The organism is Nocardia panacis, assembly GCF_003598715.1.
Taxonomy (GTDB): domain Bacteria; phylum Actinomycetota; class Actinomycetes; order Mycobacteriales; family Mycobacteriaceae; genus Nocardia; species Nocardia panacis.
Window position 1 is genome coordinate 114,645 of record NZ_QZFU01000012.1, and the last position, 57,671, is coordinate 172,315.

The following is a 57,671-nucleotide window of genomic DNA, read 5'->3' on the forward strand; positions in this document are numbered from 1 at the left end:
CGCCATCGGCGCGATGACCGTGGCCGGGTGCGGTAGCGACAACAACTCCAGCGGCGGCAGCGACAGCTCCGCCGCCAAGGTCGATGTCGGCTGCGGCGGCAAGAAGGCGCTCAAGGCCAGCGGCTCGTCCGCGCAGAAGAACGCGATGGACCGCTTCGTCGCCGCCTACGAGGCCAACTGCGGCGGCAACACCCTGAACTACACCTCCAGCGGCTCCGGTGCGGGTGTCAACGAATTCATCGGCGGCCAAACCGATTTCGGCGGCTCGGACTCCCCGCTCAGCGCCTCGAAGCAGGAGCCGGCCAAGGCGCAGGACCGCTGCGGCGCGCCCGCGTGGAACCTGCCGGTCGTCTTCGGCCCCATCGCCGTCACCTACAACATCGACGGCGTCAGCGATCTGGTCCTCGACGGCCCGACCGCCGCCAAGGTGTTCAACGGCGCCATCGCCACCTGGGACGCCCCCGAGATCAAGGCGCTCAACCCCAGCGCCAAACTCCCCTCGGAGAAGATCGCCGTCATCTTCCGCTCCGACGAGTCCGGCACCACCGACAACTTCCAGCTCTACCTCGACGGCGCGGGCAACGGCGCATGGGGCAAGGGCGCGGGCAAGGTGTTCAACGGCGGCGTCGGCGAGGGCGCGAAGGGCAACGAGGGCACCTCGGCCGCCATCAAGAACACCAAGAACTCCATTACCTACAACGAATGGTCCTTCGCCAAGTCGCAGAACCTGTCGATCGCCTCGATCGTCACCTCCGCGAGCAAGGACCCGGTCAAGCTGACCGTCGCCTCGGCGGGCAAGGCCATCGACGGGGTGAAGATCAAGGGCGAGGGCAACGACCTGGTGCTCGACACCACCTCGTTCTACAAGCCGACCGCCGCGGGCGCGTACCCGATCATGCTTGCCACCTACGAGGTCGTGTGCTCGAAGTACAAGGACGCCGACACCGCCAAGGCGGTCAAGGCCTTCCTGACCTCGGCCACCACCAACGGCCAGAAGGGTCTGGACGAGGCGGGCTACATCCCGATCCCCGACCAGTTCAAGGCCAAGCTGACCGCCGCCGTCAACGCCATCTCCTGATAGTTCTGCCATGACCGCGCACCCTGAGGTGACCCCCGCGGGCTCGTCGGATTCGACGGGCCCGCGGGGCGTTGGAGAATTTGCCCCCATGTCGAGCGAACCGAGTCCCGAACCGGCCCCCAAGGGCCGTCGCCCCGCCCCGAGTTGGCGGGCCGAAATGACCTTCCGGTCGCTCGCGACCGCGGCGGGCGCGACCATCGTCGCCGCCATCGCCCTGATCGCGCTGTTCCTCTTGATCCGCGCGGTGCCCTCGGTCATGGCGAACGAGGCCAACTTCTTCACCAGCGCCGAATTCGTCACCGGCAACGCCGATCACCTGCGATTCGGCATCCGCGACCTACTCATGGTCACCGTGCTGAGCTCGATCTTCGCGCTGCTGATCGCGGTGCCGATCGGCGTCGGCATCGCCCTGTTCCTCACCCACTACGCCCCCAAAACGCTGGCCCGACCCTTCGCCATGCTGGTCGACCTGCTCGCGGCCGTGCCCTCGATCGTGTTCGGCCTGTGGGGTTTCCTGGTGCTCGCGCCCAAACTCGGGCCGGTGCAGCAGTTCCTCAACGACAAGCTGGGCTGGCTGTTCCTGTTCGCCGACGGCAACGTCTCCATCGGCGGCGGCGGCACCATCTTCACGGCGGGCATCATCCTGGCCGTGATGATCCTGCCCATCATCACCTCGGTCTCCCGCGAGGTCTTCAACCTCACTCCGCCTGCGCACATCGAGGCGGCCCACGCCCTCGGCGCCACCAAATGGGAGATGGTGCGGATGACGGTGCTGCCCTACGGCCGCAGCGGTGTCATCGCGGCCTCCATGCTCGGCCTCGGCCGCGCACTCGGCGAGACCATCGCCGTACTGGTCGTGCTGCGCACCGCCACCAAGGCCGGACACTGGTCGCTGTTCGACGGCGGCTACACCTTCGCCTCCAAGATCGCCTCGGCCGCCTCGGAATTCAGCTCGCCACTGCCGACCGGCGCGTACATCGCGGCAGGCTTCGTGCTCTTCGCACTGACCTTCGTGGTCAACGCGCTCGCGCGCCTCGCGGCAGGCGGAAGGGTGAACGGCTGATGACCACCACACTCGACAAACCAATCAAGGCGCCCACCTTCCGGCACGTCAGCGCCGGGCGGCGCCTCAAGAACAACCTCGCCACCGGCGCGGTGTGGCTCTGCTTCGGCATCGCCCTGGTGCCGCTGGCCTGGGTGCTGATCATGGTGGTCAGCAAGGGCTACCACGCGGTGCTGTCCACGGACTGGTGGTTCAAATCGCAGAAGGGCGTTCTGCCCGACCAGTTCCGCGGCGGCGTCTACCACGCCATCTACGGGACCATCGTGCAGTCGGCGCTCGCCGCGGTGATCGCGGTGCCCCTCGGCATCCTGGCCGCTATCTTCCTGGTCGAATACGGTCGCGGCTGGTTGGCCAAGACCACCACCTTCATGGTCGACATCCTCGCGGGCGTGCCATCGATCGTCGCGGCGCTGTTCGTCTTCGCGGCCTGGATCGCCACCCTCGGCTTCCCACAGAGCTCCTTCGCCGTCTCACTGGCGCTGGTGCTGCTCATGCTGCCGGTGGTGGTGCGCAGCTCCGAGGAAATGCTCAAACTGGTGCCCGACGAACTGCGCGAAGCGTCCTACGCCCTGGGCATCCCGAAGTGGAAAACCATCCTGCGCATCGTCGTCCCCACCGCGCTGCCCGGCATGATCAGCGGCATCCTGCTCTCGGTCGCACGCGTCATGGGCGAGACCGCGCCGGTGCTGGTCCTGGTCGGCTACAGCAAATCCATCAACACCAACCTGTTCGATGGCAATATGGCCTCGCTGCCGCTGCTGATCTACCAGGAGCTGGCCAATCCGGAGGCGGCGGGCCGGGAGCGAGTCTGGGGCGCGGCGCTGACACTGATCCTCATCATCGCGGCGTTGTACCTGGCGGCGGCGGTGGTCAACAAGCTGCTCACGCGGAATAGATAGAAGCGGACGGAAACTTCAGATGGCCAAGCGGATCGACGTCAAGAACCTCAACATCTACTACGGCAAATTCCACGCCGTGGCCGATGTCGACCTGACCGTGCTGCCGCGCAGCGTGACCGCCTTCATCGGCCCCTCCGGCTGCGGCAAGTCCACGGTGCTGCGCTCGCTCAACCGCATGCACGAGGTCACCCCCAGCGCCCGCGTGGAGGGTGCGGTGCTGCTCGACGGCGAGGACATCTACGGCTCCCAGGTCGACCCGGTCGGCGTGCGCCGCACCATCGGCATGGTGTTCCAGCGGCCCAACCCGTTCCCCACCATGTCCATTCGCGACAATGTGGTGGCCGGACTCAAACTGCAGGGCGTGCGCGGCAAGAAGGAACTCGACGAGGTGGCCGAGCGCTCACTGCGCGGCGCCAACCTGTGGAACGAGGTCAAAGACCGGCTGGACAAGCCGGGCGGTGGCCTGTCCGGCGGTCAGCAGCAGCGACTGTGCATCGCCCGCGCCATCGCCGTCTCACCCGACGTGCTGCTGATGGACGAGCCCTGTTCGGCGCTGGACCCGATCTCCACCCTGGCGATCGAGGACCTGATCACCGAGTTGAAGAAGGAATTCACCATCGTCATCGTCACGCACAATATGCAGCAGGCCGCGCGCGTGAGCGATCAGACCGGATTCTTCAACCTGGAGGCCCAGGGCAAACCCGGCAAGCTCATCGAGATCGACGATACGGAGAAGATCTTCTCCAATCCGGGACAGAAAGCCACCGAGGATTACATCTCCGGTCGCTTCGGCTGACCCAGACGACGATGGCCCGCACCGGATACGGTGCGGGCCATCGACGTTCTCGCGATCAATCGGCTGCGTGCCTAAACACGGTGTGCGGCAAGATCTCTCACGCCTCGGCATCCGGGTCCGGTGGCAGGACGCCGGTGACCAGGAAGATCACGCGGCGACCGATCTCCACGGCGTGATCGGCGAAACGCTCGTAGTAGCGGCCCAACAGCGTGACATCCACCGCCGCCGCCACACCGTAGCGCCAGTCCCGATCCATCAGCAGGGTGAACAGGTGACGATGCAGGTCATCCATCGCCTCGTCGTCCTCGTTGAGCTGGGCGGCGCGCTCGGGATCACGCGTCTCGAGCACCTCCTTCGCGCCCGCGCCCATATTCACCGCGATCCGACCCATCTCGGCGAAATAGCCGTTGACCGCCTCGGGCAGCGCGTGATTGGGATGACGGCGACGCGTCACCTTCGCCACGTGCAGGGCCAGCGCACCCATCCGATTGACATCGGCGACGATCTGAATCGCGCTCACCACCTGGCGCAGATCACCCGCGACCGGGGCCTGCAACGCCAGCAGAGCGAAGGACTTCTCCTCGGCCTCCTGGATCATCTCGGCGATCCGGTCGAACTCGGTGATCACCTGCTCCGCCAGGGCGAGGTCGGCCTGGAGCAGCGACTGGGTGGCCCGATCCATGGAGGAACCCGCGAGACCGGCCATCTCGCCCAGGAGATGGGCCAGTTCAGCCATTTGCTCGTTGTAGATGACACGCATGAAATCAGACATTAGTTCCCGGCGCTGTCCAAGTCACGAACGCGCGGTGAATGCCGGGTGCCGGCCATCGCCCCAGCTCAGGTGCAGGTCTCGTCGGCGGCGTTGCGGTGTTCCAGATCGGCGGGCAGGGTGGGCGGCGGCGCCGACCTGGTCTGCGGTGCGTCGGGAAGCTGCTCGCCGATCGGGGTAGGGGGCGCGACGGCGCCCGCGAAATCGGTGCCGATCACGGCCTCGACGATACTGCCCAGTTCGTCCGTCTTCTCCAGTGCCGCACCGGGTATCGCGGTGGCCAGGGTCGCCGCCTCGGCCTCGTGACCAGCGCTGTAGCGGACCCGGCTGGTGGTCGTGCCCTCCGAATAATTGCCGGTGCTGTAGATCTGGAAGCCCTGCCCGCCGAGTTTGGTGGCGGCCCGATTCGCCGCGCCCGCCACACCCGAACCATTCGACACCAGCACCGAGACCGTGCCCGGATCGACCGCTCTGAGCTTGGGTGGGGCAGGCGTGGCGGTCGACGATTTCGCGGGGGACTTCTTCTCACCCGGCAGCGGTTTGTCATCGATGATGGCGCGGAAAATGGCCCTGATATCCGCCTGGCGCGGAATCTCGTTGCCGTAGCTGGTGGTTCCCGCGGTCGGCACCGTGAGGAAGGTGACCGCGCCCGCATCCATCTGCTGCAGCGAACGACCCAGCATCAGCAGGTCATCGGTCTTCACCTTGTCGACGAAGGTGTGCGCGGTGAACGCGCCGATGATGCCGCTGAGCTTGCCCGGATCCAACAGCACCTTCCCCGACAGCGTGCTGCGCAACAGCGCCGCCAGGAAGCGCTGCTGGCGGCTGATGCGGTCGTAGTCGCTGCGCTCCTCGCCGTACACATGGCGGGCACGCACATAATTCAAAGCCGTGCCGCCATCCAGACGCTGCTTGCCGGAATGTTCCAGGACGGTGCCCAGAACGCCGTCCACGATCGGTTTCGGTGTGCACACCTCCACACCGCCCACCTGATCCACCATGGTCTCGAAACCCGCGAAATCGATCCCGATGAAATGACCGATATCCAGGCCCGACATCTTCCGGATCACATTCACCAGGCAGGAAGGGCCGCCCAACGCGTAGACCGCGTTCAGCTTGTCACCCATGGCCGAGGGATAGGTCTGCTCGGTGTAGACGCCCTTGTCGTTGTTCCAACCCTTGCACACCGGGCGGGTGACATCCAGGTCGCGCGGGAATGAAACCACGACCACCCGCTCCCGGCTCGCCGGGATATTCACCAGCATGACCGTATCCGAGCGCGCGCCCTCCGCATCGTCGGTGGTCCCCGCGCCGACCTTGCTGTTGGCGCCCGCACGGGAGTCCGTGCCGACCAGCAGGAAATTCTCGTCGCCGAGTTGCCCCTCGACATCGACGACATCGGTCTTGTCGCCATCGAGGGCCGTGACCTGGGTCAAGCGATTATCGGCGCTCCGTATGTACCGCCAGCCGCTACCGGTGACCACCAGCGCCAGCACCGCCGCGAACGCCACCACGATCTGCCCCGCCAGCCGCAGCCTGCGTCCGCGCCGCAGCCGGATCGTCTCCTGCCGCGACAACCCGACACTCTCCGACCGCGCCACCGCATCCCCCGCGACCAACACCTGCATCGGTTCCCCCGGCCGCGCGCTGTCGACGATGTCCTGCACCACCGCCGACCCACCCGTCGCCGGCTCATCCTCTCCCCGCTCCCGCGCCACCAGATCCCGGACACTCAACCCCCCGGACTCCGGCCCCACCTCCGCATGCCGCCCAGCCCCATCGGCCACCTCCCCTTCCGCATGCCGACTATCCCCATCGGCCACCCCCGTCGCCGTATACCGACTATCCCCGTCCGCCCCACCCGATTCCGCATGCCGTCCACCCCGGTCGGCCACCCCCCGCTCCCAGGGCGCGCGCCCGAAAGCCCGCCCCGACTCCCCACCCCGATCCGCACCCGCCACCGAGCCCGCCTCTCCACATGCCGGCCACACCCCGATCACGCCATGCTAACGATCCCGCCACAGCAAACCCCACCCCACACACCCGCCCCAGGCCACACGTATTTCTTGAGCATCGAGCCACCGGTGAGCTTCGGTATCGGTCGCATCAGAATTTCAGACCAGTCGCGATGAAATATTCGTCTGGTCGCCTGTCTGGTGTGGATCTGACCGGCAGGTTTGTGTTCGATCGGTCGCTGTCCAGCCGGTGCCCGGTTCGCCGCCGCGATGCCTCGGTACTCCGGTGACCTGGACGGTGTCGATCTCGAATATTCGAGAAGATGTTTCGCTCCGTCACATTTCAGAACCTGTCTTCGGTAGAGTCGAGTCTGATTGTGTCCAACTCTCCGGAGAACAGAATTGGCAGTAGCGTGTCGCGCAATTCGACGGTTTCCCGGAGGACCTGATCATGTGCGGCGATCATCTCATCGAATTTCGCGAGAGCGCGCCCGATGGCCTTCTGGTCCGACAGTGGAGGAAGCTGAATCGGTAATGTGGTCAGCGTTTTTGCGTTAATGCTCTGAATTGCCGCCCCGCTGGCGTTTCGTGCGAACCAATCCTGAATATGAGGATTGATAAGATATAGGGTCAGGTACAGCGGATCTACGATCGCGGTCGGTCGAATTCGAATCAATCCGGTACCAAAAACCCAGCCGTCCTGATCTGCGGTGACCAGGGCTATTTTTCCGATAGTTCCAGTTCGACTGCAAAGGATGTCGTCACTTCTTATCCGGTAATCTGATCGGCGTTCTGCTTGCTTGTAGTCGACATAGTCTGTCGGACCATGAATTCTCCCCGAGGAAATATTCTTCGGCTTCACCACCGGAGTTCCACCGTTCGGGTGATCCGAGGTGGGTGCACCGGGGGTGATTTCGCTTATATCGCCCAACGCAACATTTGTCCAAGATCCTCGCGCCGAAAGCTTGATTTCGTTCAGCCCGTGCATCAACTCCGCCACGATCAGGTCCTTCCGGGATGCACCTAGAACGGCATTCCGGAGTTGTTCGGCACTCCGCTGCAGTGACAGTTCGAATCGGCTTCCGTCTACTCTGGGCGAAATTGGAGTCAGGTGGACCGCAGGACTCAGATTGTATTCGCTCCGGCGAATCTCCTCCAAGGATACAGATTTGGCGCTCGCATTCTCGTCGATAGACTTTCCTGCGCGCCGATCGGCCACGATTCTCAGGATATCGTCCAGTTCGGAATCCTCGAGCGCACGCTGGGTGCGTTCTACTTTGCGGCCACTGGATGTTGCATCGATCAAAAGGATATCATCGAGCGCTGAACCCGGCGGTTTCAGAAGCCAGATGGAGACGGCAACGCGAGTCTTACGAAAGAGCTTTCCCGGCAGGGCGATAATTGCCTCAATGCAACCATCTTCAATCATGGCTGCTCGAATCTTCTGCTCAAGGCCTCCGCTGTGCAGCGTGTTATTGGGCATGACGACGGCAGCGCGCCCGTCTTTCGTAAGGTTCTCTACGATCCGCTGAAGCCACGCATAGTTACCGTTGTGCCTCGGTGGGTTGCCGTATCGCCAACTCTGTTCAGAGCTCCAATTCGGGTACTTCATATTGAATGGTGGATTGGCAAGGATATACGGGTATTTCGGATGTGCAGCATTGCGGTCGAACGGAGTGGGGGAGACGTCGATCTCTGCTCGAACATTATTGATCTCGAGGTTCATGCGAACAATACTCTTGAGTTCTTCGGTCAATGCGGTCGATCGGAATTTCGGGCTTGCGGCGGTGTCTCGGGTATCCAGCGAGCGCGCTGCAGCCACCAGCAGCTCGCCAGCTCCGCAAACAGGGTCGTATATTGTGGAGTTCGGGTCTGCGCGAATTGAATCCACCATCAAAGACACGATCGATCTGGGAGTGTAGTAGACTCCCTGTCCTCGATCGAACATCTCCAGAGCAAGCTGAAATGCATTACCGGATCCCGATTTCTCCACCAGTTTTTTTATTTCCAGTGCCAGGTCGGATAGTGTGCCTGCGTCGAGGTGATGGAGATTCGGGAGAGGCAATTCGAGACCGTTGGCTGTGTTTTGCAGCTGTTCGATAGTGTAGGCTGGATGATTCCTGTCCGAGGTGATCTCGGTCCAAGATTTTTCCCCGGCATGCATGTAGATCATGCATAGCGTTAAATTCCGCAGAGATCCGAATTCGTTTCCCATCGATACGAGGCCGTCAAGCGCGTGCCGTACAGCGGTTTCTCGACCGGGTGGCCAAACGACATCGGGTACGAGATTGCTCTCGTATTTCGTATGTTTGTAGTCAGTCTTGTCGTCACGCATTTGCATCCGCCTTCGGACGTCGGGCCAGTGTTGCCGACACTTGGTCGATGGCGCCAACCCATGCCGGAAGTTCGGCACAAACATAGCTGAGGAGCTGGTAGACCTTTTGGTGGTCGACGGCGAGATGGCGATGATGTATTGGCTCGTGGTGCATGATGCGGTTACGGAGCAACACCATCGTTTGCAGGTCTTTGCGCAAGATTTCGCGAGAGCCGCGGTAGTGCGGGAATGCTCTATGCAGTATGGGAACCCACAGGTGGCGGTCGTAGCGTCGGCTCAGCAGTGATACCCAGAAGCCGAAGGACAGTTCCGACATTATGTCGTCGGCGGACGGTTCTCCTGCACTCTGGTGGTTGCGCTTCGCATCGGATTGCGCTTTGTCTATCTTCGTTATGTCATGAGGAGCGAGCGGGGCTCCGGACCACCAGTTGTCTGTCCCGAATTTGCATTTAAGTTTGTCGTGCATGGTATTGCGTAGACTGATTTCCAGGCAGTGTAATGGTACGTAAAAGGAAGCCGCGATCTCAAGGTTCCATACATAGAGACTCGCGACAGGCACTCCGTCGCGTTGCGCCGCGATGAGGTATGGCCCGAGGCGCGGCGCAGCAAATTGTTGCACGAACCATCCGGGCAGGTCGCCGGACATGGGATACCTCCGCGAGTGAGTTCTTCTCTGTGGTGGCGCAGTCAGGTAGACTCGTTCGAGTACGCCCCGGGTCCGCCTCTGCTATGCATGCCGCCCGGGGCACCGCTTTGTGCCCCCCCTTGTGGTGAGGGGCCTGAGCTTCAGTGATCGTCAATCCAGGATCTTCGGCCCGTGAGAAGGATAACGCTCCTGTGTGGAGTAAGCAAGTTTGTATCGCGATACAACATCGATCCGTGTGGCCTACAGCCGTGGCGTAGGCACGAATCGTGGCAGTAGTACGGACTCCGATCGGCGCGCATCGCAACCGTTCATCGGTTCGCCGGAGTCGACCGCGCTTCTGGTCGATGGTCGAAGCGGCGTCGACGAATCCATCGGGCCTGCCTTCGATTTCAGCTTCGTGATGAGGGCATTAACCGCCGGAGTGCATGACGTCGGCGGCGGTCGGGACGGTGGGGTCTTCGGGGTTGTCGAGCCAACCTTCGGGGAGGACCACCTTGCCGGGAGAACCCTGGCGGCCGCGCGGACCTTCGGCGTCGAGGGGGAAGGGGGCGGTGGGGTCCAGGAGAGCGATGAGGTCGGCCAGTTCGGGGAGGGAGGAGACGGTGGCGAAGCGGCGGCGCAGGTCGGAACCGACCGGGAAACCCATGAGGTACCAGGCCATATGTTTGCGGATATCGCGCATGGCCTTGTCGGGGCCGTCGTGCTCGACGAGCAGTTCGGTGTGGCGGTAGAGGATCTCGCCGACGCGGCCGAGGGTGGGACCCGCGGGGACCGGGTCGCCGCGCAGGGCGGCTTGCAGTTCGGCGAACAGCCAGGGGCGGCCCAGGCAGCCGCGGCCGACCACAACACCGTCGCAGCCGGTTTCCGCCATCATGCGCACGGCGTTGGCGGCGCTGAAGATATCGCCGTTGCCGAGTACGGGGATGGTGGTGACGGCCTCCTTGAGGCGGGCGATGGCCGACCAGTCGGCTTGGCCGGAGTACCGCTGCGCGGCGGTGCGGGCATGCAGTGCCACCGCCTGCGCGCCCTCCGCGGCGGCGATGCGGCCCGCGTCGAGATAGGTGTGATGGTCCTCGTCGATGCCGATCCGGAATTTCACGGTGACCGGTACCCCCGCCGGTTCGGCCCCGGCGACCATGGCCCGCACGATCTCGCGGAACAGTGTTCGCTTGTACGGCAGCGCCGCCCCGCCGCCGAGCCGCGTGACCTTCGGCACAGGGCAGCCCAGGTTCAGGTCGATGTGGTCGGCCCAGCCCTCGCCGACGATGATCCGCACGGCCTCGCCGAGTGTGGCGGGATCCACGCCGTAGAGCTGCATCGAGCGGGGCTGCTCGTCCGCGCTGAACGACATCATGTGCAGCGTCTTCTCGTTGCGCTCGACCACGGCGCGCGCGGTGATCATCTCGCACACGTAAATGGACGTGGGGCTGCCGAATTCGCGGCAGAGCGTGCGGAAGGCGACATTGGTGATGCCCGCCATCGGCGCGAGCACCACCGCCGGGTCGACCGGGTAGGGGCCGATCCGCAGGGCGGTGCGCGGAGCTTCGAGCGAGGTCGTCACGCTGACCAGTGTCTCATCCGCCAGGAAGTGCCCACCCATATGCTCGCCGGCTGTGGCTCCCCTCACTCCTCCTCGGGAAGCGGCCATGCCCAGGGCCGTGTCGGGTCGGGGCGTTCACGGACCGAGCAGTGCCGCGGGGACGACGGCGATGCCATCGGGTCTGCGGTACGCGTAGCGGCCGGTGGTGATCACGACGGCGTCGGCGAGCAGGTCGCCCACTTTCGATTTCAACCATCGCAGGTGGGTGAGGTCTTGTTCGTCGACTGTCGCGGCGAGTTTGGTTTCGATGGCGACGATGCGCCCACCCGGCCCGGTGATGATGAAATCCAGTTCGTGGTCACCGTTTCGGGTGCGCAGATGTTGCAGGTGGGCCTCGTTGTCCCTGGCGTAGACGTGCAGGCAGAGCGCGACCAACGCTTCGAAGAGTTGGCCGAGCATGCTGGTGCCTGACGAAACCCGCACGCCGGGTGTGGTTCCGGACAGCAGGGTGTCCGAGGTCAGGTCGAGCAGGCGTGCCGACAATGCCGGGTCGGCGAGGAAGTGTTTGGGCGCCAGGGCCAGCCGGGCGAAGGCGTTGTCGACGGGGAGCCAGCCGGGTACCGGATCGAGCAGCCACAGTTGCGACAGCACATCCCGATAGGTGATGGTTGTCGTCTTCGCCGGTTTGTCGGTTTCTCCCGATGTGGCCGCGTCCAGGATCGTGTTGTAGGAGGCGCTGGTCGCGGTGGCCGCGGCATAGGCGGTCAGCCATGCTCGCAAGGTCGCCGGGCGTCGGACGGGGTGACCCTGTTCGGCGAAGTCTCGTTCGACGATTCGAGCCAAGTAGCCGTCGAGTTGGGCGCGACGGGCACGGGCGGGTAGCGGACGGATTCCGGGGAAGCCCGACCCGGTGATCTCTTCGACGTATTCGGGGAGTTCGATCGCGGATTCGCCTTCGAGTGGTTTTCGTCGGCCCGTCAGCAGTTCTCGCAGACTGACGGTCGGCTCGCAGATGCCCCGTTCGACCAGGGCCATGGGGCGCATGCGTACCTGCACGATCCGGCCCGCACCCGAATGCGTCGGAGTCTCGGTGGGAATCGCGCTGCCGGTGAGGAGGAATCGCGCGGCCTGCGGGTCGCGATCCACGCTGCGTCGCACCTGGTCCCACACCGCCGGATAACGCTGCCACTCGTCGATCAGCACGGTGCCCGTGCTGCGGTCGATCCGACCGGGATCCGCCGCGAGCAGTTCTCGCTGCTGCGCATTGTCAAGTGCGTATACGCTGTCGGCTCTGCGCTGGGCGGTAGCGGTTTTTCCGACTCCCTTGGCGCCTTCGATCGCCACTGCGGCCAGGCTGGGTAGCAGTTCGTCGAGCTCCGTGTCGACCACACGTCCCCGGTAGGTCACCATGGTCGTACGCTACCATTAGCAGGTCCTCTAGCCTACCTTTTGCATTATCGCTGGGATACCGTTAGCAGTTGATCTGTACTACTGTTGGCAAGCTGGGCGGACGAATCTGCGACCTGTTGCCGACAGGTCCGGTCTCGTACGAAAGCCGCCGGAGCAGACCGGCGGCTCATGTCCCGGATTACCCGCTGACGCACCTTCGGAAGCACGTGTCCGACCGCCGCGAAGTCATTGTCAATGGGCCAGGCAGCGCGCGGGCTAGCTCGCCGCCGACGTGATGGCCGACGCGACGACTTCCGCGTGCGCGAAGTGAGGGAAGTGGCTGGCGCGGAGTTCGGTCAGGGTGGACTCGGTGCGTTCGGCGAAGTGGCGCTGCAGGGCGGGGTCGAGCATCAGGTCCTCGGTGCACAGCAGGTAGGAGCAGGGCAGGTCATGCCAGGCGGGGCGTCCGGAGGGGGTGGTGAAGCAGTCGGGATGCGTTCGCTTTTGAACGGCGCTCAGGATGTGCTGGGTCGCGGTGGGGGCGTCGGCGGCGAGGCCGGGGCCGAAGCGGTCGGGGTCGACGGTGGCCCAGCCGTCGGCGGCCCGCTGGATCGCGGCCATGCCCGGTGTGGCTGCGCCTCCGTCGGTGAGGGAAGCGACGGATTCGCCGGTGTCGGGTGCGAAGGCGGCGACGAAGACGAGTCGGCTGACGCGCGCGTTGTCGACGGCGGCGCCGGAGATGACCGAGCCGCCGTAGGAGTGACCGACCAGCGTGACCGGTTCGTCGAATTCCTCGATGGCGCGTCGCGTCCAGGCGATATCGGCCGTCAGCGAGGTCAGCGGTAATTGCACGCCGAGCACTCGATGTCCGCGCAGTGCGGTGATCACCGGTCCCCAAGTGGATCCGTCGCTGAATGCCCCGTGTACCAGCACGATATTCGCCACTGTCGTACTCCATGAATCCGTCGCGGGCCGGCTCCCGCGTATTGGATTGATGCAATCATGTCCCGCAACGGATTTGGGGACCGTCGCGGGTATCCGGCCGAATTCCGCCTGCGGGCGAATCGACGGTGTTCGTCCGGTTGCCGATACGGTGTGGTGGCCGGCGTCCTCGTCGGATCGGCGGTGCTCGCCGTCGCCTGCTACGCTGGGGAATCCGATCATTCGGGCACCTTCGACGGCCCGTCCCAGCATCTCGGCAATGGTGAGGTCAGCACCTATGTCACCGTGGACCAATCCGCCGGGAGCTGCGGTGTCGCGCTGACCGGACTCACCCACCGCGACGCGAGTTGACTCTACTGTTCGCGCAGCCTGCGGTGGTAGATCTCGCGCGCGGCCGGATCGGCATCGACGAAAGCCGTTGCCGCGCCGGTGAATTTCGCCACCGCGAGCTGCGCCCGATAGGGCAGTAGCTGCGCCGATCGGAGTACCGCGGCCAACGTTCTCGGCACGGTGACCAACAGCTTGTCCCCGAGCGCGGTGCGCACAACGGCCGCGGCCACCTGATCCGGGGCAACGGTAGTGAGCGGTTCGACCCAGCCGGGCAGCCGCGCGCCCGCCGACAATTCGGTGCGCACGATACCGGGCAGCACCACCGAGATCCGCACGCCGTGCGCGCGCATTTCCTGGTGCAGCGCGGAGGAGAAACCGACCACGGCGTGTTTGGTGGCGCAATAGGTGGCCAAACCGGGCAGCCCCTGCGTCCCGGCCAGCGAGGCGATATTGATTACCTGGCCGCGCCTGCGCGGCAGGAATCGTCGGGTGGCCAGTCGGGAACCGAGAATCACCCCGCGCAGATTGATATCGATGATCCGATCCGTCATCGCCTCGTCCTCGTCGACGAATAATCCGGTTGGCATGATGCCCGCATTATTGATCAGGATGTCGAGCGGTCCGAGTTCGCGTTCGACGGTGTCGAGGAATTCGGTGAATGCCGCTTTGTCGGTGACATTCAAGGGCAGGCCGAGCACGCGGGCATTCGGATCCGCGCCGAGTTCGGCTGTTGTTTTGCTGCCGAGTTCGGCCGCGGTCTCGGCGACGAGTTCGGTATCGATATCCCCGAGCGCGACCGCCGCCCCGGCGCGCAGGAACGCGGCGGCGGTGGCCCGCCCGATACCGCGGGCGCCGCCCGTGATCGCGACGACCTTGCCCGCCAGGATTCCCGCACTGTCCGCACTCGTCATCTCGGCCTTCCTCGGCAGCGATCTCCCTCGCAGCGGGTCACTCGAATTGCGTGATCGCACATCGGATCTCCAATGTCACACCCGCGCGAATCGTTGTTCCAACCTAGCGCAGTCGCCGCGGGTGAATTCGGCATTCCGGCGTGGTCGGACCGATTTGCCCGCAGGCTGCCGAAGTTGGTGATACCTGAAGTAATCGAAAAGTGATGGCGACCACTTTGCGACGCTGTCACCACTGGGACTTCGGTAGCCTGACCCGCGACGTCCGCCGCTACCAGCGGGTAACGGCGTCGTCGATCTGCGCAGCACCCCTCGACTAGGTCGGCAACGAAGTCACCCATCGGAGAAGAGCGAAATGCAACAACGACCCGACAGCGACGCCACCCCCGGCACCTCGGGGCAACGCACGGTATCCATCCGGATCGGCTCCATCGTCCAGATCGGGGTGGTGGCCGTTCTCCTGGTCGCCGTCGCCGTGCTGGCCCTGTTCCTGCGCGATGCCCGCTCGGATCTGCGGGCGGGTGCCGACCGCGACTCGAACAATCATCACGCCGAACAGGTGGCCACCGACTACGCGGTCGGCGCGGCCACCGTCAGCTACCGGGACGTCCCCGGTTGGGTGGGCAAGCTGAAGGCGGGCACCAGCACCGAACTGGCAGGCAAGTTCGAGCAGACGGCCCCGCAGTTGCAGCAGTTGCTGGTGCCGCTGCAATGGACCTCGACGGCGACGCCGATCACCGCGAAGGTGGTCTCGGATCAGGGCGGGATCTACAAGGTGAATGTCTTCGTCGATGTCACCGCGACCAATGCGCAGAATCCACAGGGCAAGCAAAGCACCGCGACCTATAACGTCACAGTGAATCGTGATCAGGGTTGGAAGATCACCGATGTCGGTGGTGTGGACGGCGCGCTACCGGTGAAATAGCGGCCCCGCCAACGCGCTTGGGCCGCCGGAGGGATTCCGGCGGCCCAAGCGCGTATTTTTTTATTCGAAACCCTTGTTTACTCTAGGGGCCTCGGCGTTCAGTAGTTCGGTTGTTTCGAAGGGGCGATGTCGCAGCGGCGTTTTCGACGCTTCAGCCCGCGACCTCGACGAATTCGCGCTTCTTGGCCTCGCGGGCGAGCGAGCGATCACGCTGCTCCTCGAACTTGACGACATCGCGACCGAGCTTGTCCAGGAAGCCGGCCAACCTGTCGCGCACCTGCTCGCCGCGCGGGGTGAAGTCGTTGCGCTCGAAGATATTCCACTTCTTCAGGACCGGCTGCACGACCTCTTCCAGGTGCTGGCGCATGTCGTAGATGCCGTGCTTGGCCATGAGGACGCCATTGCGTCGGAAGTTGGGCATGCCCGCGCCGGGCATCCGGAAGTTCTCCAGGATGAGGGTGATGGCGTCGAGCGCCTGATCGGGCGACAGGTCCAGCGCCGCGCCGCACATATTGCGGTAGAAGATCATGTGCAGGTTCTCGTCGGCGGCGACGCGCTGCAGCATGCGGTCGGCGATCGGGTCGTTGCAGACCTTGCCGGTATTGCGGTGGCTGACCCTGGTGGCCAACTCCTGGAAGGTGACGTAGGCGACCGAGTGCAGGAAGCCCGCGTCGGCCTCGGTGGGGGAGGCGAAACCGTTGGTCATGTGGATCATTCGCGCTTCTTCCAGGGCGACCGGATCCACGCCGCGGGTGACGACCAGATAGTCGCGAATGACGATGCCGTGGCGGTTCTCCTCGGCCGTCCAGCGTCCTACCCAGGTGCCCCACGCGCCGTCCTGCGAGAAGTTCTCGGCGATCTCGCGGTGGTAGGAGGGAAGGTTGTCCTCGGTGAGCAGATTGGTGACCATGGCGGCCTTGGCGACCTCGGAGAGCCGGGACTGTTCCGGATCCCAGTCGATGCCCCCGAGTGCCGCGAAATTGCGGCCTTCGTCCCACGGGACATAGTCGTGCGGATGCCATTCCTTTGCCAAGGAGAGGTGCCGGTTGACGTTCTCTTCGGCAACCGGCTCCAACTCCGTGAGCAGCTCGAGTTGAGTCAGATCCCTTGCCATCTATAAGCCCTTCAGTGAGTGCGTCCGGTCGAGCAGGTCATCCCCCCAACGTAGACCGTTGCCGATGCGGCCATACCTTACGGCACCGTAGGTGTGATGCGAAACGCATCCGGCCGGTAGTGTTTCGCGGTGATGGGTGTCATCCGCCTGCGTTGGCGTGGCGACCACTGCGAGTGTAGGCGGGTTGCGGTCGAAAGTGTGACCGCTCATTCCCTGTATCGTCGCGCAGCGCAAGGGATATCGGTGCGGGCAGCGAGACGTTAGCTCGCCGCCCACGCGAATCTCACTTCTTGCCGAAAAGTCCGCCGAGCACCTTGCCGATCGCGGGTCCGGCGTTCTTGGCCAGCGCCTCGCCGACCGCGCTGCCGATGCTCGTGCTCTTGGCCCCGCCACCGCCGAGCAGACCGCCGAGGATCTCGCCGATCGCGCCGGTTGATCCGCCCTGCGCGCCGCCGAGCTGTTTGGCCAGGTAGGCCAGCACGATCGGGGCCAGAATCGGTAGCACCTGAGCCATCAGGTCATTGCCGCCCGCGCCATCGGTCGCGCCGAGGGTGCTGATGACATTGCTCTGGTCCGCGCCGAAGACATCGTCGACGATCCGGGAGCCCGCGTGCACGTCGACCCGGTCGATATCGACCGCGCCGTCGCCCTCGACCAGTTCGCCGTGTCCGGCCAGAGTGTCGACCAGCGTGGACGCGCCTTCGGGGTGGTCGGCGCCCGCCTGCAATCCGCCCAGCAGTGTCGGCAGCGCGGCCTGTACGGCCGAGGCTGCGGTGGACTCGTCGACGCCGAGCTTCGCGGCGATCTGTGCGATCGGAACCAGGGCGAGCAAATCATCGAACGAGGTCATCGGCTCCACCTTTGTCGAGACGCTTGGTTGCGGCGACCCCGTGTCTCGGGGTCGGGCCAAGGGTAGGGGAAGGCCGGGGCGATGTCGTATTCCTGATCTCGGCTGGTGGCGGTCGCAGGGGGATTACCTGCGGAAATGAATTCGGGCATCCGGTGGAACCGGATGCCCGATGCGTGCCCCCAGTAGGGCTCGAACCTACGACCTGCGGATTAAAAGTCCGTAGCTCTACCAACTGAGCTATAGGGGCGCGAATCGAAAGTGTAGTGTGCCTCGGCCCCTATGCCCTAACCGGGTGGGTGTGACGCCGCGGTCGTGTTGGTGTGGCGGGTGGGCGCGGCGCTCGGTCGGGGCGTCGTGTCGCAGTGGCGATCCGGTGGCCGCGGGTCGTGCGTGCAGCCGCAGGTGGGTGAGACCCGGTGTCCCCATTGCCAACACGGCTTTCCAGTCGACACCTCGATGCGGTAAACAATTGGCACCCAGGTGTGTTCGGCTGGGTGCCTGCTGGATACTATCCAATCATGTTGGCCACCAAGATCTTTGGTTACCCGTCGGAAACATCCAGCGTGCGGGGCGGTCGGCGCGGACCGCTCGGGCGGGTGCCGCGAGTATGCCGCGCCCGTGTGCGGGTCGATGGGCGAACGCGGCTGCGGTAGTGGCGAATTCGGTATCGAGGTGGACACGGAATTGGTTGCGAAATGTTTGCTGAAACAAGTGACGGGATCGAGTTGAAAGCTTGCTCGCTGATTTGCCGCGTGTCGGAAGGGATTTCCGGGTACGGTGACGCCCTGGTGAATTCCGGAAGAATCGCCGACTTGTTCGGCGGATCCGGAATTCGTCTTATCGTTGATGTGCCCGAACGTGTCGCGACCGGTCCGGCTTGTCGTGACTTCCCCTGATTCGATGCCGCAGGAGGCAGATCCGAGACAGAGATATGCCCTGGTGCGCACCCCCTGCGGCGCACCAGGGCAGGAAAACTATACCAGCTGGTGTGTTTCAGGTTTTTCGCAAGTTTTCGTACCGAAAGTTTGAAACTGGGCGAAAACCCGGTTTGAAGTATTGATAAAACTCATAACTTCGCGCCGAGGTCCCGATCGTTTCCCGAAAAACGGCGACAGCGATCAGATCTTTGGCGACGAGTAGGCTTCGGAGGCGTTTCGAGCATGGCACGGCAGCAAGAGCGGGCCCGCCGGACACGTGCGGCGATTATCAGGTCCGCCGCCGTTGAGTTCGGGAAGAGCGGCTATGCCGCTGCATCGCTCAACCGCATATTAGAGGGTTCGCGCGCTACCAAAGGCGCGATGTACTTTCATTTCGATTCCAAGGAGGATCTGGCGCGCGCGGTCCTGGAGACCGCGGTGGACAGATACCGAACCTCGGCCGAACGTTGGCTCGCCAGAACGGATCTCGGCGCGCTGGACACCCTGCACGGGATGATCGACGAGATCGCGCTGCGACTCGAGCACGACATCATCGTGCAGGCGGAGTTCCGGTTGATCATCGAGCCGGACTTCTACCGCGATGTGCAATCCGGGGGTGGACGCATAGTCGGGCGCGCCACCAGAGTGCTCGCGGTGCGCGCCATCGATCAGGGCCAGCTGCGCGCCGACGCCGATCCGGACCGGTTCACCAGAACCGTGGCCGCCGCCCTCGCGGGGCAGCGGTACCTGGTCGATATCGCAGGCGGTCCGGTCGATCTGCGCGCCAGATTCCAGGAGGCGCTGGAGGTCGTGGTCGAGGCCATGGCCACCCCGGAGTGGGCCGAGAAGTTCCGCGCCGACGGCTGGCGTGCCACCGCGCGGCTGGAGGAGCTCGGATTGGGGCTCTGACCAGCCGGTTTGGGAATCCGTTCCGATCTGTCATAAGCTATGCGAGCTCCCAACGGAACGCCGTTGAAGCCGGTACCGGAGAAATCCGGGGCGAGCCCCCTTCGTCTAGCGGCCTAGGACGCCGCCCTTTCAAGGCGGTAGCGCGGGTTCGAATCCCGTAGGGGGTACGGTCTTCGGGCTGTTGGTAGCAAAGCAAGGCCCTGTGGCGCAGTTGGTTAGCGCGCCGCCCTGTCACGGCGGAGGTCGCGGGTTCGAGTCCCGTCAGGGTCGCAAGTGAAGGTATCGGAGTTACTCCGATACCGTGCGAATGGCATTCGGTTCGAGTGCCTGCGGCCAGGTAGCTCAGTTGGTACGAGCGTCCGCCTGAAAAGCGGAAGGTCGCCGGTTCGATCCCGGCCCTGGCCACCACATCCCCCCGCCAAATCACCTGGCCGGGGGGATTTTTCGTATGCTGGGGAGATGGCTGAGCAGTGGTATTACTGCCTGCGGCATCAGCGGGCGGAGAATGGCAAGCGGTGCTGGTTCGCCGACCGGATGGGACCCTATCCGGATCGGGCGACCGCGGAGCGGGCGTTGGAGATCGTTCGGGCGCGCAATGAGCGCGAGGACTCGGCGGATCGGCGGTGGCGGGAGGGGCAGTGAAGTGCATCGGCTAGGTTTGGGACATCAAGTTGAAGGAAATCAGCTAACTCAGTGCTCGGGTTCGGTCGTGGCTCCGGGCGGGACAGGTAAGCAGGAGGGCGACCCTTGAGGGTTACCGTTGTTGTGCCGACCTACAACGAGCGGGACAATCTGCCGGTTGCGGTGGAGCGGCTGACGGCGCTACCGGTGCCCGATCTGCACGTGCTCGTGGTGGACGACAATTCGCCGGACGGCACCGGCGAGGTCGCCGACAAGCTGGCGGTGGAGTTGCCGAATGTGATCGGCGTGCTGCATCGCACCGAGAAGGACGGACTCGGCCGCGCCTACGTCGCCGGTATCACCCGCGCGCTCGACGAGGGCGCGGATGTGGTGATCCAAATGGACGCCGACCTGTCCCATCCCGCCGAGGTCATTCCGGCCATGCTGGAGAAGCTGAACGACAGCGAGGCGGGCGTGGTGCTCGGTTCCCGGTATGTGCCGGGCGGATCCACCGCCGAGGAGTGGAAGTGGCACCGCAAGGCGCTCTCGGCCTGGGCCAACTTCTACGTCAACCTGATCCTGCGCCTCGGGGTGAAGGACGCCACCGCCGGATTCAAGGCGTGGCGGGCCGATACGCTGCGCGCCATCGACGTGGCCTCGATCCGCAGCAATGGCTACTCGTTCCAGGTGGAGATGAACTACCGGACGATCAAGAAGGACATCGCCATCGCCGAGGTGCCGATCCGCTTCGAGGAGCGCACCAAGGGCGCGTCCAAGATGACGCTGAAGGTGCAGCTCGAATCGGCGCTCATGCCGTGGAAGCTGCTGCTGGGTCGCGCGGTTTAGGCCAGTCCAGCAGGGTCGCCACGAACAACTCTCGCACCGCCGCCACGCGCGCGTCGAGGTCGTTGGGATCCCAGTCGCCGACATCGATGGGATCGAGGATCGCGACGTCGACGGTGCCGGGACGGGCGATCATCGAATTGCGCCTGGCGATCTCGCCCGCATTGCGGATGACCACCGGGATGATCGGCACACCGGCCTGGATGGCGATGTGGAACGCGCCCTTCTTGAAGGGGCCGGGCTCCGGCGTGTAGGAGCGGGTGCCCTCGGGGGCGACGGCGAGGGACAGTCCGCCGCGTAGCGTCGCCGCGACGGGCTCCAGGGCGGCTTTCGCCCGCGCGGTGTCCGATCTGTCGATGAAGGTGACGCCGACGAAGCGCAGCAGCGGCCCGAAGATCGGGTTGCGGGTGAGTTCCTTCTTACCGATCCCGGTGACGCCGCCCACCAGTACGTGTGGCACCACGATGACATCGAACTGGCTCTGATGGTTGAACAGGAACACGGCCGGTCGGGGCGAGAGTGCCTTGGTGGCATCGGATATCCGCACGCGCACCCCCAAAAGGGTCAGCGCCCAGCGGGTCCCGTGGACCATGAGCGCGTCGGCCATGCGCCGCCGGTCGCGGGTGTGCGCGGTGCGCAGCACGCCGAACAGCGATCCCGCGAGTAGCCCGAACAGTCCCAGGACGGTCCGCGCGGCGTCGGCGGCGGTGGGCGCGCGGCGCGGGGCGAAACGCAGGACGGGCCACTGCTGTTCGGCGGCGTGCGCGGACAGCGTCGGATCCGGATTCACTACGCCGGGGTGGCCGACCTCGGCCAGCAGCGGCAGATCGGTGGCCGAGGCGCTGTAGGCGTAGCTGCGGGACAGATCGAGGCCGCCGCGCTCGGCGTGGGCGCGCACGGCCTCGGATTTGCCGGTGCGCCATGGGGTTTTGCCCGCGACGTAGCCGGTGAGGATCCCGTCCTCCTCGGCCAGTTCGGTGCACAGCACCGTCTCGATGCCGAGCGCGGCCGCGTAGGGGGCCACCTGGGCGCGGGTCAGCGAGGTGGTGAGGATCACGGTATGCCCCTGCGTCGCATGGGTTCGAACCAGTTGCCACGCTTCGGGATACAGGTGGCCGTAGCCGCCGCCGCGGAATAGGTGCTCGCCCGCCGCGGCGACCTCGGCGGCGGGGCGGCCTGCCAGCGTTCGGCTCACGCGCTGCAGGAAGCGGCGATGCGAGCCATCGGTGGGGGCGCCGCGCAGGCCGTCGCGCAAGACGGTTTCGAGGCTGCCGCGCCGCCGGAGCAGGCCCGAGGCCGTGCTTGCACGGCCCGCGGGCGCGACGAGCGCGCCGAAATCGAAGACGGCGGCTATCCCGGTTTCCTGATTCACGCGAGCTCCGGATCGGTGCGATTGGATGGGTCGAGCAGCGCGGCGCGCGAGATCCTGGCCCCGAGCGCGCGCAGGCGGGCGGCGAATTCGGCGCGGGCGCGGGCGAGTTCGGCGCGTCGCTGGGCGGAGTCGCGGGCCACGGGGGCGAGCAGACCGTGATTGTCGGCGAATTTGAGCGCGCTGGTGAACAATTCGGTGGAGACCGATTCCGGACTGTGCAAACGCTGCTGTAGCAGCATCTGCTTGCCGACCGCGACGCATTCGTCGATGAGCTCCTTGCGGTCCACTTCGAGGGCGGGATCGCGGGCGGCGAGCCGCTCGGCCACCACCAGTTGCGCGTCGAGGAATGAGCGCAGTACACGGTGCGCCATCATGAATCCGGAGGCGGTGAGCTTGTCCTGAATCTCGGAGCCTCGGGTGTCGGCGCGGGTGTGGCTGTACCAATCCGGGTCGACCAGCAGCATTTCGGCGGTGAGCTGCTCGGCGAATTCGGCGCGCTCGGGAAAGAAGAATTCGAACTTGAGCAGATCGCGCAGCCGATACGCCTCCTCCCAGCCGACGCTCAACTGGTCTGCCGCGCCGCTCTCGACGGCCGCCAGTATGGATAGCTCGAGGATGGCCCGATTGATGAACCAGTGCACCGCGCTGTTGCGGTAGAAGGCGGCCTCCAGGTGTGCGCCGGGTTCGATCGAGTACACCGGTTCGAGTCCGCCGCGATAGACGGTGACCACCCTGGCCAGCGAGAGTTGTTCCAGGACGACGGCGAGGCTCTGCTCGGCGCGCAGCGCGTCGATCTCGCCGCGCGGCAGGTCGCGTCGCTCGAGATAGCCAAGGACCGGATCGAGTACGGCGCGGACCTCGCCGAGGGTGAGGGCGCGCTCGTGCACGCCGAGCAGCGCCAGGGTGGCCAGCGCGTTGACGGTGATGGGGGTAACCCGGTTGATGCCGACGGCGACCTCGAAGGCCAACCGCTGCACGGCCTTTCGCTCCTGTTCGGCGAGTTCGGTGTCCGGGGCGTCGGTGCGGGGCGGCGCGGTTTCGGCGGACGGGTGAGTGGTGGTGTGCAGCGGAATGGTGATCGGGCGGGCGGTGAGCGGATCACCGTGCGCGGCAAGGCGTTCGCGCGCCGACAATGCCGCGCCGAAGCGCACGTACACATGGCCCGCCGAATGTTGTTGGCTGCGAATATAACGCGCCATCCAGGCCAAGCCCTCGGGCTTCTTCTTCCCGCCGGACTGCTCGGTGGCGATCGCGCCGAGTTCGTTGAGCCGCTCGTAGGTGATGGAGACCGGGACGAGCATCACATCGTCGATGCGATTCGAACGGACGGCCGCGGCAAGGTAATTGAGCAGTCCGTAGCGGGGTGGGCGCAGCTTGCCGGTGCGGGTGCGGCCTCCTTCGAAGTACCACTCCAGATTGAATCGTTTGGCCAGCAGGTAGCCGAAGTACTCCTCGACCACCGCCTTGTAGACCTCGTCGTCGCCGAAACTGCGTCGGATGAAGACGGTTCCGGTGCGTCGGGCGATCGGGCCGAGCGGCCAGAAGCTCAGGTTGGCCCCGCCGATGACGTGGTTGGGGGGAAAATCGTTGTGGGCCAGCACATCACCGAGGACGAACGCGTCCACGTAGGAGCGGTGCGATGGCAGGAAGACCAGCGGGTGGCGGCGATTGAGGGCGCGCAGGTCCGCCAGGCCGGAGATGTCGGTGTCGACCTTCCAGGTCGAGGCGTGCACCGGGCGCATGGCCTGGGTGAACAGATCCGAGACCAGCCGGCTCTGCGCGGCGACGAGTTCGTTGAGCGCCCGCTCGGCCCTGCGGTACACCTCCTGCGGTCTGGTTCGGGTCTGGTCGGCGATGAGTTCGAGTCTGCGCAGGAATTCGGGGGAGTCGAGGATTTCCTCGGTGACCAGCCGCGGCACCTTGTAGCGGTCGCCGATGACATTGCGTTCGGCGCGCTCGAGGGCGACTATCGCGGCGCGCACCACGGCCCTGGCGAACGGTTCGGCCGATCCGGTGCGCAGCAGGGCCGTGGCCTCCGGATTGTTCGCGCGCAGTTCGCTGAGCAGGGCGGGCGCACCGGTGAGGACGAGATGGCGGTCCGGTGCCCGGCCGACGAGTCGGCGCTGGGCGAAGCGGTGCGGTTTGCGCGGATTGCTGAGCAGGGCGAGATCGGCGAAGGTGACCCGCCGCACCCCGTCGCGCTCCGGCGGCAGCCACAGCACTCGCACCGGGACCACCAGCGGGTTGTCGCGCCGCCCGGCGAGTCGTTCGGCGACGGCCTCGGCGTCGAGGTCGAGTTGGGTGATCGGGGCGTCGGCGCCGAATTCGGCGGCGATACCGCCCTGCGCCAGCCAGGCGCCGACGAGTTCGCGTTCCACCTTCGTCGCGGCGTCGATCAGGGCCACCACCGAATCCGGCTGGGCGGCATGTCGGACCGGTGCGGGCGCGTCGCCGCTGTGTTCGATCATGATCGGTCCCTCCGCGAAAAGAAGATCCCCCCATTCAAGCCGTCGCGGGCATTTCTCGCACGAACTCGACGTCGCGAGTTGGTCCGACGCCGTATCGCACCGCCGTCAGGGCCTAAGCTGCGCGCATGGATTGGGCGTTGCGCGCGTGCGGGTGGCACGGTCACTACACCTATGCGCCGGACGAGACGGATCTGCGCGAGCGGCTGCGGGTGAATACGGTGGCGGGGGAGGCGTGGCGCTGCCTGCGCTGCGGCACGTTCGTGCCGGGGGATCCGGTCGGGCGCGGCCCTGCCGATCACGCGCCGGAGGTGCCGCGCGGTCGGCTCCTGCGGGACCGGTGGATCATGCGGGCGCTGGCGATCGAGCGGCTGTTGCGTGCGCTGGTGCTGGTCGCTATCGCGGTGGGGGTATTCAAGTTCCGGTCCTCGCACGAGACGGTGCGCGCCACCTTCGACAAGGATTTGTCGCTGCTCAAACCGCTGGCCGATCAGGTCGGCTGGGATGTCGACCGGTCCAAGATCGTGCACAGCATCACGCAGGCGTTCTCGCTGTCGCCCACCACCCTGCTGTGGATCGGCGTGGGGGTGTTCGTCTATGCCGGATTGCAGGTCATCGAGGCCGTCGGGCTGTGGTTGGTCAAGCGGTGGGGCGAGTATTTCGCGGTGGTCGCGACGAGTGTGTTTCTGCCGCTGGAGATCTACGAGGTGACGGAGAAGATCACCGCGCTGCGCATCGGGGCGCTGGTCATCAATATCGCGGCGGTGGTCTGGTTGATCTACAGCAAGCGGCTGTTCGGCCTGCGCGGTGGCGGCAAGGCGTATCACCGCGAACATCATGCCGAGAGTTTGCTCAGCGTCGAGCGTTCGGCGCTCGCGGTGCCCGGCGCTGCGGAATGACCTGCGGCTGAACCGATTCGGGCGGGTGTTTCGCTGTGGGCGCTGACACCCCTCACGGTTGGTCAGGTAATGCTAACCTTACTCCGCTGAGTTAGGTCTGCTTTACCTTTGGAGGAACGTTGTCGACGACGGACCAGCGCCCACGCGTGCAGTATGTGACCGATCCGGCGGCGGCGATGTCCGGGCTCGCGGCCGCCGAGCGATTCGGCGAGTACGTCGTCTACGAGCGGCCGGGCGAATGGGTGTTCGCGGCCGATCCGCTCGGCGAGGTCGAACTGGATTCCGATGAGCTGCGGGTGAGTTGGGCGGGCCGCACCACGACCAGTCCGTGGTCGGGTCGACCGGCCGAGGCGCTGGATCGCGCGCTCGGCACCCTGCCGCTCGGGGGCCGCAATGCCTACGGCTGGCTCGGATTCGAATTCTGCGCGTGGGCGCTGGAGGCCACCGCGCACCTCGGCCCGCGTACACCCCTGGCCCATCTCATGATTCCCCGCATCGAGGTCCGGGTGAGCGCTCGTCCTTCTCCGCTCGCGCACCCGCTGCAAGTGTGTGGCGGCCCGATGCGCGGGGAGCAAGGGGTGCGGATCACCGGAGCGACCGAAGCCGAGACCGAGCAGATCCACGAGCTCATCGCCGCGGCGGTGCGGGCCGAACAGCCGCGACCGCACCCGGTGGACGTGCGCGTCGACTCGACCGGCTACCGGGACCGAGTGGCCGAGGCGGTGCGCGAGATTGGCGCGGGCCGGTACCAGAAGGTCATCCTTTCCCGAAAGGTCGAGTTGCCGTTCACGGTCGACGTGCCCGCTACCTATCGGCTCGGTCGGGCGCACAACACGCCTGCCCGCTCGTTCCTGCTGCGACTCGGCGGGTTGCAGGCCGCCGGATTCAGCCCGGAGTTGGTGGCCGCCGTGGACGAGGACCGGGTGGTGACGACCGAACCGCTGGCGGGCACCCGCGCCTTCGGTCGCGGGTCCACCGTGGACGCGGCGGCGCGCGCGGAACTGCTCGCGGATCCGAAAGAGATCGTGGAGCACGCGATCTCGGTGCAGACCTCCTTCGCCGAGATCACCTCGGTGGCCGATCCGGGCACCTGCGCGGTCTCGGATTTCATGGCGGTGCGCGAGCGCGGCAGTGTGCAGCACCTGGCTTCCACGGTGCGCGGACGGTTGGCCGCCGACCGATCCGGCTGGGACGCGCTGGAGGCGCTGTTCCCATCGGTCACCGCGTCGGGCATTCCCAAGAGCGCGGGCGTCGACTCGGTCTTCCGGCTCGACGATGCCCCGCGCGGGCTGTATTCGGGTGCGGTTGTGACCATTTCACCGACGGGCGCACTGGAGGCGACACTCGTGCTGCGGGCTGTGTATCAGGACACAGCCGGGGCGTGGTTGCGGGCGGGCGCGGGCATCGTCGAACAGTCCCGGCCGGAGCGGGAATTCGAGGAGACCTGCGAAAAGCTCGGCAGCGTCGCACCATATGTGGTGAAGGCATAGCCTGAAGACACCGCGATCGGGCAGACCCACCGGTTTGCGGGGATGCCCGATTCTGGTGTATCACGTTCTGGCACAACCAATTTCGTTTAGGTGGTTGGGCTCCGGGGTCCCGAGCTCCCGGCCTGGATCTTTTCGGCCGGGATGGGCGGCGGTGGTGCTACCGCAGACGCACCACCGCTAGTCCGTGGTGTCGTGCTGGTCCATGGTGCGCGGGCATCGGGCCGAGCCCGAGATCCACGCTACGCGTGAATTTCCCGCAGCGCCCGCTTGTCGATCTTTCCCACCGCTGTCACCGGCAGCGTCTCGGCGCGCCGCAGCACATCCGGCAGCTTGTAGGTGGCCAGACCGCGGGCGGTGAGGAAGCCCTTGACCTCCGCGAGGGTGGGCATCGCCTCCTCGACAACAAGGACCGCGCAGACCTTCTCGCCGAGTGCGGCATCGGGCAGGCCGACGGCCGCGGCGTGTCGGACCGCGGGATGGGCCAGCAGATGCTCCTCGAGCTCGTCGCAGGAGACGTTCTCGCCGCCGCGATTGATCACATCCTTGATCCGACCCGAGACCACCAGGTGGCCACCGGGCAGGACGCGAACCAGATCGCCGCTGCGGTAGTAGCCGTCGGCGGTGAAGGCGCGGGCATTGTGCTCGGGCGCGCGGTAGTAGCCGCGAATCGTGTAGGGACCCTTGGTGAGCAGTTCGCCCTCGGCGCCGGGCGGGACGTCATTGCCGTCGCCGTCGACCACCCGGACCTCGTCGGCGGGGGAGAGCGGACGACCCTGGGAGATCGCGATCGTCTCCGGATCGTCGTCCAGGCGGGTGTAATTGATCAGCCCCTCGGCCATGCCGAAGACCTGCTGCAGGGTCGCCCCGAGCGCGGGAGTCACCGCTCTGGCGTTCACCTCGGCCAAACGCGCGCCGCCCACCTGGAGCAGGCGCAGCGAACTCAGCTCGGCCTGTTCCCATTCGGTTGCCGCGCACCACAGTTGGGCCAGCGGCGGCACCACCCCGGTGACGGTCACCCCGTGGCGCTCGATGGCGGCGAAGGCGCTCTCGGGGCTCGGATCGGCCAGCAGGGCCACCGTGCCGCCGACCGCGACCGTGCCGAGGATGCCGGGACAGGCCAGCGGGAAGTTGTGCGCGGCGGGCAGACTCGCGAGGTAGACGTCATCGGCGGTGAGCTCGCAGATCTCGGCGCTCGCGGTGGCGTTGTAGGCGTAGTCGTCGTGGGTGCGGGCAATGAGTTTGGGCAGGCCGGTGGTGCCGCCGGAGACCAGCAGCAGCGCGATATCGCTCGCATCCACCTCGGGCAGCGAACCGCCCTCGCGCGGCACCGAATTCAGCGCGGTGAACGGGCCGGGATCGCCGAGCACCAGGATGTGGCGCAGCGTCGGCACCGCGGCGCGGACCTCGGCGGCCAGCGCGCGGTAGTCGAAATCGCCGACGCGGTCGGCGGCGATGTAGGCGACCGCGCCGGAAAGTTCGGCCAGGTGCTCGATTTCGGCGCGGCGATGCGCGGGCAGGGTCAACACCGGGATGATGCCCGCGCGCAACAGGCCGAACAGGACCGTGAGGAACTCCGGCACATTGGGCAGTTGCACCACGACCCGGTCGCCGGGGGCGATACCGAGGGCCAGCAAACCGTGGGCCATCCGGTCGGCCGCGCCGTCGATCTCGGCGTAGCTGTGCGCGCGCACCTCGTCCAGCAGGGCGGGTCGGTGCGGATGCAGGCGGGCGGCGGTGCGCAGCAGCTTGTCGAGCGGGTGGCCGCGCCAGTAGCCCGCCGCGCGGTGGGCGGCGGCGTCTGCCTCGGGAAACGGGACGTAGCCGACGCGGTGCGCGTTCGGCGCGATGGGGGTGGATGTCACGGTCTTGCCTCGCACATCTGCATGATCAGGGTCTCAATAGATAGGTTAGGCAACCCTATCTCAGTGGGTTAGGCTACGTCCGGGCAGTCTCGATCCGCCGCGCCCGGCGGCAACCAAGGAGTGCAGCGCGTCATGGAGTCACAGCAACACCGCGGGCCGATCGGCCCCGAGGAGATCCGCGCCGCCATCGCCGACCAACTCGGACTGGGCGCGAGCGAGATCGCCGACGACGCCGACCTGATTCAGTTGGGGCTGGACTCGATTCGCACCATGAAGCTGGCGGGCGGCTGGCGCAAGCGCGGCGCGGAGATCAACTTCGCGCAGTTGGCGGCCAGTCCCTCGGTGGCGGAGTGGATTCGACTGCTCGGCGCCGAAGACGCTGTCGAGGAGAAGTCCGCCGAATCAGCGCGGAGCGCGGGCGATCCGGTTGGCGCCGAGCGCGCCGCGCGCGAACCCGAATCGGCCGGAGCGGAGTTCGGGTCGGCCGAAGCCGTATCCGATTCCGTCGGGACGGTGGTCGATTCCGCTGGAGCGGAGGTCGATTCCGCCGAGGCGGAGTTCGACGAATTCGCGCCGTACCCGATGGCGGGTATGCAGCACGCCTACTGGATCGGCCGCTCGGACGAACAGGATCTCGGCGGCGTCGCCGCCCACCTGTATGTCGAATTCGACGGCGCGGGTGTCGATCCCGAGCGCCTGCGGCGCGCGGTGGGGGAACTGGTCGCGGCGCACCCCATGTTGCGCACCCGATTCCGGCCCGACGGCACCCAGCAGACCATGTCCGAACCGGGTCGCCCGGTCTTCGCGGTGGTCGACCTGCGCGGACGCGCCGACGCCGAATCCGAACTGGATCGACTGCGCGACACCAAGACTCATCAGCGCCTGTCCATCGAGGACGGACAGGTGCTCGATATCACGCTGACCCTGCTCGACGGCGAGCGCACCCGATTGCATCTCGATGTGGACATGCTGGCGGGCGACGCCATGAGCTACCGGGTGCTGATCGCCGACCTGGCCGCGCGCTACGGCGGTGGCGAGCTCCCGGTCGAAACCTACAGCTACCGCCGCTATCGCACCCGGTCCGAGACCGATCCCGAGGCGTGGGAACGGGATCGGCGCTGGTGGCGCGATCGACTGCCGGAATTGCCCGGCGCGCCGGAACTTCCGACCATCCCGGTTGCCGAGCGGGTCGATCCGCAGCGCACCGTCCGCTACAACCACTGGCTCGCGCCGCAGGCCAAACAGCGGCTGCTCGCCGCCGCGCACGCGCGCGCCGTCACTCCCGCCATGGCACTGGCCGCCGTTTTCGCCGAAACCATCGGCGGTTGGTCGGCGCGGAGCCGGTTCCTGCTGAATGTGCCGCTGTTCCACCGGGAGCCGGTCCATCCCGATATCGACCGGGTGATCGGCGACTTCACCTCATCGGTCATGCTCGATATCGATGTCAGCGCTGACGTCACCGTCACCGAGCGGGCCAGAGTGTTGCAGCGCACCATGCACGAATGCGGTGCGCACACCGCGTATTCCGGTCTGGAGGTGCTGCGCGATCTGGGGCGCCTGCGCGGTGAACCGGTGCTCGCGCCGATCGTCTACACCAGCGCGCTGAACCTGGGCGAACTGTTCGCCGACGCGGTGACCGAGACCTTCGGCACACCCGAGTGGATCATCTCGCAGGGTCCGCAGGTGCTGTTGGACGCGCAGGTCACCGAGGTGCGCGGCGGCCTGCTGCTGAACTGGGATGTGCGCGAATCCGCCTTCCCCGCCGGGATGATCGAGGCCATGTTCGCCTGCTACACCGAGGCGATCGGCCGACTCGGCGCGGGTGAGGCGGGCTGGGAGGCCGAGGCCGCCGTGCGGCTTCCGGTGGCGCAGGCCGCCGTGCGGACCGCGGTCAACGCGACCGAGGGACCCGTCTCCGGTCGTGTGCTGCACCAGGGTTTGTTCGATCATGCCGCCGCCGCGCCCGATTCGCCCGCGGTGCGGTGGACCGCCTGCGGCGTGGACGGTGGCTGGACCTACGGCGAGCTTGCCGCGCAGGCGCTTTCGGTCGCGGGTGCGCTGCGCGAGGCAGGTGTGCGGCCGGGTGAGACCGTGGCCGTGCAACTGCCGAAGGGGCCGGACCAGATCCTAGCGGTGCTGGGCGTGCTCGCCGCGGGCGCGGCCTATGTGCCCATCGGCTTCGATCAGCCGGTCGGGCGGCGGGCCGAGATCCTGCGCACCGGTGACGTGGTCGCCGCGTTGACCGTCGACGGAGCCGACCAGGGCCGCCCCGAAGTCATCTGTATTCCCATGTCTTTCGCGGCCAACTTCCCGAATCCCATGGCCGCCCCGATACTCCCGGATCCCGAGGCCATCGCTTACGTCCTGTTCACCTCCGGCTCGACCGGTGTGCCCAAGGGTGTCGACGTGCCGCACCGGGCCGCCATGAACACCATCGACGCGGTGAACGACTGGTTCGGGGTCGGTCCGGCCGACCGGGTGCTCGGCCTGTCGGCGCTGGAATTCGACGCCTCGGTGTACGACATGTTCGGCATGTTCGCCGTCGGCGGCTCGGTGGTCGCGCTGAATCCGGCTCAGCGCGAAGAGGCCACCGACTGGGTGGAACTGCTGGTGCGCCATCGGGTCTCGATCCTCAACTGCGTGCCGAGCATGCTCGACATGATCCTGGAGATCGGCGGCGACCGGCTCGGCGACAGCCTGCGCGCGGTGACCCTCGGCGGTGACTGGGTGGGGGCGGAGCTGGCCCGCAGGCTGGCCCGCCAGGTCCCCGGCTGCCGCTTCTCCGGCCTCGGCGGCGCGACCGAGACCGCCATCCACAACACGATCTGCGAGGTCGCCGCGGTGCCCGAGCACTGGGCGACCGTGCCTTTCGGTGTTCCGCTGCGCAATGTGCGCTGCCGGGTGGTGAATTCGGCGGGCCGGGACTGTCCGGACTGGGTGCCCGGCGAATTCTGGGTCGGCGGGGCGAATGTCGCGGCGGGCTACCGCAATGACCCCGAGCGCACCGCGGAACGCTTTGTCGCGCACGACGATATCCGCTGGTACCGCACCGGCGACATGGCCCGCTACTGGCCCGACGGCACCATCGAATTCCTGGGGCGCGCCGACCATCAGGTGCAGATCCGGGGCTACCGGGTGGAACTGGGCGAGGTGGAGAGCGCCCTGCGGACCGCGCCCGGCGTGCGCCACGCGGTGGCCGCGGTGGTGGACAAGGGCGCCCCGAAACTCGTCGCCGCCGTCGCGGGGGCGGACGGCGCCTACGACGCGATCGTCACCTCGGTGCGGGATCTGCTGCCCGGCTACATGATTCCCACCCGCATCCTCACGCTGGAGCGTATGCCACTGACCGACAACGGAAAGCTGGACCGACGCGCGGTGCTCGCCCTGTTGGAATCAGCCGGGGAGTCGGTCGAGGAGGCCGCCCCGAGCGCCCCGCTGGAACAGGCGCTGGCCGCGGTCATCACCGAAGTGCTCGGTCGCGACGCACTCGGCGCGCACGAGGACTTCTTCGCCCTCGGTGGTGATTCCGTGCTGGCCACCACCGCGGTGGCGCGGGTGCGCGAATGGTTGGACGTACCGCACGCGCTGGTCGCCGACCTGCTCGTGGGCCGAACGGTGGCCGGACTGGCCCGCCGACTGCTCGAGCGCGAACGCGCGCTCGGCACCCCCGACCGGCTCGATGCCGTCGCCGAGCTCTACCTCGAGGTCGCCGCCATGAGCGACGAGGAGGTGCTCGCCGAGGCATAAACCATTGCCGAAGTGCCGATTCCAACGCGGGAGCGGAATCGGCGGCCTTCGGACGGGAGCGGGAACCTCGCCAAGCCTGGGCCCGCGCGCTCGCACACACCCCGTCCGAAGGTCGCACCGATGGCGCTGCCAGCGAAGCTGTCTTCAGACCTGCGCATGGCCGGAGTGAAGGCGGAGGTACGCCTAGACTCCCCGGTATGACTCGCTGGGACCTCGCCGACATCCCCGATCAGCACGGCCGCACGGTCATCGTGACCGGCGCGAACAGTGGTTTGGGCGCGGTGGCGGCCCGAGCCCTCGGGGCGGCGGGCGCGCAGGTCGTGCTCGCCTGCCGCAATACCGCCAAGGCCGAGCCGATCGCCGCCGAGATCGGCGACCGGGCGCGGGTGCGCCGACTCGACCTGGCGGATCTGGCCTCGGTGCGCGAATTCGCCGAATCCATCGACCATGTCGACGTACTGATCAACAATGCCGGTGTGATGGCGGTGCCGCTCGCGCGCACCGCCGACGGCTTCGAAACGCAGATCGGCACCAATCATCTCGGCCATTTCGCGCTCACCGGGCTGCTGCTGCCGAAGATCGGCGAACGCGTGGTCACGGTGGCCAGCGGCGCGCATGTCATCGGCCGGATCGACCTCGACGACCTGAACTGGGAGCGCAGGCCGTACCGGCGTTGGCCCGCCTACGGGCAGGCCAAGCTGGCAAACCTGATGAGCCACTACGAATTGCATCGCAGGCTCACCGCGGCGGGGTCGAAGGTGACGGCGGTGGCCGCCCATCCCGGTTACGCCGCGACCGATCTCCAATCGCACACCCAGTCTTTGCTGGACCCGATCATGTCGCTGGGCAACCGACTGCTCGCACAGAGCGCGGAAATGGGCGCGCTGCCAGAGCTTTTCGCGGCCACCGCGCCCGAGGCGCGGGCGGGCGGCTACTACGGTCCCGGTGGTTTCGCCGGAATGCGCGGCTACCCGGCCCCATCCGGGTCTTCGGCGGCATCGCGCGACGAGGCAGTGGCGGGGCGACTGTGGGAGCTGTCCGAGCGACTAACCGGTGTGCACTACGACTTCGGGTGAGCTACCCCACGGCGCAGCGCTTTCGGGGCGATCCGCCTGGTACAGTCGCCGACGTGCAGCGCGCGTATTTCTGGTTTAGCAAGCCGGCCCCGGGTGGGTCGGTCTGCGGCAACCACTTGCGCTGACGACATTCCACCCCGAGCCGGATCAGACCGGCTCGACGGGTTTGCAGGGTCCGTGGGTCGGCCAGAGGAAAAGGATGCCCCCACATGACCATCTCCGCCGAAATCGACGCTCCCGATACGGTTGCCGATCTCGACGATCGCCGCACGCTGAGCCTGAGCCCGCTGCGCTCACCCGCCGACGTGCGTCGCGCCCACCCCTTGACCGCGCCACTCGCCGAAGTGGTGCGCGCGGGCCGCAGGGCCACGATCGATGTGCTCAACGGTGACGACGACCGCCTCATGGTGATCGTCGGCCCCTGCTCGGTCCACGATCCGGCCGCCGCCATGGACTACGCCCGCCGCCTGGCCGACAAGGCCGCCGAACTCGACGACCGACTGCATATCGTCATGCGGGTCTACTTCGAGAAGCCGCGCACCACACTGGGCTGGAAGGGCTTGATCAACGACCCGCACCTGGACGGCAGCTTCGATGTGAACACCGGCCTCGGCCTGGGCCGCAAACTGCTGGTCGACATCACCGCCCTCGGTCTGCCCGTCGCCTGCGAATTCCTCGACCCGATCACCCCGCAGTACATCGCGGACCTGGTCTCCTACGGTGCGATCGGCGCGCGCACCGCCGCCAGTCAGGTGCACCGGCAGTTGAGCAGCGCCCTGTCCATGCCGGTCGGCATCAAGAATGGCACCGACGGCGATGTGCAGGTCGCGGTCGACGGGGTGCGCGCCGCCGGGGCGAGCCATGTCTTCCCCGGCACCGACCTCGACGGCCGGGCCGCGCTCATCCGCACCGCCGGGAATCCGGACTGCCACGTCATCCTGCGCGGCGGCAGCGCGGGAACCAACTACGACGCCGCCTCGGTGGCCGAATCCCGGCTGCGTCTGGAAAAGGCCGGGCTGCCGGAACGTCTCGTGGTGGACGCCAGCCACGGCAACAGCGGCAAGGACCACAATCGCCAGGTCGATGTGGTCACCGATCTCGCCGAGCGACTCGCGGTGGGGGAGCCGGGCGTGGTCGGGGTGATGCTGGAGAGCTTCCTGCTCGATGGCCGCCAGGACCTGACGCTGGGCCGCGCCGAGGAGTTGACCTACGGCCGGTCCATCACCGACGCCTGCCTCGACTGGACCCGCACCGCCGAGCAGTTGGATCGACTGGCCGAGGCGGTGCGGGCGCGGCGCGGCTGATCAGGTGCGGGCGGGCGATCCGGCCCGGTCGAATTCGGCGGGCCAACCGTCGGCCGGACCGGGCGGATCGGTGGCCAGCCGGGCGGCCAACCAGTGGTCGCGGCGCACACCGCGCTGCAAACTGCCGAGCCTGCACAGGCCCTCGTAGCGGAATCCGGCCCGGCGCGCCACGGCGGCGGAGGCGTAATTGCCGATGAAGGCGCGCCAACTGATCCGCTGCAGGGCCATACCGTCGGCGTGGAAGCCGAACTCGCAGACCAGGCGCACCGCCCGCGTCATCAGGCCGCGGGAGCGTTGCTCCCGACCGATCCAGTAGCCGATCTCGGCGGCGGTGTCGTCGCGGCCGCCGAGTCCGATGGTGCCGAGCAACGGACCCGTTCGGGTGGCGCGCAGCGCCCACACCGGGCTGCGACCCGCCCAACCGGGGCCGACGATGTCATGGATGAAGGTTTCCGCGTCCGCGATGCCGTAGGGGACCGGGATGGTGACCCATTCGCCGATCGCCGGGTCCTGACAGTGCGCGACGATCGCGTCGGTATCGGCCGCGGTCGGCGGGGTGAGCCAGACCGTGCCGTCGGACAGCGTGCGTTCCTTCATCGCGTCATGGTGCCACGGCGCGGCGCGCAAGATCATCGGGTTTGTCCGGGCGCGGAAATCGGACGTGGCGTCGGGCCGTACACTTGGCGCGATGGTTGCCGCGCTGCTAGCCGATTTATTCGAGTCCCACCGGGCGCATCTGCTCTCGGTGGCCTACCGACTCACCGGCAGCGTCGGCGATGCCGAGGACGCCGTCCAGGAGAGCTGGCTGCGGCTGGGTGGGGTGCATCAATCCGAGATAGACGAGCTGCGCGCCTGGTTGACCGCGCGGGTCGCCGAGATCTGCCTGGACCGCCTGCGCAGCGCGACGGCCCGCCGGGAAAGCTATGTGGGGCAGTGGTTGCCGGAGCCGATCGTCACCGAGGTCGCGCCCTCCGGTCCGTCCGGGCCGCTGGCGCTCGCGACGCGCGGACCGGAATGTCGTTTGGCCGCAATGGTTGTGCTCGACACCATGACCCCGGCGCAGCGGGTGGCCCACATCCTGGGCGACGGTCTGGATTTTCCCGAGGCCGAGATCGCCGCGATACTGGGCGTTTCCGTCGATGAGGCGGGTGAGCTGGGCGCGGCGGCGCGCACGCTGGCCGCGAGCGCCCCACCGCCGGTCTCCGACGCCGAACACGAGGCCGCCGTGCGCGGGCTGCTGGTGGCGGTGTCCACCGGTGATCCCGCCGCGGCCGTCGCGGCGCTGCATCCGCAGGCGCACCTGCTCGGTGACGCGGGCGGCACCACACCCACGGCGCGCGTCGGTGTGCGCGGTGCGGAGCGCATCGTGCGGCTGCTGTGCGGCGTGGCCGAGCGCTACGGCAGCGGACCGGAGGTGGATCCCGCGCACCGTTACGAGATCGCCCGTGTGAATGGGCAATTCGGTTTCGTGGTCAAGGGGGATCCCGGTGAGTTCGGGCTCGGTGGGTGGCCCGCGCGGGTGCTCGGGTTCGCGGTGCGCGACGGATTGGTCTGGGGGATCTACGATCTGGCCAATCCGGCCAAGCTGAGTGGTATCCGTCTCCGATGAGCTGCCCCTATCGGGCGATGCGGTTGTGGACAACTCCGCGAACCCGGCGGTGACCAGCGGTATGCCGCTCGGTGGGCCGCGTCACCCTTGATTCGGGTCAATTAGGCTCGCCGATATGTCCTCGAACTCCGCGACCGGCGCGCCCCAGCGCTTATCGAACGCAGCGCCCCAGCGCTCATCGGACGCCGCGCCCCAGCGCTCCGCGACTGTCGCGCGCTTGCGCCCGTTCGCCTCCACCATCTTCGCCGAGATGACCGAACTGGCGGTTCGGCACGACGCGGTCAACCTCGGCCAGGGCTTCCCGGATACCGACGGTCCGGCGAGCATGCTCGAGGTGGCCAAGCGGTCGATCGATGCGGGTCTCAATCAGTACCCGCCCGGTCGCGGCATGCCGGTGCTGCGCCGCGCCGTGGCGGCGGACCGCGCCCGCCGCTACGGCCTGGAATACGACCCGGATTCCCAGGTGCTGATCACCGTCGGCGCGACGGAGGCCATCGCCGCGGCCATGCTCGGCCTGGTGGAACCGGGTGCGGAGGTCGTCCTGATCGAGCCCTACTACGACTCGTACGCGGCGGCGGTGGCCTTGGCGGGCGCGCGGCGGCGCACCGCGCGGCTGGTGCCCGACGGCGACCGCTTCGTCCTCGACCTGGACAGTCTGCGCGCCGCCATCACCCCCGATACCCGGCTGCTGGTGGTCAACTCCCCGCACAACCCCACCGGTACGGTGCTGGACCGGTCCGATCTCACCGCCATCGCCGAGCTGGCCTGCGAGCACGACCTGCTTGTACTTACCGACGAGGTGTACGAGCACCTGGTCTACGACGGTGTCGAGCACATCAGCCTGGCCACGCTGCCCGGCATGTTCGAGCGCACCGTCGTGGTGTCCAGCGCCGCCAAGACCTTCAATGTCACCGGCTGGAAGACGGGCTGGGCGCTCGGTCCGGCGCACCTGATCGACGGTGTGCTCGCGGCCAAACAGTTCATGACCTTCACGGCGGGCGCGCCGTTCCAACCCGCGGTCGCGCACGCGCTGGAGCACGAACTGCCGTGGGTCGCCGAGCTGCGCGATGACCTGTCCGCGAAGCGATTACGGCTCTCGGCGGCGCTGGCCGATACCGGCTTCGGTGTGAAGACCAGCGCCGGAACGTATTTCGTCATCGCCGACATCACTCCGCTCGGCGCGTCCGACGGTATGCAGTTCTGCCGGGAACTACCCAAGCGACTCGGCGTGGCGGCGGTGCCGGTGAGCGTCTTCGTCGACCACCCTGAGCAGTGGAATCACCTGGTGCGCTTCGCTTTCTGCAAGAAGGACCAGACCCTCGACGAGGCGGTGCGCAGGCTGCGCGCCACCAAGATTTAGCTGGATGCCTAGTTCTTGATATGGCGCAGCGCCTGGGGCGCGCGCCAGCCGAATCGTCGGGCGAGCAGCCGCAGCACAATGGCCGATGCCGCGGCCAGCGCGCCCGTCCACGCCTGATAGAGGCCGTAGTGCAGCAGTACGGCGGTGACCGCGGACCCGATCAGCGCGGGCACCGCGTACAGCTCCTGATCGGGACGCAGCACACTGGGCGTCAGCCCGGCCAGCAGATCGCGGATGACACCGCCGCCGATCCCGGTCACCATCCCGAGCAGCGCGGCGGTGGCGGCGCCGGTGCCCCAGTGGTAGGCCACCACGGTCCCGGTCACGCAGAACAGGCCGAGCCCGATCGCGTCGAACACCTCCAGCGGCCCGCGCACCAGTCGGGCGGGCGGATGCCGCAGGAAGACGATGAGGGTGGCGGCCAGCGAGACGCACAGGAAGGTGAGGTCGGTGAAGGCGGCGGGTGGCGTGCGTCCGATCAGCAGGTCGCGGATGACGCCGCCGCCGAGCGCGGTCGCGCAGGCCAGCACCGCCATCCCGAAGATGTCCAGATTCTTGCGCACCGCGAGCAGCGCCCCGGAGGTGGCGAACGACAGCACCCCGAACAACTCCCCGGCCCGCTGCGCCACATTGACGGCCGAATCGAGCTGGGTCGCCAAAATCTGCACCGCGGCCATCTGCTCCTATTTCCTTCCCGACGTTCCACCCGACGCTAGTACATCCGACCCACCCCGCCTCACCCCGGGGGAAAGGTAAATGGGTGATACTTGTGACCGCGCTATACGGATTCGGAGCTAAGGGCAGGTGCGGTCTCACCAGAAGCTGGGGCGGGAGGCCAAGATTCTGGCTTCACGTTCATCGGCTTGAGCGAGATATCGACATCCCAATCAAATGTTGGGGCGGAATCCCAGCGTTTTGGGGTGTCGAATGTGACGGCATCGGATCCGAACCTTGCTCCGATGAAACTGGACTCTTCGGACCAGGACGCATTTGTGAATATGGCTTCGCCGGAGAATGACGTGTTGTCGAAGTTGGCGCCGGCGGAGAATGTAGTGCCCTTGAAACTGACACTGCCCGAGAAGCTTGCGCAATGGAACGTGGCGTCTCCAGCAAATGTTGTGTCTCTGAACACAGCGTAGTTGGCGAACCTCGTGTCGCCGAAGTCGGCATGACCTTCAAACAATGCTCCGTCGAACGCGGCGTGCTTGGCGAAAATTGTGCCACTGAATACGATATCTCCAGCGAACCTGGTACCGCTGAACATGGCCAAGCCGGGGAGGGTTAGATCGGCGAACATCGTGTAGTCGGCGAAGGATGCATCGCTGAACGTGATATGACTGGCGAAGGTTGCTTCGTAGAACAACGCTTCGCCACAGAAGGTTGTATCGTCGAACATGACATCCCCGAGAAAGCTCGCTCCGCTGAACTCCGTGTTCCGGCTGAAGGTTGCACCGTCGAAGCTAGTGTTTCCGGTGAATATCGCGCCGTGGAACAAAATATCACCGACGAAGTTGGCCTGCCGGAATTCCACGTCTTCCAGTTGAGCAGCACGGAAGTCGAAGGTGTTGTCGGACCAGCTGATATGAGCACCGTTGCGAACGCGGTCCGCGATCACTCGCAAGATGGTTTGCCGAACTTCCTTGTCGTTCTGAAGATACTCGAAGTGGTCCTCGACATCGGTGTCGTTGTCTGAGGAAGGCTCCTTTGCTTTTCTAATTCTCTTTGTCTGGTGGTTGGCTGCCCGTTGCGGGTCATACGGCAGCCGAAGGTAACCGCAGAGGACATCGATGCATTGCTGTCGCTGCGATCCGGCCGTCTCATCGGCTAAGACCGCCATCGCGTACACGCCGGCGATTCGAACAGAGGCCTGGTTGGCGCCAAGTTGCGCAGCAGCCGCACCGAATCGCTCGATGAATCGCCCTTGCTCGGTGTCTCGTTGCCGGCGATAGGCAATGACCAGAGCGACAACTGCGCCAACACTGCCAGCGATTGTCAGGGATAACTTGGTGATGTCGATCGGATCAGCGGGCTTGGAGCTGGTATGGATTGCGTATCCCAACAGCCACATTGCGCCTGCAACGATGGCCGAACCACCGGATATGGCCAGGAGAACCGCAGATAGAAGCGGCATTTTCCGCATTCTCGAACGCATGGCCGATTGCTCTGACCTGAGTCGCGTTGGTGCCGACCTGAGTTGTCCTGAAATACTTTGGACAACTGTATGTTTCGTGTCCGATGCCACGTTGTGGATCCTGCCGCATCAGCGAGCTGCGTTCCAGGTTTCGGCGCTTAGACCGCTTCGTGTCGAACCTCCCTGGAGCCTCAACCCGTATACGACCGGACTGGCCCTACTAACCTCCGGTAAACAGTTCGTTGTACGACCATATCCGGGGGTCTCGCGCGAACGGGCTGGTCGGCGATCTGTAGATCGGCGCCAGTGACATCTCAGCAAGGTGATCGTCGCGTGGAATAAAGGAAGGGGGGTTTGCGCTGGATAGAGCCGGTGCGGTGGGGCGGATGTCGGCGGGGTCGGCAAGAATGGGCGGGACTCGAAGGTAGGAGGGACTGTGACTGACGGTCCGTTGATCGTGCAGAGCGACAAGACGCTGCTGCTGGAGGTCGAGCACGCGTCGGCCGCCGCGGCGCGGCAGGCCATCGCGCCGTTCGCGGAGTTGGAGCGCGCGCCCGAACATGTGCACACCTACCGGGTGACGCCGCTGGCGCTGTGGAACGCGCGGGCGGCGGGCCACGATGCCGAGCAGGTGGTCGACGCGCTGGTCAGCTTCTCCCGCTACGCGGTGCCGCAACCGCTGCTGGTCGACGTGGTCGACACCATGGCCAGATACGGCCGGTTGCAGCTGGTCAAACATCCGGCCCACGGTTTGACGCTGGTCAGCCTGGATCGCGCGGTGCTGGAGGAGGTGCTGCGGCACAAGAAGATCGCGCCGATGCTCGGCGCCCGTATCGATGCCGACACCGTGGTCGTCCATCCCTCCGAGCGCGGTCGGATCAAGCAGATGCTGCTCAAGATCGGCTGGCCCGCCGAGGATCTGGCGGGTTACGTCGATGGCGAGGCCCATGCCATCGATCTGGACTACGAGGGCGGGCACTGGGAGTTGCGCGACTATCAGCAGTTGGCGGCGGATTCGTTCTGGGCGGGCGGCTCGGGTGTGGTGGTGCTGCCGTGCGGTGCGGGCAAGACCATGGTCGGCGCCGCCGCGATGGCCAAGGCCAAGGCGACGACGTTGATCCTGGTCACCAATACCGTGGCCGGTAGGCAGTGGCGGCGCGAGCTGTTGGCCCGTACCTCGCTCACCGAGGACGAGATCGGCGAGTACTCCGGTGAGCGCAAGGAGATCCGGCCCGTCACCATCGCGACCTACCAGGTGATCACCCGGCGCACGAAGGGTGAGTACAAACATCTCGAGCTGTTCGACAGCCGCGATTGGGGCCTGGTCATCTATGACGAGGTGCATCTGCTGCCCGCCCCGGTCTTCCGGATGACGGCGGATCTGCAGTCGCGTCGCAGGCTCGGCCTGACCGCGACGCTGGTGCGCGAGGACGGTCGCGAGGGCGATGTCTTCTCGCTGATCGGCCCGAAGCGGTATGACGCGCCGTGGAAGGATATCGAGGCGCAGGGTTGGATCGCGCCCGCCGACTGTATCGAGGTGCGCGTCACCCTCACCGACGCCGAGCGCATGTCCTATGCCACGGCGGAGCCGGAGGAGCGCTACAAGCTCTGTTCCACCGCGCATACGAAGATCGCGGTGGTGGAGTCGATTCTGGCCCGGCATCCGGATGCGCCGAGTCTGGTCATCGGGGCGTATCTGGATCAATTGGACGAGTTGGGTGCGGCGTTGAACGCGCCGGTCATCCAGGGGTCGACGAAGACCAAGGAGCGCGAGGAACTGTTCGACGCCTTCCGGCGCGGGGAGATTCCGGTGCTGGTGGTGAGCAAGGTGGCCAACTTCTCCATCGATCTGCCGGAAGCCTCGGTGGCGGTGCAGGTTTCGGGGACCTTCGGGTCGCGGCAGGAGGAGGCGCAGCGACTCGGTCGGTTGTTGCGGCCCAAACACGATGGGGGCCAGGCGCACTTCTACTCGGTGGTGGCGCGCGATACCCTTGATGCCGAATATGCCGCGCATCGCCAGCGTTTCCTGGCCGAGCAGGGGTACGCGTATCGCATCACGGATGCCGACGATTTGCTCGGCCCGCCCATCGGATAAGCGGAGGGGTCACCTCCACAAATTGTGCTAGGAATATACGGTGCGACGCTTCGACTTCCCCGTGGACCGAGCACACGCGCACGCCGTCAACGAAGTCAGCGCCGCGGTGTGTCGGATGCGAATCGCCGCAGGGGCGGCCGCATCGGTCGGCGCGGCAGGCACCGCCGCGCTGATCTGGGTGGACCACCCCTGGACCTACCTGCTGTCGGTGGCTTTCGCCCTGGCGACGGTGATCGCACTGTGGGCGGTGTGGTGGATTCCGCACCGCTCCGGTATCGATCGGCTCTACCGCGACGGCGAACTGGTGCCCGCCGTGGTGTCGCAGACCTATCCGAGCGGGGTGGTGCTGCTCGCACTTGTCGATCTGGCCCGGCCGGATTCCCCCGGTCCCCGCCGATATGCCTTGATCACCAAGAAGGTTCGCGAACTACCCGGCCACATCGCCAAGACGGGGGAGCGGGTGCCTGCGGTGGCGGTGCGCGCCGATCGCGCACCCGGCATCGGTGAGCGCTGGCAGACCGTGAGCGCCATGCCCATCGCCTGGGGCACCCGCGACCAACGTGTCATCGAACGGGCGCGCGCCGCCATCGGCGAGACCGAGTGGCGACTGCTCACCGACAATCTCGAACTCACCGACAAGGTGCGTCACAGTTCCGCGCGCAGGTTGCTGCTCGATCCACAGGGGTTGCCCGGCGATTTGGGCGCATAGAAAGGGCCTAGTTCTCCGTCGAGACCGATACCATCGCTCGGATGCCCTGGTCGACAGTGGTGCGGAGGGGTGGTGCGCGGATGCGATGGTTCGGGTCGGCGGCGGCCGCGATGGCGAGCGTGCTGGTGGCTTTCGGCGCCGCGGCGGCGGATTCGTTCGTCGGCGCGCCCGGACTCGGCGATCCCTACTATCCGACGGACGGCAATGGCGGCTACCACGTGCGCCACTACGACCTAGCCCTCGACTACGACCCGCCCAGCCACCGGCTCACCGGCACCGCCCGCATCGATGCCGCGGCCGATCAGGCGCTGAGCGCGTTCAGTCTCGACTACGCCGGACCCGAGGTCCGAATGGTGTCGGTGAACAACCTGCCCGCGACCTTCGATCGCAATGGCGCGCACAAGTTGACCATCGTGCCCGCGCTTGCGCTGCTGCCTGGTCTGCCCTTCTCGGTGACCGTCGACTATTCCGGCACGGCCGCCGACACCCACGGCGACGGCTGGACCTATGCCAATAGCGGCGGCGCGTTCGTCGACGGCGAACCGCACGGTGCGACCTCGTGGTACCCGCTCAATGACACGCCTTTGAACAAGGCGACTTTCACGCTGCACGCGCGGGTGCCCGCCGAGTGGTCGGTGATCGCCAACGGGGTCAATACCGAGAACACGGTGCTGGACGGTATCCGGCGATCCACCTGGGAGACGCATCAACCCACCCTCGGCTACCTCACGACCGTCGCCATCGACAAGTTCGAATTCCTCGAGCAGCGCCGCGCCGACGGCACCCCATTGCTCAGCGCCTTCGCTCCGGCGGTGCGGCAGCTGCGGGAGATCGAGCTGCGCCTGCCCGAAGCCCTGGATTTCCTCGAAAGTCTGTACGGCCCATACCCGTTCGACGCGGCGGGTGGTATCTACGTCGACACCGATCTGAAGGCCGCGCTGGAGACGCAGACCAGGCCGGTCTACGCGCCGTGGGCCGACCTGGGCACCATGGTGCATGAGATGACTCACCAGTGGTGGGGTGATTCGATGTCGGTGCGTCAGTGGTCCGATATCTGCCTCAACGAGTGTTTCGCCAGCTACACGGCCGACTATCTGTGGCCGGAGCGCAAAGAGGGCCGAGACGTGGATGCCGACTACCGGGCCTCATTGGACGAGCACCGCGACGATCAGGAATTCTGGGATATCGCGCTCGGCGATCCCGGTCCCGGCCACGAGTTCTCCTCGGTCTACACCAGGGGTCCGCTGTTCCTGCACGCGCTGCGCCTGCGCCTGGGCGACACCGTATTCTTCAGTGCGATAAGGGATTTCTACACCGCGCACGTCTACGGGAATGCCTCCCTGCCCGAGTTCCGCGCCTTCATCCAGACCAGGACGGCGCAGGATCTGGGCGGCTTCCTCGCCGCCTGGCTTGACCGGGCGAGTATGCCGCCGGAGGAGTTCCTGTTTCCGCCGCGATAGCCTTGTCCATCGGTTCGCGGTGGGCGCGGCGGAATTCGACAAAATTCCGGATGGAACGGCGTAACGACTCACGTGCCCGCGACGACACTCCCGGTGGATCGACGGTCGATCCGTACGGCGAAAGGTGTTGTCAATGAACTACTTTGGTCTGCAGCTGCTCCAGGGATTCCTGCCCCGAATTCTGGGGTTGGCGGTGCTGGGCATGTGGGGTATGCACTGACCTCCTCGGCTACGTCGACCCGCATGCCAGGGCGCCCGAGGGGGCCGCGTGCGGGCGGAATTAGCCCGCAGGGCTGATGCGACCCGGTGCGTGCGCAGGTATTCTCACCCGCGTTCACGAACCGTGAACATGTTCGGTGAGAAAGGTTTCCACGTGAAGATTCCAGGTGCGAGGCTGCTGGCGCGTATCGCGCTCGCCCTCGTGGCGCTGGCCGCGGTCGCGATCGCGGTGACGGGCTGTTCGGCGGTCAAGGAGGCGAGCAAGTCCGACACGGCGAAGGCGAAGGTCGGCGACTGCATCAATGTGATCAAGGCGTCGGAATCGGACTCCAAGACCGAACCGGTGGACTGCTCCTCGGAGAAGGCGCTGTACAAGGTCACCAAGACCTTCGACAAGAAGAGCGACTGCGCCGCGGGCAATGTGGGCTATGACGAGACGCTCAACAACAAGACCCTGGCGTACCTGTGTCTGACGCCGAACTTCAAGCAGGGCAAGTGCTATGCCGATGTCGGCAACACCGGCTACAAGCTGGTCGACTGCACGGCCGCCGAGGCATCGTTCAAGATCATCCAGCGCATCGATGGTCAGGCCGACGAACTGGCCTGCGGCACCGACTCGGAGAAGTTCCTCACCATCGACGACCCCAAGACCACGTTCTGCCTGGCCAAGCCCAAGGCTTGAGTTCCGGCAGGTGCGTGCACCTCAGTCCAGCAGGGCGACCGACGCGATCCGGTGCAGTGTGAAATGCCGGATCGCGCCGGTCACCGGGTCGACCGCGTCGAGTTGGCCATTGCCGACCCGCACCGGTTCGACCACCCGCTGCGTGGCGACGCCCTGAGCGTCCACGTAGCCGATATGCACCGACCGCCGCACCCGCGCGGCCAATTGGAGCAGCGCCAGCGTGGCCGCGGTGCTGGTGCGGGTGCCGTCGGTGCGCACCGTCTGTCCGGCGCGGGCGCCTGCCGCCCGATCACCCGCCCGCAGTTCGGTGACCAGTAGTTCCAGCTGCTCCCGGCTGGGCGGTGTCGGCCGATACGACTGACGGGCATTGGGCCGCGATGCGATTCGCGCACCGCGCGGACGCAGGTCCACGATGATGCCCGAGGAGTCCTCGCCCGAGGGCGCGAAGCCGGCCGCACGCAACTCGTCGAGCACCTCGCCCAGCGGTGCCTGCGAGATGGCCACCGTCGGGGCGATGGCGCGCAGTACCAGCGTCGCGGCCACCGGGGCGGCCAGCACTTGGGCGAGCAGGGCGGGATCGTCGCTGCGCACGAAGGATTGGGCCATCCCCACCCGCAACTGGCCGTGGCGGCGCGCCACATCATCGATCAGATAGGTCAGCGCCTGCGGGACCGGCGTGCGCGAGTGCTTGGTGAACAGCGTGTGCAACTCGGCGGCGGTCATCCCCGCGTCGAGCGCGCGTCGCACCGAAACCTCGCCGACGCGATAGACCGTTGCCGCACCCGCGGATTCGACATTGGCCACCAGCGCGATACGCTGCTGCAGCTCGGGCGCCAGCGGACCGGGCGCGATCACCGTCAGATCCGCCTGCACCAGCACGTGATCCACCGGTTCGGGCAGCGCGGCGTCCATCTCCGCCTCGGCGTCGGCCGGGCTGGTCGGCGTGCCGTGCAGCAGGGCCCGGCCCGCCGAGGTCAGCGCGCCGCGACCGACCAGGCCGAGCATCGTCGCCTCCGCCAGTGTGTTGCGGACCGCGTCCAGCCGGAAATGCCTGCGCCACCTCGGCTGCCGCCAGGCCAGGACGCGGCCGATATCCGCCGGATCCAGTGCGCTGCCGGAAGGCAGTTCGGCGAGCAGGCCCAGGATGGTGCGGCGGTCGCGCGGCGCGATCGGGTTGCGCAACTCCAGCGCCAGCGCGGCCAGCGGTTTGTCATTGGCGTCGCGCATACCGATCATCCATGGCAGCCGATCCATCTCGAGCCAGGACTGCGCCAGGACCACCCACCGATGCGCGGGCGAACTTTCCGACCAGGCGTCGGCGGCCGGGGTCGGCCCCCAGAAATCGTCGGTCTCGATTTCCGGCGCGAGATCGGGGAGTCCCTTCTCGATCAGCTTGGCCGTCGACAGCACCTCCGCGAGCAGCCCGATTCGCTGTTCGTCGATCCCGGTCTGCTTGGCGATCCGACGCAGTTCCCGCACTCCCAGTCCGCCTGCACGCAGCGCCGGCGCGGGAGCCTGGCCCAATGCGGTCAGAATGTCGGCGCAGTGGCGCAGCAGCTCACCCACCTCGCCCGCCGCCGCGGCATTGACCTCGGCCGAGGTCAGCTTCACCGTGGTCGGATCGGGTTCGCGCAGCGCGTGCGGATCGGTGACGGGCTCGTTGCGCAGCACCTGGCCGACGGTCATCGGCAATTCGACGGTCTCGTCATCGATGCGGATGAGCAGGCGGCGCTCCAGTAGCCGAGGCACCGGACGATCGGGCGGTGTTCCCGGCGCCGCATCCCTGGTGCGTCCGCGCGGCCCGGTGGTAGCGAGTTTGTCGAGCAGGTTTCGTTCGGTCGGCGGCAGTTCGGCCAGTGCCGCGACGACCTCGGGTTCGGTGAGCGCGTCCGGGAGTTCGGTGGTGGAGCCGATAGGCCAGGGCAGTGCCTCGGCCGTCGCCGTGACCGGATGCAGCGCCGCACCCTCGGTCCAGATGAGCGCGCGCTCGGTCAGCCGCTCCAGTGCCGCGTCGACCGCCGCCTTGCCGACCCGCTCTCTCAATTGCCCGTGCAACTGTTTGCGGTCCAGCGGCGCGGTGGTGAGACCGTGCACCGCGAGGGTTTCCAGCACGGCGAAATCCAGCGTGTTCAGGTCGTCGGTGGCGCGCAGCACCGAGGCGCGCTGTTCGGCGCGGGTGGCCAGCACGGCCATCGAGGACGGTAGCGGCACCGCCAGATCGGGCCGCAGCTCGAGCAGGGCAACCAGCTGGGCATCGCTGCGGGCGGCGAGCCATCCGGCGAGGGATTCGGTCGCGGACATCTGATCCAGCGTACGGGGACCGGTGCGGCACCGTCGGACGGGAAGCCCGGTGGTTCCCATGTCACAATGGGGCCGTGGTGAACAAATCGAAGAAACCGTATGTCGACAACGGCTGGCCCCGGCTGGCCGATGGTGATCACGCGGTCACCGAGCTCTCCTCGACCCGCTCGGGCGGGCTGTCCCCGTTCGGTGAGGACATCGAATTCCCGGTTCCGGCCGAGCAACTGCCCTACGCGCACCCTCGGACGGTGATCAACCGCTGAGTCCGCGACGCGAATAAAGGCCCCGCATCGGCAAGGATGCGGGGCCTTTATTGATGCTGTGTGGCCTTACTGGGGGAGCAGTCCCTTATTGGCCTGGTAGAAGTTCACCACCGCCGGGTCCAGCTTCACGTTGTTGGCCTTGGCGGTATTGATGAAATCGAGCGCCTCCTTGGGCACCGTGACGCCCTGGCTCTGCACGACCTCGATCGCGCGGTCGACCGCGGAGAAGACCTGCTGGCTCTCATCGGGGGCGGCCTGCGCTTGCTGCTGCTGCGGGGCTTCCGGGGTCCAGCGGGGGGCCTGGGGGGCGGTGCGCTGCGAGGGCGCGCTGCTCAGACCGAGGCGGGAGGAGCAGGAGGGCCATGCGCCCCAACCCTGCGAGGCGAGCACCTTCTCGGCGACCGTGATCTGCTGTTCGCGGCTGGCCTGGCTGGCAGTGGAGGCGAATTCCTGACCGCCGTGGGCGGCCCAGGTGCTCTGCGAGAACTGCACCCCGCCGTAGTAGCCATTACCGGTGTTGATTCCCCAGTTGCCGCCCGCTTCGCACTGTGCGAGCTGGTCCCAGTCGGAATCGGGTGCCGCGCTGGCGTTTCCAGCGAGGGCCACACCCGCGGTGCCGAAGATGGCGCCGGTGACGGCGACCTTGGCTACGGTGCGACCGGTGTTGGTCGGCTTGCGATGGCGTCCACTCATTTCCGGTTGTCTTCCTCTCGTACGCACCTGCGAGTGATAGGTCGGTCCGGACTGAGAGGTCGTCCGTCCCGCCCTCGCCCCTATTTCCGTATTGGAGTCCGGTACCCGCGGGGCGAGGCTCGGTGCGGCGGGCCGGTGGCGCCGGGTGTGCCCGGCTGCATAAGACCGTACGACGATCGCCGGGAAAAATCACCATTTGGTAACCGGCGTGTGCGGCGGCGTCTCGGTGGAGTATCGGAGGGTATCGGGCCTTCGGCCCAGCTAGGCGGGCGTCGGAACGGACTTGAACGGACCGTCACCGCGCTGTGACCTTCTCGTTATGTGACGAGGATCACATCAAACTTCCGGTAACGATAACCGCCCGCCCTCGGTTGCATGTCATCTGACCCGGCGACCCGACCACAGCGCGTACCCAATGGCCAGCAGGAAGCCGATCGGGGTCAGCATGGCGACCAGATACAACCACACGCCGGGATCGTGCCCGCCGAACACCGACGTCAGGAAGATGCCGACGATCGCGAGCAATCCGATTCCGAACAGGCCGAGCGCCAGGCGCAGCAGCCACCCGCCGGAGCGGCGCGGCGCGCCGCTCGGCGACGGAGTTTTCGAAGAGTTCGTCACCGCTCGACCGTAAAACTGATGTGCTCGCGCTATTCGCACCGGGGTAGACTCGGTGCAATCGCGTCCTGCATCCCTGCGGGGCGCGTTCTTTTCGCAAACTGACTGGACCTGTTCGCGGCGGTGTCGCACGGGTGGGTCCCGAGCAGATGGATGTTGCTCGGACCAGCCTGGTCCGAGTGTCGACGATGAACGGGTGAGCGCAGTGCCGACCGGCAGGGTGAAGTGGTACGACGTCGAAAAGGGCTTCGGCTTCCTTTCCCAGGACGAAGGTGAGGACGTCTATGTCCGCTCGTCCGCGCTGCCCGAAGGTGTCGAGGGTCTCAAACCCGGTCAGCGCGTGGAATTCGGGATGGCCGCCGGTCGGCGCGGTCCGCAGGCGCTGAGCCTCAAATTGCTCGAGGCCCCGCCCTCGGTGCGTCAGAGCGCCGAGCGCGGTCCGCGCGGCAAGGATCCGGCGCATCCGCGCAAATCCCCCGATGAGCTGCACGGCCTGGTCGAGGACATGATCACGCTGCTGGAGACGAAGGTCCAGCCGGATCTGCGCAAGGGCAAGTATCCGGATCGCAAAATGGCCCAGCGCATTTCCGAGGTCGTGCGCGCGGTCGCCCGCGAACTCGACCACTGAGTCCGCGCCTTTTCGGACAGTCGTGTCGACGCCCTTCCGGTCGTAGCTCGTAAAATGCGGCGCGCGAACCCGATTCGGTTCGCGCGCCGCGCTGTCGTATGCCGGTGCGGGTCTCAGTACGGCGTATTGATCGACCACCGCGCGTGCGGCAGGTAGAACTCGCGGCCGGTATCGACATCCCTGGCCAGGATCGGCAGTTGGAATTCGACGCCGATCAGGTGCAGTCCGGGCTCCGGGCGCGAGGGGATGGTCAGCGATACGGTGCCCGGCGCGTAGTCGGCGTGGCTGATCACCCTGGCGACCCGCTCGGAGGTCGGCAGCTCGTAGATGAGCTGGGCCAACCACGGCGCCTCGGTGACCTGTTTGGGCAGCGATATCTGCAATGGATAGCCGCTGGGCACCGGCAGTTGCGCGGTCTCGCCGTGACGGCAGTCCTGCATGCGCACCGTGCAGTACTCGTACGGCGCGACGGTGATCGCGCGCCCGTGCGCGTAGGCCGTGATCTGCGGGTCCCGCTCCGGCGCGCGGTGCACCGCGAGGGCGAGGATGCCGACGAAGGCGGCCGCGCCCACCACCAGCGCGGCCACCACCAGCGCGACGATGGTCCGGGTGCTCGGCTTCCTGGTCGCCGCGCTGCGCTCACTCACTGATCGGATCTCCTATGCCTCGATGGGTCTGCGGGTCGGTGCGGCGGGCCGCGCTCGGTGTTTCCGTGTGGCGGGCCACGCTCTGTGTCTCAGCGTGCGGCACTTCCTGTTCGGCGTGCTGCGGACGGTTGCCGCCGAGTCCGGGCAGCAGCGAATGACCGCGGAAGCTGAGCAGGGTCTGGGCCAGTCCGAGCACGAGTATCGCCGATACCACGGCGAAACCCTTCCAATAGTCGGTCGGCAGCAGTACGCCCGCCGCGCCGCCGATCACCCAGCTCAATTGCAGCACCGTCTCCGAGCGGCCGAAGCCGGAGGCGATGGACTCCGGCGGCAGGTCGTCCTGGATGGAGGCGTCCAGCGACACCTTGGCCAGCGCGCTGGCCGCCGAGGCGACCAGTGTGGCCAGCGCCGCGCCGAGCAGGCTATTGGTGACCGTGGCGACCAGCGCGATCATCGCGCACGCCGCAGTGCAGCCCAGCACCACCTGTGCGGGTTTGCCCAGTTCGAGTCGCGCGCCAGTGGCATTCCCGGCGAAGTTGCCGATACCGGCCGCCGCGCCGACCACGGCCAGCATGGCCGCCTGCTGCAGTGGGCGGTGCTCGGTCGATTTCGCGACGAAGGCCACATAGAAGGTGAGGAATCCGGTGAGCACCCGGATGGCGCTATTGCCCCACAGGCCCGTCACCACCGCCCGACCCAGTGGCTGCCTGCGCTTGCGCGGCGGCACCGCCGACTCCTCGCCCGGATGCAGCACCTCGGTGCGCCTGCCCTCGCCGTGATAGCCGATGGTCGCGGGCACCTCGCCCTCGGTGACCTCCACCCAGCTCGGTATCCGCAGGCTCAAATAGACGCCCGCGACGGCGATGGCGACGGCCAGCACCAGCGCGCCCGGCGATTTCGCGATGGCGGCGGCCAGCGCGGCCACCGCGCCCGCGCCGATGGTGCCGCCGACGAGACCGAAGACGGTGAGTCGGGAGTTGGTGCGCACCAGATCGATCTCCGGCGGCAGTACGCGCGGGGTGACCGCGCTCTTGAGCACCGAGAACGATTTGCTGCCGATCATCATGCCCAGTGCCAGCGGATACAGCGCCCAACTGTCGAAGCCGAACAGCAGCAGCAGCGCGATGACCACGCGCACCGCGAACGAGGTGGCCAGCGCCAGCCTGCGGCCGCGCTGCAATCGGTCGAGCAGCGGACCGATCAGTGGGGCGATCACCGCGAAGGGGGCGATGGTGATGAGTAGGTAGAGCGCGACCTTGCCCTTGCTCTCCGCCGAGGCGGCGGAGAAGAACAGCGTATTGGCCAGGGCGACCGCGATGGCCGCGTCGAGGGCGAAATTCGCCATGGTGGCGTAGGTCAGCGCGGTGAGGCCGGATTTATCCGCGCCATTGGCCTCGGCGGCGCGTTTGAAGGTGGCGATTCCGCGTTCGGTGAGTTCGCGGCCGCGCATGGCGGCGACCCTGGTGACGGTGAGTTTGCGCGGAGTGCGCTGGGTGCCGGGCGGGGTCGCGGTCCGGTCGTCCTTCGGGGGTTCTCTCGCGGGTGTCGGCTCGGCGGGCGGTTCCGGCGATAGCCTGTGTGTTCGGTTCAGTTGCGGTCGATCCGCATGCGGCGGCTCCGGCTTCGGGAAGACTCGCCGCGGCTCGCGATGCGTTTCGGTGGGTGTGTCGCCCGAATCGCGCGCCGGGCCGTCGCGGCGCGGCGGTATCCGCCCCGACGGGCGGTTCGGCGGCGGGTAGTGGTCGTATCCGGGATGTCGGGCGGGGTCCTCGCCGTCCCGTCGGTCACGGCCGGGACCGAAGGGTTCGCGAGGAGTAGTCACGCCCCAATTCTTGCCTACAACCGGTCGCGGCGTTCGTGGACGCTCCTGGTGGGGCAGCCGGGGGTGACAAACCTCGCGTTCGGGAAGTGGCGGGTGTCACGCGCTCGGCACGAATCGGACCTCGAAGGTGGTCGGCCAGTGTTTACCGGTCAGCAGGAAATGGTCGGTGCCGGGCACCTGCGCGATCCCGTTGAGCGCGTCGACCCCGGCGCGTTCGGTCGGTGGCAGCAGGCCACCGGCATCGATGACGGCCAGGACGGCCCCGGTCTCCGGATCGATGCGCAGAATGCGGTCCGAGGGCCAGTCATTGGCGTAGACGGATCCGTCGGCGGCGCAGTCGAGTTCATTGAGGCGCGCGTCACGATGTGAGGTGAGTCGAACCGATCCGGTGACGGCGAAGGTGACCGGATCGCGGAAGGTCAGCGTGTGGCTGCCGTCGCTCATTACCAGCCGCTCGGCGCGGGTGCACAGACCCCAGCCCTCGCCGTCGTAGCCGACCCGACCACGTTCGGCCAGCGTCACCGCGTCGCGTGCGATGGCCACGCGGTCCTTCCAGGTCAGTTGCCACAGTGTCGCGCCCGCGCGGGTGATGCCCTCGCCGAACAGCGGGGCGGGCAGGTCCGCCCGCGCCAGTGGCGCGCCCGAGGCGAGATCCATCGCGACCACGCGGGATTCGCCCGCGAGTCCGGTGCTCTCGTAGAGCACGTTCCCGTCGATTTCCAGGCCCTCGGTGAAGGCGTTCGGATCGTGCGGGCGGGTGCCGACGACCTCGACTCGCAGGCGCGGCGTGTCGTCCACGTCGGCCCCGCACGCGCCGGTGGCGAGCAGGGTGATCAAGACTGAGACGGCCAACGAACGCCGCATGCGCTCCATACGGCAAAATGTAGGCCGTGAGCGCAGTTTCTGTTTCGGAGTCCGGCGTACGGCCGATTCTGGCCGATGCCGTCGAGTTGGCCCGCCTAGCGCTCCAGGAGTTGGAACCCGAGGCCGTGGGCGCGCATCTCGGCGTCACCGGCGAGGACGAGTGCGCGGCCACGCACCATTTCGAGGCCACCATGCCCGGCTATCGCGGCTGGCAGTGGGCCGTCGTGGTGGCCGCACCCCCACAGGCCGAGTACGCGACCGTCAGCGAGTCGGCGCTGCTACCCGGTCCGGACGCGTTGATCGCGCCCGAGTTCCTACCGTGGGATCAGCGCGTCCGCCCCGGCGACCTGGCCCCCGGTGATCTGCTGGCGCCGCCGGAGCACGATCCGCGTCTGGCGCCCGGCTACGTCGCCACCGGCGATCCCGAGGTCGACGAACTCGCGTGCCAGATCGGTCTGGGCCGCCGCCAGGTGCTCAGCCGCGAGGGCCGCGAGGAGGCCGCCGCCCGCTGGTACGGCGAATTCGGTCCGGACGCGGAAATGGCCAAGGCCGCCCCCTCCACCTGCGGGCTGTGCGGGTTCTTCCTGCCGCTGGCGGGTTCGCTGCACGCCGCCTTCGGCGTCTGCGGCAATGTCATGGGCGCGGACGGTCACGTTGTGCACGCCGGTTACGGGTGCGGCGCGCATTCGGATGTCGTCATTCCGACCGGTGCGGGCTCCCCGCGCTACGAGGCCTATGACGATGCCGCCGTCGATCTGATCCCCGCTGCGGAACTGGATACCGCCGCCGGTCTCGGAGCGGTTGCCGAAGCGGAAATCACTGCCGCTGAGACGACTTCCATGGATACGGCCGCTCCCGAAGCCGCGAACGGCCTCGACGTCGCCGCGATGACGGCCGAAAGCGTCTCCACTGCGGCGGATTCGGATGTTCGCGCCGAAGCGGCGCACAAGGATGAGCGGGGTGGGGAGTCCACGAAGGTGTCGCCCGCCGCGGTCGATATTCCGCCTCGATCGGGGGAGCGGGCGCAGGCCGGTCCGGCTACGTCGCGTTGACCGATCCTTTCCGGACGTTCGCGCTGCGGGCGGCTGTTCTGGCGGCATGGCGGGATTCGCCGACCCGGCTGCGGGAGGACGCCGCCACCGAGGCGGATCTGGTGGCGGCCGGATATCGGGATCGGCTGCTGACCGAGCTGGCGCAGAACGCGGCGGACGCCGCCGCGAAGGCGGGAGTCGAGGGCCGCGTCCGAGTACGGCTCGACGGTCGAGAGCTGCGTATCGCCAATACCGGTGCGCCACTGGATATCTCCGGGGTGCACGCGCTGACGGCGCTGCGGGCCTCCGGGAAGGCCGATCCGACGGCGGTGGGGCGCTTCGGCGTCGGCTTCACCGCGGTGCTGACGGTCAGTGATGACGTAGAGATCCGGTCCACCACCGGCGGGTTGCGCTTCTCCCGGAGCGAGACGCGAGACGCGCTGCGCGAGTGCGGAATCGAAACCTTCGACGGCGATCCGCCGGTCCTCCGATTGGCTTGGCCGATCGACGCGGGTCCCGATGCCGACGCCGATACCGAAGTGGTGTTGCGCCTGCGCGCCGATATCGACGCCGAGGCGCTGCTGGCCGCGATGCGGGCCGAGGCCGCCGACCTGCTGTTGGAACTACCCGCCCTGCGCGGCATCCGAATCGGCGACGCCGAATTCACCCGCACCGAGCGCGAACTGGCACACCCCGCGCTGCGCGAGTCGACGATCACCGGCCCGGACGACACCCGCCGCACCTGGTGGGAGTACCGCGCTCCGCGCGCCCGCTGGCTGCTGCCGATTCGCGCGGGCCGCCCGATCCAGGCCGCCCCGGATGTGCTGCGCGCCCCGACCCGATCCGATGAGGAGCTCTCCCTCCCGGCGCTGGTCATCGCCGATATCCCCATGCAGCCGGATCGCCGCCGCGTCCTCCCCGGCGCTCGGCTCGCCGAATTGGCGGACGGATACGCGGATTTCGCGGCCGCCCTGCCCGCCCGCGACCGCCTCGTGCTGGTGCCGACCCCCGGTTTCGCCCGCAGCGAGGTCGACGGACTGCTCCGCGAGGCACTGATCACCGAACTACGCACCCACCCGTGGCTTCCGATTGTCACGCCGCGTGCGCCGGATGGCGTTTCGGCGGCGCCCGATCGCAGCGACCCGGCGCTACCGGACCCGGACAGTGGCCTCCTGCCGGATTGGGATTCGGCTGTCGGTGACTCGCCGGTTCCTTTGGACGACGGACTCTTCGCGGTCCCGATCATGCAGTCGGACGGGCGCACCCGCGAATCAGTGACCATTCCCCAGCGGGTGAGTGTATTCGCCGATCTCACCGAGGATTTGGCGATCAAGCTGGCCGATATGGTCGGCCCGCTGGTGATCCCGGAGTTGTCGGGGCAGGCGCAGGTGCAGGCGCTGGCGGTGCTGGATGTGCATCGGCTCGGATTGGCCCGGATAGCGGAGGTTTCGGGCGGCTTGACGCGTGCGCCGCAGTGGTGGCGCGAGTTCTACGCGGCACTGGAGCCGTATGTGGTGGATCCGCTGTCGACGGAGGAACTCGGTGCGCTGGCGGTGCCGCTGGCGGATGGCCGATTGGTGACCGGGCCGCGCACGGTGGTGTTGGATGACCAACTGGCCGAACCGATTCCGGTGCACTGGGCGCGCCTGGTCCATCCGGACGCGACGCATCCGCTGCTGGCCAGGTTGGGTGCGCGCGCGGCCGCGGCCACCGATCTGCTGTGTGATCCGGCCCTGCTCGCCGAACTCGAACAACAGCCCGACGACGACGATCTGGTCGACGCGGTGCTGCGTTTGGCGGTGTATGCCGATCCGGACGCGCTGCCGGACTGGTTGCACCTGGTCGAATTACCCGATACCGCAGGGGATCCGCGACCCGCCGACGAATTGCTGCTGCCCGACGCGCCGTTGGCCGCGCTGCTGGTGGCCGATGCTCCGTTCGGGACGGTGTCGACCGCGGCGGTGGCAGGGTACGGCGCGCGGGCGTTGCGCGCGGTCGGGGTCGGTTGGGATTTCGGCATCCTCATCGAGGACGATCCGACCGGCCCGGATCATGATCTGGACGGTGAGCGGCGTTGGTGGTCCACGCTGTCGGAGGATCCGCCGCGCCTGAGCGCCGTGCGGGATCTCGATCTGATCGATGACGCCGCGTGGCCGATGGCGCTGCGCCGTTTGCTCGATGAACCGCGCACCCGCCGTCTGCTTGCCGATCCGGTGGGGTACACCCCGTGGTGGCTGCGTAATTACGCCCGGATCGATGGGGTCGCGCTGGGCCGGTACCGGCATCCGGAGGATCCGGAATTCGCCGGTCTGCTCCCGGATTTCGCCGTCGACGGATTCGGGCGCGCGGATCTGGACGCGCTGCGAGCTTGTCTCGCCGATCCGGCCGCCATCACCCCGGAGTTGGCCGACGTGCTGCTGGAAGCGCTGGCCGATGCCGCGAAAACCCCTGCTCCCGAGACGGTTTCCCGTGTGCACGCCCGCTTGGCCGCGGCCGTCGATCACCTAGACCTGAATGAGCTGACCCTGCCGGATCAGGTGCGTGCACTGTCCGGCGCGGTGATCGCGGCCGCCGACGCCCTGGTGCTGGACCAACCGTGGTTCGCCTTCGCACTGCCGCAGGATCGCCTGGTGGTGGGCGAACCCGCGACGGCGCAGGCCCTGGCCACGCTGCTGGACCTGCCGTTGGTTTCGGAGGCCGTCACCGCCGAGGTGGTGAGCACCGGTCGGCGCACCGACTGGTCGATCGAGCCGCTCGGCGTTGTGCTGCGCCAACTTTGGGCGTTGCCGCCGCAGCAGGGCGAATTGGTGCTGCACCACGATCTGCGGGTGCGGCTGGGCGGTGCCCTCGAGGCGACGGTCTCGGTGCCGTGGTGGCGCACCGAGACCGCGACCCACATTCGACTGGGTCCTCCGGCGCAACCGCGCTGAGGGTGCCCAATGCTGGGACAGCGCGAATCACACCGCGTTGTCCGCGATCATTCGGCTCAGCAGATCCAGTTGCGCCCGAACGCTTTCGCTGTCGTTGTCGACCAGCCAGCGCAGGACCAGTCCGTCGATCACATTGAGGGTGAAGCGGCTGAGGGTGGTCAGTGGGACCGACCACTGGCCCGCGGTGGCGTCGCGGGCGTGGTCGAGGATATCGGCGACGGTGGTGTCGTTGAAGTTGTACTGTTCGCGGGCGATGGCGAGTTTCGCCGGTGTTTGTTCACCCTCGCGCAATGCGTAGGTGGTGGTTTCATATGTGAGCAGTTGCCGTTCCGGAGTTGCCTCGATGTTGAGCCACATGAGTTCCAGACCCGCGCGGATCAATTTCTGAAGCGCTTCTTTTCCAGTTCCGGCGTCCTGCCATACCGTTTCATTGGCGTCGACGGAATCGCGCAATTCCATCGACAGCGCCTTGACCAGCTCGGTCATCAGCGCGTCCTTGTTTTCGAAACAGTAATGCACCACTCCGAGCGAAACCCCTGCTGCCTGAGCCACATCGCGCGTGGTC

At 66.9% G+C, this 57,671-nt stretch carries 45 protein-coding genes, 4 tRNA genes and 2 pseudogenes (2 of these 51 cut by a window edge); 27 read left to right on the forward strand and 24 right to left on the reverse strand.

Annotation, left to right across the window (positions count from 1 at the left end):
- The 4 genes from pstS to pstB form a co-directional block, all read left to right on the forward strand.
- Window positions 1-1,078, forward strand: the 3' portion of a protein-coding gene (pstS, locus tag D5S18_RS04285; protein WP_120038212.1) for a phosphate ABC transporter substrate-binding protein PstS. 38 nt of this gene lie to the left of the window's left edge; the window shows 1,078 of its 1,116 coding nt (coding positions 39-1,116); the start codon falls outside the window, past its left edge; it ends in the stop codon at window positions 1,076-1,078.
- Window positions 1,079-1,235: 157 nt separating this feature from the next.
- Window positions 1,236-2,141 (forward strand): phosphate ABC transporter permease subunit PstC, encoded by a 906-nt coding sequence (gene pstC / locus D5S18_RS04290; RefSeq protein WP_239003543.1) that lies wholly within the window; start codon window positions 1,236-1,238, stop codon window positions 2,139-2,141.
- Window positions 2,141-3,040 (forward strand): phosphate ABC transporter permease PstA, encoded by a 900-nt coding sequence (gene pstA / locus D5S18_RS04295; RefSeq protein WP_120038217.1) that lies wholly within the window; start codon window positions 2,141-2,143, stop codon window positions 3,038-3,040. The genes pstC and pstA overlap by 1 nt, the downstream gene beginning before the upstream one ends.
- A gap of 19 nt (window positions 3,041-3,059) precedes the next feature.
- A complete protein-coding gene (gene pstB / locus D5S18_RS04300; protein WP_120038219.1) occupies window positions 3,060-3,836 on the forward strand; it encodes a phosphate ABC transporter ATP-binding protein PstB in 777 nt (258 codons plus the stop codon).
- A 97-nt stretch (window positions 3,837-3,933) separates the two neighbouring features.
- On the opposite strand, the gene phoU is transcribed toward pstB, so the two are convergent.
- The 7 genes from phoU to D5S18_RS04330 form a co-directional block, all read right to left on the reverse strand.
- Window positions 3,934-4,596 carry a phosphate signaling complex protein PhoU gene (phoU, locus tag D5S18_RS04305; protein WP_120038432.1) on the reverse strand — a complete coding sequence of 221 codons (663 nt, stop codon included), beginning with the start codon at window positions 4,594-4,596 and terminating at the stop codon, window positions 3,934-3,936.
- Between the two features lie 77 nt (window positions 4,597-4,673).
- Window positions 4,674-6,392 carry an LCP family protein gene (locus D5S18_RS04310; protein ID WP_239003525.1) on the reverse strand — a complete coding sequence of 573 codons (1,719 nt, stop codon included), beginning with the start codon at window positions 6,390-6,392 and terminating at the stop codon, window positions 4,674-4,676.
- Between the two features lie 511 nt (window positions 6,393-6,903).
- Window positions 6,904-8,895: a type I restriction-modification system subunit M/S gene (locus D5S18_RS04315; RefSeq protein ID WP_158607792.1), complete on the reverse strand. Its 1,992-nt coding sequence runs from the start codon at window positions 8,893-8,895 to the stop codon at window positions 6,904-6,906.
- The gene (locus D5S18_RS34340; RefSeq protein WP_147403845.1) at window positions 8,888-9,541 is read right to left on the reverse strand and encodes a hypothetical protein; all 654 of its coding nucleotides are present in this window, start codon (window positions 9,539-9,541) and stop codon (window positions 8,888-8,890) included. The genes D5S18_RS04315 and D5S18_RS34340 overlap by 8 nt, the downstream gene beginning before the upstream one ends.
- 409 nt (window positions 9,542-9,950) lie before the next feature.
- The gene (dusB, locus tag D5S18_RS04320) at window positions 9,951-11,102 is read right to left on the reverse strand and encodes a tRNA dihydrouridine synthase DusB (protein WP_120038436.1); all 1,152 of its coding nucleotides are present in this window, start codon (window positions 11,100-11,102) and stop codon (window positions 9,951-9,953) included.
- Window positions 11,103-11,216: 114 nt separating this feature from the next.
- Window positions 11,217-12,491: an ATP-binding protein gene (locus D5S18_RS04325; RefSeq protein ID WP_120038223.1), complete on the reverse strand. Its 1,275-nt coding sequence runs from the start codon at window positions 12,489-12,491 to the stop codon at window positions 11,217-11,219.
- Between the two features lie 255 nt (window positions 12,492-12,746).
- Window positions 12,747-13,415, reverse strand: coding sequence for an alpha/beta fold hydrolase (locus tag D5S18_RS04330; protein WP_158607793.1), 669 nt, complete (start codon window positions 13,413-13,415; stop codon window positions 12,747-12,749).
- Between the two features lie 153 nt (window positions 13,416-13,568).
- Between D5S18_RS04330 and D5S18_RS34740 the strand changes: the two genes are divergently transcribed.
- Entirely contained in the window at window positions 13,569-13,763 is a 195-nt protein-coding gene (locus D5S18_RS34740; protein WP_158607794.1) for a hypothetical protein, read from the forward strand.
- A gap of 2 nt (window positions 13,764-13,765) precedes the next feature.
- Here the strand turns inward: D5S18_RS34740 and D5S18_RS04335 are convergent, their stop codons facing one another.
- On the reverse strand, window positions 13,766-14,653 hold the full coding sequence (locus D5S18_RS04335; protein WP_120038227.1) for an SDR family oxidoreductase: 888 nt from the start codon (window positions 14,651-14,653) through the stop codon (window positions 13,766-13,768).
- 352 nt (window positions 14,654-15,005) lie between these two features.
- Here D5S18_RS04335 and D5S18_RS04340 point away from each other — a divergent pair, with 352 nt between their 5' ends.
- Window positions 15,006-15,575 carry a hypothetical protein gene (locus tag D5S18_RS04340; protein WP_239003526.1) on the forward strand — a complete coding sequence of 190 codons (570 nt, stop codon included), beginning with the start codon at window positions 15,006-15,008 and terminating at the stop codon, window positions 15,573-15,575.
- Window positions 15,576-15,726: 151 nt separating this feature from the next.
- On the opposite strand, the gene D5S18_RS04345 is transcribed toward D5S18_RS04340, so the two are convergent.
- From D5S18_RS04345 to D5S18_RS04355, 3 genes are all read right to left on the reverse strand, one after another.
- A complete protein-coding gene (locus D5S18_RS04345; protein WP_120038229.1) occupies window positions 15,727-16,689 on the reverse strand; it encodes an acyl-ACP desaturase in 963 nt (320 codons plus the stop codon).
- 283 nt (window positions 16,690-16,972) lie between these two features.
- Window positions 16,973-17,539 (reverse strand): DUF937 domain-containing protein, encoded by a 567-nt coding sequence (locus D5S18_RS04350; RefSeq protein WP_120038230.1) that lies wholly within the window; start codon window positions 17,537-17,539, stop codon window positions 16,973-16,975.
- Window positions 17,540-17,713: 174 nt separating this feature from the next.
- A tRNA-Lys gene (locus D5S18_RS04355) sits at window positions 17,714-17,786 on the reverse strand.
- 913 nt (window positions 17,787-18,699) lie between these two features.
- On the opposite strand from D5S18_RS04355, the gene D5S18_RS04360 reads away from it, so the two are divergent.
- The 6 genes from D5S18_RS04360 (at window position 18,700) to D5S18_RS04385 (ending at window position 20,832) form a co-directional block, all read left to right on the forward strand.
- A complete protein-coding gene (locus D5S18_RS04360) occupies window positions 18,700-19,365 on the forward strand; it encodes a TetR family transcriptional regulator (protein WP_120038231.1) in 666 nt (221 codons plus the stop codon).
- 94 nt (window positions 19,366-19,459) lie between these two features.
- A tRNA-Glu gene (locus D5S18_RS04365) sits at window positions 19,460-19,532 on the forward strand.
- A 29-nt stretch (window positions 19,533-19,561) separates the two neighbouring features.
- Window positions 19,562-19,635 (forward strand) — tRNA-Asp (locus D5S18_RS04370).
- A gap of 61 nt (window positions 19,636-19,696) precedes the next feature.
- Window positions 19,697-19,773 (forward strand) — tRNA-Phe (locus D5S18_RS04375).
- Between the two features lie 51 nt (window positions 19,774-19,824).
- Window positions 19,825-20,007: a hypothetical protein gene (locus D5S18_RS04380; RefSeq protein ID WP_120038232.1), complete on the forward strand. Its 183-nt coding sequence runs from the start codon at window positions 19,825-19,827 to the stop codon at window positions 20,005-20,007.
- Between the two features lie 105 nt (window positions 20,008-20,112).
- Window positions 20,113-20,832, forward strand: a complete 720-nt coding sequence (locus tag D5S18_RS04385; protein WP_282434820.1) for a polyprenol monophosphomannose synthase — start codon at window positions 20,113-20,115, stop codon at window positions 20,830-20,832.
- Here the strand turns inward: D5S18_RS04385 and D5S18_RS04390 are convergent.
- Together D5S18_RS04390 and D5S18_RS04395 are read right to left on the reverse strand one after the other, a co-directional pair.
- A complete protein-coding gene (locus D5S18_RS04390; RefSeq protein WP_239003527.1) occupies window positions 20,795-22,201 on the reverse strand; it encodes an HAD-IB family hydrolase in 1,407 nt (468 codons plus the stop codon). The genes D5S18_RS04385 and D5S18_RS04390 overlap by 38 nt on opposite strands.
- Window positions 22,198-24,669, reverse strand: coding sequence for a glycerol-3-phosphate 1-O-acyltransferase (locus D5S18_RS04395; protein WP_120038234.1), 2,472 nt, complete (start codon window positions 24,667-24,669; stop codon window positions 22,198-22,200). The genes D5S18_RS04390 and D5S18_RS04395 overlap by 4 nt, the downstream gene beginning before the upstream one ends.
- A 125-nt stretch (window positions 24,670-24,794) precedes the next feature.
- Here D5S18_RS04395 and D5S18_RS04400 point away from each other — a divergent pair, with 125 nt between their 5' ends.
- Window positions 24,795-25,565 carry a DUF2127 domain-containing protein gene (locus tag D5S18_RS04400; RefSeq protein ID WP_120038235.1) on the forward strand — a complete coding sequence of 257 codons (771 nt, stop codon included), beginning with the start codon at window positions 24,795-24,797 and terminating at the stop codon, window positions 25,563-25,565.
- A gap of 119 nt (window positions 25,566-25,684) precedes the next feature.
- Entirely contained in the window at window positions 25,685-27,055 is a 1,371-nt protein-coding gene (locus D5S18_RS04405) for a salicylate synthase (RefSeq protein ID WP_120038236.1), read from the forward strand.
- Between the two features lie 239 nt (window positions 27,056-27,294).
- Here D5S18_RS04405 and D5S18_RS04410 read toward each other — a convergent pair whose 3' ends face one another.
- Window positions 27,295-28,932: a (2,3-dihydroxybenzoyl)adenylate synthase gene (locus tag D5S18_RS04410; protein WP_239003528.1), complete on the reverse strand. Its 1,638-nt coding sequence runs from the start codon at window positions 28,930-28,932 to the stop codon at window positions 27,295-27,297.
- Between the two features lie 117 nt (window positions 28,933-29,049).
- Between D5S18_RS04410 and D5S18_RS04415 the strand changes: the two genes are divergently transcribed.
- From D5S18_RS04415 to D5S18_RS04425, 3 genes are all read left to right on the forward strand, one after another.
- Complete coding sequence (locus D5S18_RS04415; protein WP_120038445.1) at window positions 29,050-32,664, forward strand: non-ribosomal peptide synthetase; 3,615 nt, start codon at window positions 29,050-29,052, stop codon at window positions 32,662-32,664.
- Window positions 32,665-32,861: 197 nt separating this feature from the next.
- On the forward strand, window positions 32,862-33,740 hold the full coding sequence (locus D5S18_RS04420; protein WP_120038237.1) for an oxidoreductase: 879 nt from the start codon (window positions 32,862-32,864) through the stop codon (window positions 33,738-33,740).
- 209 nt (window positions 33,741-33,949) lie between these two features.
- Window positions 33,950-35,044: a 3-deoxy-7-phosphoheptulonate synthase gene (locus D5S18_RS04425; protein WP_120038240.1), complete on the forward strand. Its 1,095-nt coding sequence runs from the start codon at window positions 33,950-33,952 to the stop codon at window positions 35,042-35,044.
- Here D5S18_RS04425 and D5S18_RS04430 read toward each other — a convergent pair whose 3' ends face one another.
- Window positions 35,045-35,641 (reverse strand): GNAT family N-acetyltransferase, encoded by a 597-nt coding sequence (locus D5S18_RS04430; RefSeq protein ID WP_120038447.1) that lies wholly within the window; start codon window positions 35,639-35,641, stop codon window positions 35,045-35,047. It lies immediately after the preceding gene.
- A 91-nt stretch (window positions 35,642-35,732) separates the two neighbouring features.
- On the opposite strand from D5S18_RS04430, the gene sigJ reads away from it, so the two are divergent.
- Entirely contained in the window at window positions 35,733-36,653 is a 921-nt protein-coding gene (sigJ, locus tag D5S18_RS04435) for an RNA polymerase sigma factor SigJ (protein WP_120038242.1), read from the forward strand.
- Between the two features lie 190 nt (window positions 36,654-36,843).
- Window positions 36,844-38,013, forward strand: a pseudogene (locus D5S18_RS04440) (pyridoxal phosphate-dependent aminotransferase); the annotation flags it as partial.
- An 8-nt stretch (window positions 38,014-38,021) separates the two neighbouring features.
- On the opposite strand, the gene D5S18_RS04445 reads toward D5S18_RS04440, so the two are convergent.
- The gene (locus tag D5S18_RS04445; protein WP_120038246.1) at window positions 38,022-38,690 is read right to left on the reverse strand and encodes a trimeric intracellular cation channel family protein; all 669 of its coding nucleotides are present in this window, start codon (window positions 38,688-38,690) and stop codon (window positions 38,022-38,024) included.
- 101 nt (window positions 38,691-38,791) lie between these two features.
- Window positions 38,792-40,144: a pentapeptide repeat-containing protein gene (locus D5S18_RS04450; RefSeq protein WP_158607795.1), complete on the reverse strand. Its 1,353-nt coding sequence runs from the start codon at window positions 40,142-40,144 to the stop codon at window positions 38,792-38,794.
- Window positions 40,145-40,580: 436 nt separating this feature from the next.
- Between D5S18_RS04450 and D5S18_RS04455 the strand changes: the two genes are divergently transcribed.
- The 4 genes from D5S18_RS04455 (at window position 40,581) to D5S18_RS04470 (ending at window position 45,309) form a co-directional block, all read left to right on the forward strand.
- Complete coding sequence (locus D5S18_RS04455) at window positions 40,581-42,239, forward strand: DNA repair helicase XPB (protein ID WP_120038250.1); 1,659 nt, start codon at window positions 40,581-40,583, stop codon at window positions 42,237-42,239.
- 40 nt (window positions 42,240-42,279) lie between these two features.
- Window positions 42,280-42,948 (forward strand): DUF3239 domain-containing protein, encoded by a 669-nt coding sequence (locus D5S18_RS04460; protein WP_120038252.1) that lies wholly within the window; start codon window positions 42,280-42,282, stop codon window positions 42,946-42,948.
- Between the two features lie 41 nt (window positions 42,949-42,989).
- Entirely contained in the window at window positions 42,990-44,408 is a 1,419-nt protein-coding gene (locus D5S18_RS04465) for a M1 family metallopeptidase (RefSeq protein ID WP_239003529.1), read from the forward strand.
- Window positions 44,409-44,781: 373 nt separating this feature from the next.
- A complete protein-coding gene (locus D5S18_RS04470; RefSeq protein WP_203236582.1) occupies window positions 44,782-45,309 on the forward strand; it encodes an LppU/SCO3897 family protein in 528 nt (175 codons plus the stop codon).
- 21 nt (window positions 45,310-45,330) lie between these two features.
- On the opposite strand, the gene D5S18_RS04475 is transcribed toward D5S18_RS04470, so the two are convergent.
- Window positions 45,331-47,610, reverse strand: a complete 2,280-nt coding sequence (locus D5S18_RS04475; protein ID WP_120038449.1) for a helicase-associated domain-containing protein — start codon at window positions 47,608-47,610, stop codon at window positions 45,331-45,333.
- A gap of 74 nt (window positions 47,611-47,684) precedes the next feature.
- Here D5S18_RS04475 and D5S18_RS04480 point away from each other — a divergent pair, with 74 nt between their 5' ends.
- A complete protein-coding gene (locus D5S18_RS04480; RefSeq protein ID WP_120038257.1) occupies window positions 47,685-47,873 on the forward strand; it encodes a hypothetical protein in 189 nt (62 codons plus the stop codon).
- Between the two features lie 66 nt (window positions 47,874-47,939).
- Here the strand turns inward: D5S18_RS04480 and D5S18_RS04485 are convergent, their stop codons facing one another.
- Together D5S18_RS04485 and D5S18_RS04490 are read right to left on the reverse strand one after the other, a co-directional pair.
- Window positions 47,940-48,566 carry a resuscitation-promoting factor Rpf1 domain-containing protein gene (locus D5S18_RS04485; protein WP_120038259.1) on the reverse strand — a complete coding sequence of 209 codons (627 nt, stop codon included), beginning with the start codon at window positions 48,564-48,566 and terminating at the stop codon, window positions 47,940-47,942.
- Between the two features lie 378 nt (window positions 48,567-48,944).
- Window positions 48,945-49,187, reverse strand: a complete 243-nt coding sequence (locus D5S18_RS04490) for a hypothetical protein (RefSeq protein ID WP_120038261.1) — start codon at window positions 49,185-49,187, stop codon at window positions 48,945-48,947.
- A gap of 202 nt (window positions 49,188-49,389) precedes the next feature.
- On the opposite strand from D5S18_RS04490, the gene D5S18_RS04495 reads away from it, so the two are divergent.
- Window positions 49,390-49,812, forward strand: a complete 423-nt coding sequence (locus D5S18_RS04495) for a cold-shock protein (RefSeq protein ID WP_203236588.1) — start codon at window positions 49,390-49,392, stop codon at window positions 49,810-49,812.
- A 113-nt stretch (window positions 49,813-49,925) separates the two neighbouring features.
- Here D5S18_RS04495 and D5S18_RS04500 read toward each other — a convergent pair whose 3' ends face one another.
- The 3 genes from D5S18_RS04500 to D5S18_RS04510 form a co-directional block, all read right to left on the reverse strand.
- Window positions 49,926-50,459 (reverse strand): DUF2771 domain-containing protein, encoded by a 534-nt coding sequence (locus tag D5S18_RS04500; RefSeq protein WP_120038265.1) that lies wholly within the window; start codon window positions 50,457-50,459, stop codon window positions 49,926-49,928.
- On the reverse strand, window positions 50,452-52,281 hold the full coding sequence (locus D5S18_RS04505) for an MFS transporter (protein ID WP_120038266.1): 1,830 nt from the start codon (window positions 52,279-52,281) through the stop codon (window positions 50,452-50,454). The genes D5S18_RS04500 and D5S18_RS04505 overlap by 8 nt, the downstream gene beginning before the upstream one ends.
- A gap of 96 nt (window positions 52,282-52,377) precedes the next feature.
- The gene (locus D5S18_RS04510; protein WP_120038268.1) at window positions 52,378-53,154 is read right to left on the reverse strand and encodes a glutaminyl-peptide cyclotransferase; all 777 of its coding nucleotides are present in this window, start codon (window positions 53,152-53,154) and stop codon (window positions 52,378-52,380) included.
- A gap of 17 nt (window positions 53,155-53,171) precedes the next feature.
- Between D5S18_RS04510 and D5S18_RS04515 the strand changes: the two are divergent.
- Both D5S18_RS04515 and D5S18_RS04520 read left to right on the forward strand, forming a co-directional pair.
- Window positions 53,172-53,984 (forward strand): annotated as a pseudogene (locus tag D5S18_RS04515) (DUF3027 domain-containing protein); the annotation flags it as partial.
- Window positions 53,985-54,193: 209 nt separating this feature from the next.
- The gene (locus D5S18_RS04520; protein WP_120038272.1) at window positions 54,194-57,106 is read left to right on the forward strand and encodes a sacsin N-terminal ATP-binding-like domain-containing protein; all 2,913 of its coding nucleotides are present in this window, start codon (window positions 54,194-54,196) and stop codon (window positions 57,104-57,106) included.
- A gap of 27 nt (window positions 57,107-57,133) precedes the next feature.
- On the opposite strand, the gene D5S18_RS04525 is transcribed toward D5S18_RS04520, so the two are convergent.
- Window positions 57,134-57,671: the 3' portion of a TetR/AcrR family transcriptional regulator gene (locus D5S18_RS04525; RefSeq protein WP_239003530.1), read on the reverse strand. It continues 77 nt past the right edge of the window; 538 of the gene's 615 nt are visible here — the last part of the coding sequence; its start codon lies off the right edge, out of view — the gene reads right to left on this strand; the stop codon is at window positions 57,134-57,136.

Bases quoted from the DNA above. Each gene is read 5' to 3' on its own strand.
- D5S18_RS04475 (WP_120038449.1), bottom strand. From the start codon at position 47,610: ATGTCCGCGACCGAATCCCTCGCCGGATGGCTCGCCGCCCGCAGCGAT.
- D5S18_RS04350 (WP_120038230.1), bottom strand. From the start codon at position 17,539: ATGACCTCGTTCGATGATTTGCTCGCCCTGGTTCCGATCGCACAGATC.
- D5S18_RS04315 (WP_158607792.1), bottom strand. From the start codon at position 8,895: ATGCGTGACGACAAGACTGACTACAAACATACGAAATACGAGAGCAAT.
- D5S18_RS04425 (WP_120038240.1), top strand. From the start codon at position 33,950: ATGACCATCTCCGCCGAAATCGACGCTCCCGATACGGTTGCCGATCTC.
- D5S18_RS04445 (WP_120038246.1), bottom strand. From the start codon at position 38,690: ATGGCCGCGGTGCAGATTTTGGCGACCCAGCTCGATTCGGCCGTCAAT.
- D5S18_RS04340 (WP_239003526.1), top strand. From the start codon at position 15,006: ATGCAACAACGACCCGACAGCGACGCCACCCCCGGCACCTCGGGGCAA.
- D5S18_RS04345 (WP_120038229.1), bottom strand. From the start codon at position 16,689: ATGGCAAGGGATCTGACTCAACTCGAGCTGCTCACGGAGTTGGAGCCG.
- D5S18_RS04510 (WP_120038268.1), bottom strand. From the start codon at position 53,154: ATGGAGCGCATGCGGCGTTCGTTGGCCGTCTCAGTCTTGATCACCCTG.
- D5S18_RS04465 (WP_239003529.1), top strand. From the start codon at position 42,990: ATGCCCTGGTCGACAGTGGTGCGGAGGGGTGGTGCGCGGATGCGATGG.
- D5S18_RS04335 (WP_120038227.1), bottom strand. From the start codon at position 14,653: ATGACGAGTGCGGACAGTGCGGGAATCCTGGCGGGCAAGGTCGTCGCG.
- pstA (WP_120038217.1), top strand. From the start codon at position 2,141: ATGACCACCACACTCGACAAACCAATCAAGGCGCCCACCTTCCGGCAC.
- D5S18_RS04485 (WP_120038259.1), bottom strand. From the start codon at position 48,566: ATGAGTGGACGCCATCGCAAGCCGACCAACACCGGTCGCACCGTAGCC.
- D5S18_RS04360 (WP_120038231.1), top strand. From the start codon at position 18,700: ATGGCACGGCAGCAAGAGCGGGCCCGCCGGACACGTGCGGCGATTATC.
- D5S18_RS04420 (WP_120038237.1), top strand. From the start codon at position 32,862: ATGACTCGCTGGGACCTCGCCGACATCCCCGATCAGCACGGCCGCACG.
- D5S18_RS04325 (WP_120038223.1), bottom strand. From the start codon at position 12,491: ATGGTGACCTACCGGGGACGTGTGGTCGACACGGAGCTCGACGAACTG.
- D5S18_RS04450 (WP_158607795.1), bottom strand. From the start codon at position 40,144: ATGCCGCTTCTATCTGCGGTTCTCCTGGCCATATCCGGTGGTTCGGCC.
- D5S18_RS04400 (WP_120038235.1), top strand. From the start codon at position 24,795: ATGGATTGGGCGTTGCGCGCGTGCGGGTGGCACGGTCACTACACCTAT.
- D5S18_RS04380 (WP_120038232.1), top strand. From the start codon at position 19,825: ATGGCTGAGCAGTGGTATTACTGCCTGCGGCATCAGCGGGCGGAGAAT.
- pstB (WP_120038219.1), top strand. From the start codon at position 3,060: ATGGCCAAGCGGATCGACGTCAAGAACCTCAACATCTACTACGGCAAA.
- D5S18_RS04430 (WP_120038447.1), bottom strand. From the start codon at position 35,641: ATGAAGGAACGCACGCTGTCCGACGGCACGGTCTGGCTCACCCCGCCG.
- D5S18_RS04415 (WP_120038445.1), top strand. From the start codon at position 29,050: ATGGAGTCACAGCAACACCGCGGGCCGATCGGCCCCGAGGAGATCCGC.
- pstC (WP_239003543.1), top strand. From the start codon at position 1,236: ATGACCTTCCGGTCGCTCGCGACCGCGGCGGGCGCGACCATCGTCGCC.
- D5S18_RS34340 (WP_147403845.1), bottom strand. From the start codon at position 9,541: ATGTCCGGCGACCTGCCCGGATGGTTCGTGCAACAATTTGCTGCGCCG.
- phoU (WP_120038432.1), bottom strand. From the start codon at position 4,596: ATGCGTGTCATCTACAACGAGCAAATGGCTGAACTGGCCCATCTCCTG.
- sigJ (WP_120038242.1), top strand. From the start codon at position 35,733: ATGGTTGCCGCGCTGCTAGCCGATTTATTCGAGTCCCACCGGGCGCAT.
- D5S18_RS04395 (WP_120038234.1), bottom strand. From the start codon at position 24,669: ATGATCGAACACAGCGGCGACGCGCCCGCACCGGTCCGACATGCCGCC.